Genomic DNA, 56,246 nt, shown 5'->3' with positions numbered 1-56,246 from the left:
CCCGCGCTGGTCGCGTTCGCTGCGGGATGGTGGACACGCCACACCCCACGGCCGGACGACCCGACCCCGCCCTGACAGCCCGCTAGGCGGGGGCCTCGACTCGCCCCGCCCTCTCGGCCAGACACGCAAAACGGCCCGTGCATCCCCCCGGGATGCACGGGCCGTTCCCTTTTTAAGTCTCAGATTTTGATCCAGTGGTCCATGCACCGGTGCGCGGTGTCGTGGCCCTGAAGTAGGTCACACGAATTGGAGCATTTCCCGCATTTTTCCGTACACGTCGGTGTGCATTCCGGTGCGGCCGGTTTCGCTTCGGGCCCTGTGGTGCCCCGATGGATGGTTGCGAGAATGTCTGATCATCCTTCCGTAATGTTGTAGGGCGCGGGGGGCGGACACCGCGCCCGCCCCCCCGAGCCGCTAGGAACAATCGCCTCGGCATTCCAGATGCGATTCCCACCGCCGGTCGAGTGCCTGAAGTTCCCGATGGAATTCCACGGTATCGACGCCGTAGGGGGCGACCATACTTGCGACGAATTCAGTACTGGATGGCCCCCCGTGCACGAGGCGCCCGCCCAGCGCTGCTGCTGCCCTGACTGCCTCAGCCCGGCGTTTCTCGTTAAGGAACACGCTGCGGGAGATCTCCTCGACCGCCTCTGTTTCCGCGCACGGAAGGTCATACACCGCCGTAAGCGAACTGGGGTCCATCCATGCCTTGCATACGTTTGTGATGCGGCCCGTCATTTCGACTCGGTTGAGGGCGCCCAGAGTTGCCGCCTCGCGGAGTAGCCGCGCATGTTCCGGGCGTGCACCGATGATTTTGAATCCGCGTTCCGCCGTGATTGCGTCGCGGAACAGGTGACTGTTCACCTTGTAGGCGAGGTTCAGAACTTCGGCGCCATCCCGCGTCAGGCGGGTGTTGTTACGGATGAAGTCAAGCGCCTTCTGTTCCAGGGAAATCGTGACCGTCTCTCGAAGCTGGGGAAGCTCTTTGCGCACCGCTTCCCAGTCACACACGACCCATTTCGGGTTTTCGAGCCGGTAGAAGAATCTGGTCGGTTCGATGGTGACCATTTTTCCGTCCACCTCCAATCCGTCAATCTGGTTCCACCCCGGGTGGAATGCCACGGGGAGTTCCGCCCGAATGGGCTCAACTACGTGGGGCATGGCCTCTCCTCGCATTGTTGGCTGAACTTGCCGTTGGTTTCGCTTTCCGGGGAGCGCGCTGGCTCCTAGCGGGTCGTGCCTGTTCCGCCTTCCGGCGTATCGCGGGCAGCCTCCTGCCCGCGCACCGTGGCACTGATGGCGATTGCCGCCCCGGACGGGTCGGAGGTGGGGTGCGTCGCCCGGTACCCCCACCAAAAGTGGTCGCCTTTCGCCACGACCAGCACGCCCCTAAGGGGCATTTTCGAGACCGGGCAACGCTGCGCAAATACGCGCAGCGCATCCCGGTCGTCCTCTCCGCGAACCGACGACGGAACCGTCGTCAATTCGCATTCGACGCCGTTCGCGGGCAGGTGTCCGGTAAGTGCCTGCAACTGCGCCAGGTGGTCAGTCGTCACTACTCCTCCAAGTCGAGGCGCGCGAAGATTTCGAGGGCTTGGGCGTATTCGTAGATACGTCGCGCCGCCCCATGCATATCAATCAGAAGATGTGTTTCGTCTGCCCCCCACCGGAATGACTCGGCGTCATCGTCCAAGCGGACGAATACATCGTCCTTCGGGAGTCCGTACTCATTGCGCTCAAAGAACGCGTGAAAGTACCCCCGGTCGGCGAAGCCCTGATTTGGCGATGTCTCCATTCCAAGCTTGTGCAGCTCATCTTTCAGCGCACAGAACATGACCAGGGGGTAATCCATGGGGAATGCCTTCTAGTGCGAGTGGGGTCAGGTTGCGGCCGTGCGGGGGCGTGCAATAGGCCACGGGGCATGGCCTATTGCACGTGGAGGGGTTATGAGGATTCGATCAGGCAGGATTGCTGGTCCGCTACTTGGAACCAGACAACCCACCCGGTTCCGTCGCCTTCTTTCTGGCATCCCCACTTGGACGAAAGCGTGGCGACCAGATTTAGCCCGCGCCCGCCGGATGCGTACTCCTGGAGAGTGGCGGGGATGTGCGGCTTTTTCTGTTCGGTGTTGCCCTGGTCGATGACCTCGACCCGGACCATGTCCGGCGCAGTCCACATGACGATCACGCCGACCAGCGTTCCGGCGTTCGCGTGTACCGCAGCGTTCGTAACGCATTCGGACAAGCACGTCCGGATGTCGTCGAGAGTCTCGCTCGCTACCTCCGGGGCGAGAACTTTTCCGATCCATGCGCGGGCACGGCGGACCTCACCGGGGCGACGAATGAACACCTCAGTGTCTATGACGGTGGCCTTGACCTCAGTGTCTATGGGGGTGGCCTTGATGGCGACCGTGCGGGGAGTGGCGAGGTTCACGACGCGACCCACTGCCCGTGGGCGGCGCCGGCGTGTGCTTCCCGTTCCATCGCTGTCTGTACGGCATCGCCGATCACCCGGGCGGTCCGCCCGGTGTTGTCGAGCGGACCCAGGGGCCAGCGGGGGTCGCGGAGCCAGAACCAGCGCAGTCCCGCCGAGATCAGGACCGTTCCGACGTTCGGAGCGTCGAGGGCGAGGCACAGTTGATTTGCCCTGCGCTCCCACCGCAACGGGACGTTCGGCAGCGTGCGGAGCAGGACGGCCGCTAGGGGGTTGAGAAGGCTGTGGGCGCGGTCGTCGTCGGTCGGTGGGCGGGGGGCACCGATGTGACGGCTTGGCGACGGAGTGTCCGGTAGGTTGCCCACGGGTCGGAACCTCTCTTCCGATCAAGGCCCCGCACGGTGTTCCAGCACCGTTGTGGGGCCGTCCTGTTCCACGGGGCCCCACCTGCGGGGTTGCGTCGTACTCGGGCTACTCACCGTGCCTCGCGCCGCTTAGGATTGGTAGACGAGGCACGGGACACACGCCCCGGACTCGTACTCGCCCCCTACTTGTGCGGAGCTGTACCCCCCGTGACATCTCGGATGAGCAGATCCCCCCGGCGGTTTCTTGGTAAAGAGATAATGCGTGCCCGCCAAGCAAAGGGGATGAGCCGCGAGGAACTGGGCAAAGCGGTCTTTCTATCCGATTCTCTCGTCCGATCATGGGAACGCGGCCAGCGTTTGCCTAAACCTGACGCTCTCTTGCAAGTAGAAAAGGTTCTTGGGCTAGGCGACGGGGAGGAAGCGGGCATTTTGTGTAGAATCCGGGCGGACTTGATCAATGATGCTGTTCCCTTGGAGTGGTTCGGAAGGTGGCGCGAGGCTGAGAGTCTGACGACGTCCTTGTGGACGGTTCAGCCACTCCTTATCCCCGGGCTACTTCAGACACAGGACTACGCAACCGAAGTTCTTCGCGCCGCGCATCGCAACGCAGAACTGCACGAGATGCTTGCTGAGCGACTGGAGCGGCAACGGATCCTTGAGCAGGAAGATCCGCCAAAGCTTGTAGCCCTAATCGCAGAGGCAGCATTGCGCAATACGATCGCCAGTCGAGAGACGATGCGTGTTCAGCTTTTGCATCTGATCAAGATGGCGCAACGCGATAACATAATTGTCCAGGTGATCCCCGCCGATTCACCCGCTTGTGCCGGTTTCCTGAGTGGGTTCATCATCGCGAACGTCGACGGTGACGACATCGCTTATGTGGACAATCAGCTAAGCGGGGAGGTCATTGAAGAACCGGAGGAAGTCGCACGCCTTAGATACATGTTCGATGATTTCCGTGCGGAAAGTCTTCGTGCGCGGGAATCTCTAATATTCATAGAAGCCATCATCGAGGAAATGTGGAAAGAATGAAGAACTTGAAGTGGCGCAAATCTTCCTACACTGGCGCTAATGGTGGTGACTGTGTGGAACTGGCAGATTTTGACCAGTCAATCGCGGTGCGCGACTCAAAGGACCCTGACGGCCCCAAACTGACAATCGCGCGGCGCGACTGGGCGGCCGTGCTAAAGGACGTCAAGCGCGGTCGGCACGACCTATGAAACAGCACTCAGGCAACCCGGGTGCGTGGGCGGCGTTCGCGGACGCCGTCAAGGCCGGTCAGTTCGACCGGCAGTAGTTAGCCCCCTCGACCAGCGCAGAGAGCCACCCGCGTGGGGTGGCTCTCTGTGTTTCGTCTGGCCGTCGAGGGTGACCCGCTCGCCCTGTGCCCTCGCTGTCAACGCCCGTACGGGGCACGCCCCCCGGCTCAATCCCGGGTAACGTCCGGCGCCTCGGAGATCTGCGCGCCGTGTGGGCTCGACGAGGCCCTACGCCCCTTCGACGGTCACCCGGTGGTCGAGGTGGCGCGGTGGCCGGTTGCTGGCCGGTTCACCCTCGACGGCGCGGTGCCGTAGAAGGGCGACCAGGCGCCCCGCTAGGCGGCACGTGCAAGGCCACGGCACCCGATGATGCGGCCGTTCTCGTCCCGAACCGGGTCGTAGGGGAACACGAGGTCGCGTCGACCGGGGACGGCGTCCGCGACGACACGTGACACCACATACACGGTGCCCGCGCGCCGGGCGGGCAAGCCGGTCACGGCACCGAACCCGGCGACGTACAGCGGCACGGTCGCCCCGCTAGGCAGGGTGACGGATCCAGACTCGTGGACGTGCTCATCCCGGCGGACAGCCGGTCCGTCCGGCGGCAACTCCAAGAGGGCCCGCCCGTTAGCGTCCATGATCGTGACAGGGTGCCCACAGAGGTTGACCAGGCGCATACAAGGTTCTGATGGACGGTAAGAGCGCCGCCCGACGTTCGAACCGGTGAGGTCGAGCAGAGGACGCCTAAGTCTCAAACAGGTAACGATGGGGCGCATCTAGCAAGGTCTTGCCGACCCCGAGCTGGTCGGCGAGGTGCTCGCGGTCATGCGCGACCTCGCGGGCCAGGGAATGACCATGGTCGTCGTCACGCACGAGATCGGATTCGCCCAGGAGGTCGCGGACACGGCGGTCTTCATGGACGGCGGAGTGATCGTCGAGAGCGGACCGGCCAGGAGGGTGCTGAGCTCCCCGTCCTCCGCGCGCACCGCGGAGTTCCTCGCCCACGTCCTGTAGATCCCCGAAGGAGCACCCACCATGAGACGCGCACTCACGCCGTTGCTGACCTGCACCGCACTGCTCGCCGCGGGCTGCGGCGGCGGCGATCCCGTCGCCGCCGACAGGCCGCGGCCCCCGGTCAAGGCCCCGGCGGCCGATCCCGCGCTGCGGGCGATGCTGCCCGAGGCCGTCCGCCAGGCCGGGACGCTCGACGTCGGGACCACGCTCCCGAACGTCCCCTACCTGCTGACCGACTCCGCGAACACCATCACCGGCGGCATCACCCCGGACGTCGGCAGGGCCGTGGCGGCCAAGCTCGGCCTCAAGTACTCGATCAGGAACGTGGCCTGGGAGGCGCTGCTGCCCGGCGTCGCGGGAGGCCGGTACATGGTGGCCGACGACGGGATCTCCGACACCGCGGAGCGGCAGAAGGTCGGCATCTTCATCGACTACACGCAGAGCTCCAGCGTGCTCGTCACGGCCAAGGCCAACGGCGGCGCGAAGTCGCAGGACGCGGCGTGCGGCAACGGCATCGCGACCATCCGCGGCACCACGGACGTGGACACCGCGAAGAAGATCTCCGCCGACTGCGCGGCGAAGGGGAGGCCGCCGGTGCGGGTCACGCAGTACCCGACCGCGCAGGACGCCGATCTCGCGCTGCGGTCGGGACGGGAGAAGTTCGAGATCAACGTCGCCGAGACCGCGGAGTACGCGATCCGCAAGGGCTCCCCGATCGCGATCGTCGCGCGCGGCTACATGCCCGCCTATGTCGGGATGTATGTGGGCCTCAAGCAGACCGAGCTGGCGAAGGCGCTGCTCGGCGCCCTGACCGCGCTGAAGAAGGACGGGACGCTCGACACGATCCTCGGCGGCTACGGCTCCAAGCCGATCACACCGGGCATCAACCTCGCGACCGCGAAGGGCGGCGCCGCGTGAGCCGGCGGTCGGGGGCCTCGTGAGCGCGCTCCCCCTGCACCACATCGAGGTGCCCGCGCCCAGCGGGACCGCGCCGCTCGCGATCGGGTCCTTTCCGGAGATCGGCAGCTACACCACGGCGGGCTTCGCGCACCGGCACGACTTCTACGAGGTCCTGCACATCACCGGCGGGTCGGGGACGCATGTCGTCGATTTCGTCCACTACCAGATCAAGCCGCCCGTGATGTATTTCCTTTCGCCGGGGCAGGTGCATTTCTGGGATTGCGAGACGCCCCTTCAGGGGCGGGTCCTGGTTTTCACCGAGGATTTCATGCTCGGCCGCGCGAGCGAGCGCGGTGTGGGCGACGAGCCGCCCTGTTTCGACGTCCTGAGCGAGAACGCGGAACTGCGGCTGGACGCGGCGGGCGACCGCGCGATCAGCGATCTGCTGGTGCCGATCGAGCAGGAGTACCATCGGCGCGAGGCCGGTCACACGTGCGTTTCGCGGGCCTATCTGAACATTCTGCTCGTCACCGCGTACCGCATGCGCGCGTTCGCTCCGGCGACGGCGGAGCACCGGTCGTCGGCGCTGGCGCGGCGGTTCGTGCGGCTCGCCGCCGAGCACGACGCGGACGAGCCGTCGGTGCGCGCCTACGCCGACAAGCTGGGCGTCACCGCGAGTCACCTGACCGAGGTGGTGAAGCAGGCCACCGGGCGGACGCCGGGGCAGGTCATCCGCGGCGCGCTGGCCCTTGAGGCCAAGCGCATGCTAGCCCTGACGGAGCTGAACGCCGCCCAGGTCGCCAGCGCGCTGGGCTTCACCGACCCGTCCTACTTCGGCCGGTTCTTCAAGCGCGAGACCGGGGTCAGCCCGCTGGGCTTCCGGCGGGTGATCCGCGAAAAGTACCAGAACGCCCGAGAAATGTCCCTGTGACCCCGGCCCTCTCCTTGACACCATAGATGTAAGGGAGAAGATCGTCTCACCTTAGCGGAGGAAACACGGAATGGCGACCACCACGGCGGCCCAGCGGAAATCGGGGAAGCACGAGAACCTCATCGTCCGGAACATGGTGCGGGAGGAGCTCCCGAACGAGGGCGTGCTCCGGTACGGCGAGGAGGAGAAGGGCACCAGCGGCGCGTTCGCCATGATGAGCGGATGGCAGGTGGACCTGAGCAAGGTCCACATCGCCTACAGCTGGATCCACGAGGTGCCCAGCCCCAATCCCTATGTGCTGGAGCACGTCCACGACTATGACGAGGTCCTCCTTTTCATGGGCAACAATCCAGAGGATCTGGACGACCTCGGCGCGGTCGCCGAGATCGACCTCGACGGCGAGACCTACGTCATCGACACCTCGGCGGCGATCTACATTCCCCGGGGCATGCGGCACTGCCCGCTCGGCTACCAGCGGGTCGACCGCCCGCTCTCCTTCATCGCGCTGTCGCTGAACCCCACCTACCAGTCCCCCACCGGGTCCGGACGGCAGTGACCCGGAGCACGCCGCACCGCCTGTGACGTGGCCTCCGGGACGGCACGTACGCGCGGTCGGGACGGATCAAGCGGAGCACGCTCCCGGCCCCGTGCGAAGGGCGGGGGCCGCGACCGGTCACAGGCCCTCCGGTCGCGACCCCCTCCCGCATCGGACGCAGAACACGGCTCCCACGTCACCGGCCCCGGCGGGGCGACGGTCGGCCCGGTGCCGGTGACCAGTACGAACATCGGGGCATCCCTCGGGAGAACGTCCATGTCGACGCAGATCCGAACGTCAGACCTTCCCGTCCGCGAGCGATTCGATTTCTGGTCCAGCACGGTGTCGGAGATGTTCGTGCCGCTGCGCACGGACCCCGCCGACGCCGACGGCTTCGACGGATACATGCGCGGTTCCGAACTCGGCTCCCTGAAGGTGGCCGAGGTCTCCGCGACCCCCCACACCGTGCGGCGCACCGAGGCGCTGATCGCGCGGTCCGACCCGGGGCACTACAAGCTCGGAATCCAGCTCACCGGGTGCTGCCTCCTCTCCCAGGACGGGCGCGAGGCCCCGCTCTCCCCCGGCGACCTGACGATCTACGACACGACCCGTCCGTACACGCTCGCCTTCGACGGCTCCTACCGGCAGCTCGTGCTGATGTTCCCCCGCCGCCTGCTCTGCCTTCCCGAGGACGCGGTCGCGGCGGTCACCGCGACCCGCTTCTCCGGTCACCGGGGGCTGGGCGCGCTGCTGTCCGCGCTTCTCGTCCAGTTGGCCCAGCACCTGGACGAGTTCGACGACCCGGCGGGGCAGCGCCTCGGGGACAACATCATCGACCTGCTGGTGACGCTGCTCGCCGAGCGCATGGACATGGCCGCCGGCACCACCGAGGCGCGCCGCAGGGCGCTGCTCGTCCGGGTCCGCGCCTACATCGAGAGCCATCTGGACGACCCGGACCTGACCCCCGACGCGATCGCCGCCGCGCACTACGTCTCGATCCGCCACCTGTACAACCTGTTCCACGCGGAGGGCACGACGGTCGCGATGTGGATCAAGGGGCGGAGGCTGGAGCACTGCCGCCGCGACCTGCGCGATCCGCTCCAGGTGGGACGCTCGGTCACCGCGATCGCGGCGCGCCGGGGCTTCGTCGACGCCGCGCGCTTCAGCAGGCTGTTCAAGGCGGCCTACGGCACCAGCCCGCGCGAGTACCGCGCGGGCGACGTGTGACCGGGGCGGCCCGCGAACGCGACCGGGCCGCGCCCGTCCTGGTGGGGGGCACGGCCTGGTCGGTCCGGATCAGCGTCGTCCGGGGCACTTCTTCCACTCGAAGTGGTACACGGTCTTCACGTTGCCGTCGGTGGAGTCGAACGACATGAAGCTGGTGTCGCCGGGCGCGGAGGTGCCCTTGTCCACGCGCAGTTCGGTGTTGACGTTGAGGATGCGGTCCTCACCGCACGGCTTCCAGACGAGCTCGGCCCACGGCGTCCGGTCGGTGAACTGCCAGGAGTCGGAGTACTTGCCCTTGATGCTGTGGCTGATGGGCGTCGTCTGCTGCATGCCCTGGTAGTAGTAGTTCGCCCGCTCCAGCCCGGACGCGCCGTTGGCCAGGCTCGCGAAACCGCGGTAGTCGGCGCTGGCGATCGCGTAGGTGAAGCCCTGCGGAATGTGGATGCCCAGGGCGAGCTGGCAGTTCTTGCGGAAGTCGGTGGGCTTCGAGTTCCCGCCGGCCTGGGCGAGGTAGTCGCTGTAGGTGACGGTGAAGGCGCTGTCGTCGCTGGCGGGCGTCACGGCGGCGGTTCCGGCGGGGCAGCCGGAGCCGTTCACGGTCAGGACCTCGATGGTGATTCTTCCGGGCGGCGGCTCGTTCGTCGCCGCCGACGCCGCGGGGGCCATCGCCGCGGCCAGCGCCACGGCCGAGAGGGATGCCGCCGCGGCGGTCACTCCTTTACGCATGGGTTCTTCTCCTTCGGGTTACTTGGTCTTCGGGCATGTCTTCCAGCTGAAGTGGTACGTCGTCCTGAGGTCGCCGTCGGTGGAGTCCATGGCGACGAAGCTGACCTTCGAGGCGTCCGAGGTCCCCACGGCCACGCGCAGTTCCGTGTTGATGTTGAAGTACCGCTCCACACCGCACGGCTTATATACGAGCTGGGGGATCTCAACGGCGTCGGTGAACTGCCAATTCCCATAGAGGCCGGTGGGAATGGGGTGTTCGACATAGGTCGTCTTCGGAAGCCCCTGGAAGTAGTAACTGGCCAGCTGGCTGGCGACCGCGCCTGGTTGCAGGGATGCGTAGCCGCGGTGGTCGGTCGAGGCGATGGCATAGGTGAAGCCCTGCGGAACGTGCACGCTCAAGGCGATCTGGCAGTTCTTGCGGCCGTCGGTCGGCTGGGAGTTGCCGCCCGCCTGGGCCGTGTACGCACTGTAGGCGACGGTGAACGCCTCCCTGTCCGGGGACACGACGAAGGCGGTGGTGCCGGTCGGGCAGCCGGATCCGATAACGCTCCCGACAGTGATCGTCACTTTTTCGGGAGGAGGGACGGTCCGCGACGCGTTCGCGTTGGTCGGAGCCGCGGTCACGCCGAGCGCGGCCAGGGCGGTGGCGGAAATTGCTATCCCTTTACGCATGCGATTCCTCTTCGCTGGGGATGGGAGTACTATTTTTCGGCGGCCGAAGAGGGCGGGGGGGCGTGATATCCGGAATGAATCGGCGCCTTCAATGGATCTTGATCCAGGATCTGAATGGAGAGTAACTTTTTCGCAAAGTACTGTCAATCTTGAAATTTTCAATTTTTTCGAACCGCGTTTAATTGACACTAGAGAGCATCTCGTTCAACGGATTCATCGATTGTCGAGCGTCAATAGCGACCTTTTGACAAGGATCGTTCCATTGCATTGTCCAAGCATTGGCGGCACCGCCGGCAGGGCGGTGAACAGGTGTTACGCGGTACCGGTAATGGCCGGAGCCGGACGCGCCGCGCTCGTCTCACGGTTCGCTTTCGTCTCGTCCAGTGGAATTGGACCCATACGCGTCGCCGCCCCCTCGCATGCGAGGGGGCGGCGGTGAACGCGGGTGAACCGAAGCGGACTCAGTGGCGGGCCTCGGCGGTGGCCTTCAGGTTGCGCAGCCACTCTTCGAGGCCCTGGCCGAGCATGGCGGTCGAGCCGGGGACGTCCTCCTCGACCTGGCGGCCGGTCCAGGTCTCCTCGGTGTGGACGAGGACGCCGCCCCTGACCTTGGTGAACGTCCACAGGTGAACGCCCTCGTCGATGCGGGCGCCCTTGCCGACGGCGGGTCCGGCCCACAGGATGCAGGCGTTGTTCCGGAGCTGCCGGACGGTGGAGGTGATGTGCATGGTGGTGTCCGGGACCGTGGGCGGCGCCGGGGTCGTCCAGTGGAACCGCGAGCCCTTCCGCAGACGCCCGTGGTCGAGGCGCTTCGCGGTCAGGACGGGCGGCTGCCAGGCCGGCCAGCGCTCCACGTCGGTCTGGAGCTTGAACACGGTGCTCAGCGGCGCCTTGATCATGATGTCCGTGCGGTAGCGGATACGGGCGCTGGGATCCAGGCCCTCGCCACGGCACTGGTACGCCCGCCCGTGGCCCGGCCTCTCGGCGGCCTGGGCGGCGGGGACCGTGCCCGCGAGGACGCCGGCGGTGGCGAACGAGAGCGTGAGCGCGGTGACGCGAACGCGGTCGCGCCGCGCGCGGGGCCGGGGCTGCCGGCGGGACGAGGTGTCGCTGAACATGGTGTTCCTCTTCTTCTTTGCGTGCTGATCGGGAAGGGTTCGGACGGGTCTACGGGGTCAGGACGACCTTGCCGCTGACGGTTCCGGACTCGGCCAGCCGCATCGCGTCGGCGACGCGGGTGAGGGGCAGCCGGGCGGCGATCCGCGGGGTGATGTCGCCGCGCTGGAGGGCGGCGAAGACCTCGGTGAGGTCGGCGTGCAGCCGGGCCCGGAAGCGGCTCTTGGAGAGGGCCCGCCCGGCCCAGGCGTTGAAGAAGTAGGCGTGCCGGCCGTTGGGCAGGGCGTTCCACGTCCAGACCCGTCCGAGCAGCTTGAAGACGGGCCACTGCTTGGAGCCCCGGTCGTCGCGGGTGGAGGCGGTGCCGTAGGAGACGAGCGTGCCGCGCGGCGCGAGCAGGCGCCAGGAGTCGACGACGCCGCGTCCGCCGACGTGGTCGAAGACGGCGTCCACCCCGCCGGGGGCGAGTTCGCGGACCCGCGCGGCGACGTCCTCGGTGCGGTAGTCGATGGGCGTGACGCCGAAGGCGCGCAGGGAGTCGTGGTGGCGGGCCGACGAGGTCCCGATGACGTTCACGCCGGCCGCGCGGGCGAGTTGGACGAGGACCGAGCCGACGCCGCCGCTGGCGCCGTGCACGAGGACGGTCTGGCCGGCGCGGACGCGCGCCTTGCGGTGCAGCATCTGCCAGGCGGTGAGCCCGTTGAGCACGAGGGTCTCCGCCTCCGCCGCGCCGACCCCGGCGGGGACCGGCACGAGGTCGGCGGCGTCCACGAGCACGTGGCTCGCCCAGCCGCCGACCTTGACCATCGCGGCGACCCGCGTCCCGACCAGGCCGGGCCCGGCGCCCGCGCCGGTGGTCAGCACCGTGCCGACGACGTCGTAGCCGGGCACGAACGGGAACGCCGGCTGGTCGAAGTAGCGGCCCCGGCGCATCTGCTGCTCGGCGTAGGAGACGCCGGTCGCCTCCATGCGGATGAGCGCCTGGCCCGGCCCGGGGTTCGGGACGTCCGCGTGCCGGATCTCCAGCCCCTCCGGCTCGACCTTGCCCGGCAGGACGATCTCGACGTGCTCTCCGGTGTGCATCCCGGCCTCCCTTGCGATGACTCCTTCTTGCGTTCGTTAGAAGTTATAACGCAACATTGCCGGGAGTGTCAATCACGTTCGTGAGAGCCTCTAACTAGGGCCGGTCCGGGCCGCGAGCGCCTCCAGCAGTTCGACCTGGCGCTCGGGCGAGACGTCCAGGAGGGTGGTCACCACGTGCATCTCGTCGGCTCCGGCGTCGGCGGCGCGGTCGAGGTCGGCCAGCACGGCGTCGGTGAACTCGGCGTCCGCCGGGTCGGTGCCCGGCGGCGTGGGGAACGCGCTCAGCATGACGGTGCCGGTGCCGCCGGCCTCGCGGTACCAGCGGATCTGCTGGCGGGCGGCGTCCCAGTCCACGGCGACGAGGACGAAGCCGTCCCCGATGCGGGCCGCCCGCTCGATCGTCGGACGGGTGATCGCCCCGAACAGCAGGGGGATCCGCCCGTGCGGCTTGGGCCCGACCTTGGACGCCGGGATCGTGTAGTGCTCGCCGTGGAACTCGACGGGGTCGGGGGCCCAGCAGGCACGCATCGCGGCGACGTGCTCGGCGAACCCGGCGCCCCGGCGCGCGACCGGGACGCCCGCCGCCGTGAACTCCTCGGGGATGTAGTACGGGGGGAGCCGGGTGCCGCCGCCCTGCCCGATCCCGACGTCCAGCCGCCCGCGCGAGAGCCGGTCGAGGGTGGCGAGCTTGCGGGCCAGCACGACCGGCGGCTGGAAGATCGTGTTCAGGATGCCGGTGCACAGCCGGATCCGCCGGGTGTGCGCGGCGGCCCAGGTCAGCACCTCCAAGGAGTCCCAGCAGGGGTCCACGGGCAGGCCCGCGTCGTTGGTCCAGTGCGGTCCGACGGGGATCAGCAGCCGCTCGCTGACCGACAGGCTGTGGAAGCCGAGCCGCTCGGCCGCGACCGCCAGGGTCGCGATGCCCTCCGGACCGGCGTACCGGCCGAAGTGCTGGAGCGTCACACCGATGCGCGGCAGATCCATACATGTCCTCCAATATGGTGAACGCCCAGGTGGGGGCGCCGTTCGGAGGTAGGTCGGAGCCGCGACCGGATTCTTGCGGTTCGTGCCGTCCGGGATGTCAAGACCGGGAATCCGGCTCCGACCCACCTGTGAGCCGCGCCCACCGGGCGCGCCGGAGAAGGAGGAGACGACGTGCAGTTCCTGCTGCTCATGCATGTGAACCCCGCGGTCTGGGACGCGCTGACCGAGTTCGAGCGCAAGGAGGTGATGAGCGGTCACGCGCCGTTCGTCGAGAAGATCAAGGCGTCCGGGGAGATGATCAGCACGGTCGTGCTGGCCGACCCGTCCGAGAGCGCGGTGGCCCGGACCCGGGGCGGCGTCCCGGTGGTGACCGACGGCCCCTACCTGGAGGCCAAGGAGTTCCTCGGCGGCTACTACCTGGTCGAGTGCGAGAGCAGGGAGCGCGCCCTGGAACTGGCCGGAATGATCCCCGACGCCCGGGTCGAGGGCCTCGGGATCGAGGTGCGCCCGGTGATCTACCAGGACGCGCCGGGAAGCTGAGCCGCGGCGCGATGAAGTTCGTCGTGAACCTCTATCTGAGCCCGGAGGCCGCCCCCGGGCCCGGGAGCGGCCGCGAGGAGTTCCTGGCCGTGGCGCGCGAGGCCGGGGAGCTGATCGGCGGGCATGTGCTCGCCGACCCGTCCGTCAGCGTCGTCGTGCGGGCGCGGGCCGGGGCGGCGGAGGTGTCCGAGGGGCCCTACCTGCGGGCCGCCGAGCCGCTGACGGGCCAGTACCTGCTGGACTGCCCGAGCCTGGACCGCGCCGTCGAGCTGGCCGCCCTGTCGGCGGCCGGCTGGCCCGGGGGCGTCGAGGTGTGGCCGCTGATGGACGCGGGCGGGATGGAGATGTGACCGCGCCCGACCGGTTCGGGGACCTGCTGCGCGAGCTGGCGCCGCAGGTCCTCGGCGTGCTGCTGCGCCGGTACGGCGGGTTCGAGGAGTGCGAGGAGGCCGTCCAGGACGCGCTGCTCGCCGCCGCGACGCGGTGGCCGGCGGACGGGATGCCCGAGAGCCCGCGGTCGTGGCTGGTCACCGTCGCGTCCCGCCGCCTGGTGGACCAGGTGCGCAGCGAGCGGGCGCGCCGCCGCCGGGAGGTCGCGGCGGCGGCGCGGGAGGTTCCGGACGCCGATGTCGCCGCCGCGCCCGGCGAGGAGAACCCGGGCGACCGCGACGACACGCTCACGCTGCTGTTCCTGTGCTGCCATCCCGCGCTGACGCCCGCCTCGCAGGTGGCGCTGACGCTGCGCGCGGTCGGCGGCCTCACCACCGCCGAGATCGCGCAGGCGTTCCTGGTACCCGAGGCCACGATGGCGCCGCGGATCAGCCGCGCCAAGCGGCGGATCAAGGCGTCGGGCGCGCCGTTCGCGCGGCCGGACGCGCGGGAGTGGACCGAGCGGCTCGGCGCCGTCCTGCACGTCCTCTACCTGATCTTCAACGAGGGCTATGCCGCCAGTTCCGGGCCCGACCTGCACCGCCGCGAGCTGACCGCCGAGGCGATCCGGCTGGCCCGCGCGGTGCACCGGGCGCTGCCCGGCGACGGTGAGGTCGCCGGGCTGCTGGCGCTGATGCTGCTCACCGACGCGCGCCGCGCCGCCCGCGTCGGCCCGGACGGCACGTTCGTGCCGCTGGCCGAGCAGGACCGCGGCCGGTGGGACGCCGCCGCCGTCGACGAGGGCACCGCGCTGGTCTCCCAGGCGATGGCGACCTCGCCCCTCGGCCCCTACCAGCTCCAGGCGGCGATCGCCGCGCTGCACGACCGCGCGCCTCGGGTCGAGGACACCGACTGGGAGCAGATCCGCGTGCTGTACGGGATCCTCGGGCGGATCGCGCCGAACCCGATGGTCACCCTCAACCACGCCGTCGCGGTCGCGATGACCCGGGGTCCCCGTGCGGGCCTCGACCTGCTGGAGCCGCTGGACGACGACCCGAGGATGGCCCGGCACCATCGCCTGTACGCCGTCCGAGGGCATCTCCAGGAACTGGCGGGCGACGGCGAGGCCGCGCGGGAGAACTACTCGCGTGCGGCCCGGCTCACCCTCAGCCTCCCCGAGCAGCGCTACCTGCGGGCGCGCGCGGCGCGCCTGGCGCCGCGTCCCGGCTAGCCCGGGCCGGAGGTGTCGATCAGGCGCGGCCTTCCGGCGCCGAATGACAGGGCCGTCTGGACGACGCAGATCGCGATGAGCAGCGAGATCGGCGTGGTCCAGGAGCCGGTGGCGTCGCGCAGGACGCCGACGGTGAACGGGCCGAGGGCGGCGAGGAGGTAGCCGACGCTCTGCGCCATCGCCGAGAGGGCGGCCGTGTCCGTCGCGGTGCGGGTGCGCATGCTGAACAGCGCCAGCGTCAGCGGGAACACCCCGCCGCCGATGCCGATGAGCACCGCCCAGAGCCAGGGGACCGACCCCGGATACAGCAGGAGGCCGGCCAGCCCGACGATCTGCGCGGCGGTCATCCCCGCGCCGAGCGCCCCCTGCCGCCGCAGCCGCGCCGCCAGGATCGGGACGGCGAAGTACACCGGGACGCCGACCAGGAGCGCGACGGCCAGGAGCGTCCCGGCCTCCCCTGGCGCGTATCCCGCGTCGGTGTAGACGGTCGGCAGCCAGGCCATCACGACGAACGCGAGCACGGACTGCGTCGCGAACAGCAGCGTGACCGCCCAGGCGACCGGGCTGCGCGCCATGCCCGCCATGCCCGCCGCACCCGCCCCGGCCCGCGCGGGCGGCGGCGTCCGCCGGACGCGGGGCAGCCAGAGCAGCAGGGTCGCGGCGGCGAGCGCGGCCCAGGCCGCGAGCCCGCCCCGCCAGCCGCCGAGCACGTCGCCGAGCGGCACGGTCGCCGCGGCGCCGATCGCGGCCCCGCCCGACATCGCCGCGCTGTAGGCGCCGGTCACCTCGCCGATCCGGCCCGGGAACTCGATCTTGACGATCACCGGGAGCAGCACGTTGCCCGCGGCGATGCCCGCGCAGGCGACGAACGTCCCGGTGAGGAGCGTGGCCTCGCCGCCCGCGACGCGGACCAGCAGCCCGACCAGCAGCAGGCCGAGGGCCAGCCCGAGCCCGGCCGTCGCGCCCACCCGCCGGATGAGCCGGGGCGTCACCAGCGCGATGCCCCCGAAGCACACGACGGGCAGGGTCGCGGCGGTGGACGCGGCGAGCGTGGACATCCCGAGGTCGCCCCGCGCCTCGTCCAGTACCGCGCCGAGGCTCGTCACCGCGACGCGCAGGTTCACGGCGACGAGCACGACGGCGACCAGCACGAGCGCCGGGCGGCCCGGCGCGCCGCGCGCACGCGCCTCCCCCGCGGCCTCGGCGCCGGACGGGTCCCCGGCGGCCTCCAGCGGAGGACGGTTCGTGGTCACCTCGCCGCTCCGAGGCGACCGCGGGCCGGGGTCCTCACGCGTCCCGCGCCGTCCGCGCGCCCGCAGCGACCAGCGTGCGCACCGCGCCGACGGCGGTCGCGTAGAGCGGCTCGGCGGGCGGGGCCGCGCCGGTGTCGATGGCCTCCCGGCTCCACATCAGCACGACGCCGCCCATCCGGACGTCGAGCACGCTGCCGACGACGAGCGCGGCCGCGGTCTCCATCTCCGAGCAGATCGCCCCGCCCCGGCGCCAGGTCTCGAAGCGCTCGGTGAGCGCGGCCGCCATCGGCATGCGGGCCGGTTCCGTCTCGCCGTAGTAGGAGTCCTTGGTGTGGGCGAGCCCGCACCGGTAGGTCGCCCCGGCGCGGTTCGCGGCGTCCTGGAGGGCGAGCACGACCTCGATCGACGCGATCGCCGGGAACTCGACCGGCATGTACTGGCGGGTGGTGCCCTCGTCGCGGATCGCCCCCGTGAGGACGGCCAGCTCGCCGTTCCGGGTGTCGGGCCGCATCGAGCCGGACACCCCGACCCGGATCATCGTGTCGACCCCGAGCGCGGCCAGTTCCTCGACCGCGAGCGCCGTGGACGGGCCGCCCACGCCGGTGGAGGTCACGACGACGGTCTCGCCGTCCACCGTGCCGCGCCAGGTCTCGAACTCGCGGTTGCGGGCGACGAACTCGGGGGCGTCCATCAGCGCGGCGAGCGGCGCGACCTGGTCGGGGTTGCTGGGCAGCAGCGCGTACCGGCCGACGTCGTCTCCGCGTAGGTGCAGGTGGTGCGCGAGCTGGTCGGTGCTCATCCGTTTCCTTTCGTCGTTCAATTGCGGTCAAACAGTGTCATATACCGACCACGTTCGTCACTATTGACATACACCGACATGGCGCTTACGGTTCCGGGAACGGTCCGGTACCCCGGACCTGCGGCGTCGCCTGACGAGGTGGCGCCGCCCGAGGAGCGAGGTCCGGCGAGCGCAGCCGGACGAGGAGGCAACCGTGCGGCACACGCCGGCGATGGAGTCCGCGATCCTGGCGGTCATGAGCGATCACCAGGGCCCGGTGGGGGCGCGCGCCGCCGCCCGGTACCTGCGGGAACGCGGCTTCGACGTCAGCGAGTCGACCGTGAGCCGGCTGCTCACCGACCTGGACGAGCGGTCCCTCACCCGCTCGCTCGGCAAGAAGGGCCGGATCCTCACCGAGGAGGGCGTCCGCGTCGCGGCCAACCAGCAGCTCGACAGCGAGCGCGCCTCCTACTTCGCCGACGCGCTGAACCTGCGCGACGTCCACGACCTGGTCGACCACCTGGCCGGACGGCGCGGGATCGAGCGGGAGGCGGCGCGCGCCGCCGCGCTGCGGGCGCGGCCGGAGGAACTCGCCGACCTGCGCGCGATGGTCGAGACGGGCGGTGAGGCGCGCTGGCGGGAACGGCTCGCCTTCCACAAGACGATCGGCCACGCCTCGCACAACAAGCAGATCCAGGCGATCACCACCTCGCTGTTCGACGACCGGCTCGAACTGCTCGAACGCCTGCTCATGATGATCGGCGTCAAGCAGGACGCGCTGGCCCGCTGGGACCAGGAGCACCGCGACATCGTCGCGAGCATCTCCGACCGGGATGCCGACGGCGCCGAGCGGCTCATGGTCGTGCACCTCGACGGAATGATCCGCGAGACCGAGCAGTTCGCGAACAGCGGAAACGCTCACGTCATTCACACGCTGCTCGCCGAGATCGATCTCGCGTAGCGCGGAACCTCATATCACGCAACTATCACGACGACTCTTTCGGGAGCGCGGACGACCCTTTTCGGGAGCACGCATGACCCATATCAACACGCCGCCTCGAATGGGCCGGCGCTCCTTCCTCCGGATGACCGGCCAGGGCGCCGCGCTCCTGACGGCCGGCTCCGCCGTCCCGTGGCTGTCGGGGTGCGGCACGGGTTCGGCCGACGGCGGCTCGGGCGGCGGCCGGCTGACGGTGAAGCTCGCCTGGATCCCGAACGCCGAGTACGCGGGCATCTTCGTCGGGGCGCAGGACGGCCTCTACGGCAAGCAGGGCCTGAACGTCGACATCCTGCCCGGCGGGCCGAACTCCGCGGTCGTCCCCATGGTCACGACGAACCGGGTGAACATCGGCGTCGAGGCGATCCCGGAGAACGTCGCCACCGCCGTCGCGCGCGGCGCGAAACTGAAGATCGTCGGCGCCGGGCTGCGCAAGAGCCCGGAATCGTGGATCTCGCTCGCCGACCGTCCGGTGAAGCACCCCAAGGACATCGAGGGCAAGAAGCTCGGCATCACGCTGGCGGGAAAGAACACCGCCCTGGTGTTCATGAAGCGCAACGGCGTCGATGTCGGCAAGGTGAAACTCGTGCCGATCCAGTTCGACCCCGCGCCGCTCGCGGCGCGGGAGGTGGACGCGATCTGGGGATTCGCCTCGAACCAGCCCGTCTCGCTGGAACTGCGCGGCATCAAGACGTATGTGATGCCGCTCGCCGACTTCGGGTTCAACCGGATGCAGAGCGTCTTCTTCGTCTCGGAGAAGACGCTGAGCGACCGGGCCGCCCGGGAGCGCGCCCGCAAGTTCATGGCGGGCAGCAGGCAGGGCTGGGAGGCGGCGCTGCGCGACCAGCGGCACGCCACCGACGTGATCATGGAGAAGTACGGCGCCAAGCTCGGCCTGAAGCCGAACGAGCAGGCCAAGTCGCTCGCCGCCATCGCGCCCTACGTGGGCGCCGGCGGCGGATCGAAGGCGAGCGCCGCCCCTGCAAGCGAGGGGTTGTTCTGGATGTCCGACGCGCTCATCGAAGAGACGATCACGAGCCTGACCAGCATCGGCATCAAGCTCGACCGGTCGCTGTTCACCAACGAACTGCTCGGGGGCTGAGCGCGCCATGACAAAGCAGACACCGGCGAAGCAGACACAGGCGGATCAGACGGGCGCTTCCGAGAAGGCGGCGCCGCGGACCGTGCCAGCCGCCGACGGGATCCACACGAGCGGGCTGCGGAAGGTCTTCGACGCCAAGGGGACGTCGGTCGAGGCGCTGCGCGAGTTCACCTTCGACTCCCGCCGGGGCGAGTTCGTCGGGCTGCTCGGTCCGTCGGGCTGCGGGAAGTCCACCGTCCTGCGGACGCTGGCCGACCTGGAGAGCCCCACCGCCGGGACGGTCACCGTCCACGGCCGCACCCCGCGCGAGCTGCGCGAGGGGCACGGCGTCGGGATCGCGTTCCAGGACGCGGGCCTGCTGCCGTGGCGGAGCGTGGAGGCCAACATCCGGCTGCCGCTGGAGGTGGCGGGACGCAAGGACCCCGCGGCCGTCGCCGAGCTGATCCGGCTCGTCGGGCTGAAGGGGTTCGAGAAGGCCCGCCCGTCGCAGCTGTCGGGCGGCATGCGCCAGCGCGTGTCGCTGGCCCGGTCGCTGGTCACCGACCCCGAACTCCTGCTGCTGGACGAGCCGTTCGGCGCCCTGGACGACCTCACCCGCCAGCGGCTCAACTTCGAGCTGCAGCGGATCTGGGCCGAGCGCGGCACGACCACGGTGCTGGTCACCCACGGCATCGGGGAGGCCGTGCTGCTCTCCGACACGGTCGTGCTGATGTCGCCGCGTCCTGGAACGATCCTGGACGTCGTCAAGGTCGACCTCCCCCGGCCGCGCACGCCCGAGATCCTCCACGACGCGGCGTTCCACGCGATCTGCGACGAGCTGTCGGAGAAGCTGTTCAGCGGCAGCGGGCGGGCGGCCCGGTGACCGCCACCGCCCGGCCCTTCGCCCGGCCGCTCGCCGCGCGTCTGCGCGACCTCGTCCCGCCGCTGCTGACCGTGCTGGTCCTGGCCGTCGCGTGGCAGGTGATGGCGACCGGCGCGTTCGGGTCGCTGGTGCCGAAGCCCGCCGAGGTGCTCGGCCAGATGCGCGACGACGCCGACTACTACGGCCCGAACGTGTCGGTCACGATGGCCTCGGCGCTCCAGGGCTACCTGTGGGGCAACGGCATCGCGATCGCGCTGGCACTGTGCACGCTGCCGTTCCCCCGCGTCCAGGCGCTGTTCGAGCGGGTCGCGGTCGGCGCGATCGCGCTGCCGCTCATCGCCGTCGCGCCGCTGCTGGCGATCGCGTTCCGGGGCAGCATGCCGAGCGTGATCCTCGCCGCGCAGGCGGTCGTGTTCACCACGCTGGTCGCCGCGATCCTCGGCCTCACCGGCGTGGACCGCACCTCGGTCGACGTGGTGCGCGCCTCCGGCGGCTCGGAGTGGACGGTGATCCGCCGGGTGCGGCTGCCCGCCGCGATCCCGAGCCTGGTCGCGGGACTGCAGGTCGCCGCGCCCGGCGCCATCCTCGGCGCGATCATCGGGGAGTACATGGGCGGCTCGGAGGGCCTCGGCGTCGCGATGGTGCAGGCGCAGGGCGCGTTCGACATCCCCCGCGCCTGGGGCCTCGCGATCGTGACCTCGCTGCTGGCCGCCGCGGCGTTCCTGGCGCTGCCGCTGGTCGTGCGGACGGCGCTGCCGTGGACGCGCTCGATGGACACCGTCCTCGGCGCGCGGGCCGCCCGGCTCGGCCGCCGCGACACCCGCCCGCTCGCCCGCGTCCGGCGCGCCGTGCTCTCGGTGGCCGCGACGGTCGGCGGCGTCGTGCTCGGCTGGTGGCTGCTCGTCCTCGTCGTGCCGGGCGGGAGCGCGGTGGCCCGGGGCCCGTGGGAGGTCGGGCGCTACTTCCTGAACGGCGACACCCAGCTCGTGACCGCGTCCGGCGAGGCGGAGGACCCGCTGCCGTACATGCTGTCGTCGCTGCTGCGCACCATCGGGGACGCCGGGGTCGGCTTCCTCGTGGGGCTCGTCCTCGCGGTGGCGATGGCCGTGGTCGCGCACGAGTTCCCGGTGATCGAGCGGGTGCTGATGCCGATCTCGATCGCGCTGCGCTCGATCCCGATCGTGGCCGCGATGCCGCTGCTGGCGCTGATGTTCGGACGCGGGATCGCCGCCGTCACCGTCCTGATCGCGGTGATGACGTTCTTCCCGATCCTCGTCAACGTCCTGCTGGCGATGCGGGCCGTCCCCCGCAGCGCGGGCGACCTGCTCAACGCCGTCGGGGCGAAGCGCAGGCACCACATCACCAAACTGCTCATCCCCTACGCGCTGCCCGCGCTGCTGGCCTCGGTCAAGATCGCGCTGCCGCTGTCCATCGGCGCGGCGATGGTCGCGGAGTGGCTCGCCACCGGCTACGGGCTCGGCGCGTCGATGACGGTCGCCGCGACGCTGTCGGACTACGACTTCGTCTGGGGCGGCGTCGCGATCGTGCTGCTCGCCTCGCTCATGGCCTACCGCCTGGCCGGGGCGCTGGAGGACGCCGCGATCGGCCGCCTCGAATAGGCGATCCAAGGAACACCGCAGGTTCTCCCGGATGGCCGGGAAACACGAGAAGGCAGATCATGTCCAGAATTGTGCTGTCCAACGTCCGCGTGAACGGCGTGGGCGACCCGCAGGCCGTCACGGTCGCGAACGGCAGGATCGCGGCCGTCGGCCCGGCGCCCGCCGACCTCGGCCCGGCCGACCGCGTCGAGGACCTCGGCGGGCAGATCGTCCTGCCCGGCTTCGTCGACGGCCACGCCCACGCCGACAAGAGCCTGTGGGGCGAGCCGTGGATCCGGCGGACGTCCGAGCCGATCACGATGGACCAGATGTTCGACGACATGCTCCAGCAGTGGGCGGAGACCACGACGCCCGTCGCGAAGCGGGCGCGGGCCTTCCTCGACAAGTGCGTCGCCTACGGCTCGACGTCGATCAGGACCTTCGTGGACGTGGCGCCGGAGATCGGGCTCGACGGCATCCAGGGCATGTTCCAGGTGCGCGAGGAGATGACCGGCCTCACCGACCTGCAGATCGTGGCGTTCCCGCAGCTCGGCATCCTGCGCAAGCCGGGCACCGCGGAGCTGTTGGAGGAGGCGCTGCGGCTCGGGGCCGACGCGGTCGGCGGGCTGGACCCGGCGGGCGTGGACGGCGACGCCGCGCGCCAGCTCGACATCGTCTTCGGCCTCGCCGAGCGCTACCAGGTGTCGGTGGACTTCCACGCGCACGAGTCCGGCGAGCTCGGCATCTGGCTCATCGAGCGGATCGCCGAGCGGGTCAAGGCGCTCGGCATGCAGGGCAAGGTCAGCCTGTGCGACGTGTTCAGCCTGGCCGAGCCGACGCCCGCGCAGCTCGCGCACCTCGGCTCGGTGCTCGCGGAGGCCGACATCGCGGTCGCCGTCGGCGTCCACGGCCTCCTCCCGGTGCCGGACGTCAAGGCCCTGCACGCGATGGGCGTGCGGATGTGCCTCGGCTCCGACTCCGCCCGGAGCCGCTGGTCGCCGTGGGGCGAGGGCGACATCCTCGCCCGCGCGATGTTCATGGCCTACAAGCGGTACTGGCGCACCGACGACGACCTGGAGTTCGCGCTGGGCATGGGCACGACGCTGGGCCGCGCCGTCCTCGGCGCGCCCCGCTGCGACCTCAAGGAGGGAGACGTCGCCGACCTCGTCGTCCTCCCCGGCGAGGCACTCGGCGAGATCGTCGTGACACCCCCCGAGCGGACCCTGGTGATGAAGGACGGCCGCGTAGTCGCCCGCTCCGGCGCCCTCGTCCCCTGACCGGACAGCCCGACAACGCCAGACGCTCGGCCGGGGATTCCCCGGCCGAGCGTCTCGGAGTGTCAGGGGGCGTCGCGCTCGCCGCAGCGCGGGCACAGGCCCCGCCAGTGATCACAGAGCGTTACGACTTCATGACCACCAGGACCTGTGCCCGTTCTGCTGTCGATGCCCCCACCGCACCTATCCGCGCCCGCTCCTGAATTCGGAGACCCGCGTTGTTAGCTGCGGCACTGGCGGTAGCCCGTGCGGGGCTGCGGTTCTGCCGGGCTTTCTGGAATATGTCAGTCGCTCCCGTAGTAGTCGAAGGTGGAGTACTGGGCGGGCGCGCAGCTGATACTGAAGGGCTGGTAGTAGCCGGTCGGCACCAAGATGGGGCCGGAGATCCGCCGTCCGTCGACGCAATTAAGGACCACCTGGAGGCGACCGGACCGCACCAAGCAGTTGAACTGGAGCTCCTGGTACGGGGGACGGCCGAAGTACCGGCAGTTGAAGACGGCGGCGATGCCGGCCCCGGAGCGCGCGCTGCTCGCGGTGCCCGAGATGGAGGTGGCGCCCTGGTCCCGGGCACCCGGCGTGACCGTGCCGGTCTGCGCGGCGGATGCCACTGCCGGCGCGGCGAAGAGAGCGGCACTGGCCGCTGCCATGACGACTAACGGCTTGATGGTTGAGGACGCGCTGGGCACGCGCCCAAAGAGCGGACGTCGCATGAAATCTCCTCGGATTGGCGAAGCCATTTCTTTGGCCTTGCGGAAGAGTATGCCAGCGCTCCAGTCGCGGCAGCTATGTAACTTCGCGTGAAATCCGCCCGCTCGACCAAGATCGAGTTATCACTGACGCCCGACCTGTAGGTCAATTGGTCCATTGTTGCCGTGCTGTCCGTTTCAGCCTCGGCGTCGGGTTCTGATTCCCTTCTTGCACTGGGCTGAACGTGCGTGGGCTTCGCCCGCGGCCAGGACTATTGCCGTGCGATGCGCTGGCGGCCGGTCACGCTCCGAGGTCGCCCTGCGGGCGAACCGGGGTCGGTGCGGGAGGCGCGGCGGCTCGTCCGACCGGAGCGATGGACCGCGAACAGACTTCCGGGTGGTGGGTTCAGCCCCGCTTGGCCACTGCGCGGACAGGCGCTCACACGGTTGCACTCTCCGGGGAACCGTGTGAGCCCGCCGTCAGGTGATTCAGACCCCGCTCATGCCGTCAGGCGGGTGCGGTCCTCCGGACGGCGAGGGACGGCCCCACGGGATACGGCGAGTTCGGGGGCCGCCCGCCAGGCCGGTCGTCCGCTAGCCGGGAGGGGTCGGAGCCCACAGTTGATCGGCGTCACCGGCGGCCAGCCGGCCCCGGTAGACGTCGATCTTGTGGTCGATGAGCGCCAGGTTGCTCTGGATCTCGGCGAGGCGCGCGGTCACCTCGGCGCGGTGGGCCTCCAGGAGCGCGAGCCGCTCCTGCTCGTTGCCGCGCCCGGCGGCGACGAGTTCGGCGTAGCGGCGGATGGACCTGATCGGCATGCCGGTCGCGCGGAGCCGCGTGCAGACGAGGATCCAGTCGAGGTCGAGCCGGTGGTAGCGGCGCCAGCCGCCGGCGGTGCGGTCGAGCGTGGTGACGACCAGGCCCGCGCGCTCGTAGTAGCGCAGGGTGTGGACGCTGACGCCGGTGCGGCGGGCGGCCTCCGCGATGGCGAGCCCCTCCTCGGGGATGTCGGGCTTCCGGTTGACTTCGAGCACGCTCTAAATTCTAGCGTCCGGGGTCATGAACCCACCGACCCCCGGCGGCGCGTCCGACCGCCGCCGGCGCCTCCTCGTCCTCGCGATCTGCTGCGCCGGCATGCTCGTCGTGGTGATGGACATCTCCATCGTCAACGTCGCGCTGCCCTCGATCCGCCGCGACCTGCACGCCTCGGTGACCGGCCTCCAGTGGACGGTCGACGCCTACACGCTGGTGCTGGCCGGATTCCTGCTGCTCGCCGGGTCCACGGCCGACCGGATCGGGCGGCGGCGCGTCTTCCAGGCCGGGCTCGCGGTGTTCGGGCTCGGCTCGCTGCTGTGCGGCCTCGCGCCGGGCATCGGCTGGCTGATCGCGGCACGCGCGCTCCAGGCCGTCGGCGGGACGATGCTCAACCCGGTCGCGATGGCGATCGTCGCCGCGACGTTCCCCGAGCCGGCCGAGCGGGCGCGGGCGATCGGCGTGTTCGGCTCGGTGTCGGGGCTGGCGCTGGCGCTCGGGCCGATCGCCGGCGGCGCGCTGGTCGACGGCCTCGGCTGGCGCTCGGTCTTCTGGGTCAACGTGCCGATCGCGGCCGCCGCGATCGTGTGCTCGGCGCTGTTCGTCCCGGAGTCGCGTGCCGCGCGGGCGCGCCGCTTCGATCCCGTCGGCCAGTTCCTGGTGGTCCTCACGTTGGGCGCCCTCGTCTACGCGATCATCGAGTCGCGGCGGCTGGGCTGGGGGTCGCCGGTGATCCTCGCGCTGCTCGCGGTCGCGGTCCTCGGCGTGCTGGGCCTGCTCGGTTTCGAGCCGCGCCGCGCCGATCCGCTGCTGGAGCTGCGCCTGTTCCGCGGCGTGCCGTTCGGCGCGGCGATCGTGATGGCGCTGTTCGCGCTGTGCGGGTTCAACGCGTTCCTGTTCGTCACCACTCAGTACCTCCAGGACGTGCGGGGCATGTCGGCGCTCGCGACCGGGCTGTGCCTGCTCCCGGTCGGGGCGCTGACGATGGTGCTGTCGCCGCGCACCGGACGGCTCGTCGGGACGCGCGGCCCCCGCCTCCCGCTGCTGGTCGCCGGGACCGCGCTCGCGCTCGGCGGCGCCGCCTCGCTGCGGCTCGGCCCGGCCACGCCGATCCCGGCGGTGCTCGGGGTCTCCGTGCTGTTCGGGGTGTTCCTCGGGACGGTCAACCCGCCGATCACCAATACGGCGGTGTCGGGAATGCCGCGCTCGATGGCGGGCGTGGCGGCCTCGCTGTCCTCCACCGGGCGGCAGGTCGGCACGACGCTCGGCGTCGCGATCTCCGGGACGATCGTGGGGTCGTCCGTCGCGGGTGGCGGGGCGTCGTTCACGCATGCGGAGCGCGGGGTGTGGTGGCTGGTGACCGGGCTCGGGGTCGGGCTCGTGGCCCTGTGCCTGCTCAGTACCGGACGCCGCGCCCGGGAGTCCGCACGGCGCGCGGCCGCCTTGTTCGATGAGGTCGAGGGTGGGTCGGCGGCGTCCCCGCGTGTGTTTCATGGTCAGGGCGCCGGGTAGGAGGCGCGCGTCCACGGAGTCGGGTGGGAGGGCGGGGCATGGGCGTTCGCCGCTGGATCGGGTCGTGGCCCGTCTACCGGCAGGCCACCGGGTCCGATCCGCTCGGCCGCGGCGCCGCCGCCAAGAGCGCGGGCAGCGAGCGGCTGACCGCGCGGGTGAGCACCGCCGACCGGGTCGTGAAGTCCGTCTGCCCCTACTGCGCGGTCGGCTGCGGCCAGAACGTGTACGTCCAGGACGGGAAGGTCACCCAGATCGAGGGCGACCCCGACTCCCCGGTGAGCCGGGGGCGGCTGTGCCCGAAGGGCTCGGCGAGCCTCCAGCTGACGACCGGCCCGGCGCGGGAGCGGAAGGTGCTCTACCGGCGCCCGCACGGCACCGAGTGGGAGCCGCTCGACCTCGACGAGGCGATGGACATGATCGCCGACCGGGTGATCGCGGCCCGGCGCGAGGGATGGCAGTGGGAGGACGACGGGGTCCGCGTCCGGCGGACGCTCGGCCTCGCGAGTCTCGGCGGCGCCACCCTCGACAACGAGGAGAACTACCTGATCAAGAAGCTGTTCACCGCGCTCGGCGCGGTGCAGATCGAGAACCAGGCCCGTATTTGACACTCCTCCACCGTTCCCGGTCTGGGAACCTCGTTCGGACGCGGCGGCGCGACCACCTTCCAGCAGGATCTGCGCAACTCCGACTGCATCGTCGTGCAGGGCTCGAACATGGCCGAGTGCCATCCGGTCGGGTTCCAGTGGGTGATGGAGGCGAAGGCGCGCGGCGCGAAGCTGATCCACGTCGACCCCCGGTTCACCCGCACGAGCGCGGTCGCGGACGTCCACGTCCCGCTGCGCGCGGGCAGTGACATCGCGTTCCTCGGCGGGATCATCAACCACGTCCTCAAGAACGAGAAGTACTTCCGCGACTACGTGGTCGCCTACACGAACGCGCCGATGATCCTCTCCGAGGATTTCCGCGACACCGAGGACCTGGACGGCGTGTTCTCCGGCCTGCGCCCGGACTCGCGCAGCTACGACCCGAGCACGTGGCAGTACGCGGGCCTGGAGGTCCAGTCGGCCGCCGGGGAGCGGGACGAGGAGTACGAGGACCGCGTCGAGGCGGTCGCGGAGGCCGGACGCGGCGAGGCGCACGGTTCGGGCGGCGCGGACATCGGCGAGGGCGAGCCGGAGCGCGACCTGACGCTGGAGCATCCGCGCTGCGTTTTCCAGGTGCTGAAGCGGCACTTCGCCCGCTACACGCCGGAGATGGTGGAGCGGATCTGCGGCGTCCCGCCCGCGCTGTTCCAGCAGGTGTGCGACCTCGTCAGCGAGAACTCCGGGCGCGACCGGACGACCGCGTTCGCCTACGCGGTCGGCTGGACGCAGCACACGGTGGGCGTCCAGTACATCCGGGCGGCGTCGATCCTCCAGACGCTGCTCGGCAACATCGGGCGCCCCGGCGGCGGGATCCTGGCGCTGCGCGGGCACGCGTCCATCCAGGGCTCGACCGACATCCCGACGCTGTTCAACCTGCTGCCCGGGTACATCCCGATGCCGCACGCGCACACCAACGAGAACCTGGACGCGTTCATCGAGGCGGAGGCTGCGCACAAAGGCTTCTGGGGCGACATGCGCTCCTACTTCGTGAGCCTGCTCAAGTCGTACTGGGGGGACGCGGCCACGGCCGACAACGACTTCCGGTTCGACTACCTGCCCCGGCTGACCGGCACCCACAGCACCTACGAGACCGCGATGGCGCAGATCGACGGGGTGTGCAAGGGCTACTTCCTGCTGGGCGAGAACCCGGCGGTCGGGTCGGCCAACGCCAAGATCCAGCGGCTCGGCATGGCGAACCTGGACTGGCTGGTCGTCCGCGACTTCTCGCTGATCGAGTCCGCGACGTGGTGGCAGGACGGCCCCGAGGTCGAGACCGGCGAGACGCGGCCCGAGGACATCGGCACCGAGGTGTTCTTCCTGCCCGCCGCCGCGCACACCGAGAAGGACGGCAGCTTCACCAACACCCAGCGGATGCTCCAGTGGCACAGCCAGGCCGTCGAACCGGCCGGGGACATCCGCAGCGACCTGTGGTTCACCTACCACCTCGGCCGGATCATCCGGGAGAAGCTCGCCGGGTCCGAGGACGAGATGGACCGTCCCCTGCTGGACCTGACCTGGGACTACCCCACGCACGGCGACCTCGCCGAGCCGGACGCCGAGGCCGTGCTCGCCGAGATCAACGGCCGGGACGCGGAGGGGAGGCCGATCTCGGCCTACACCCAGCTGAAGCCCGACGGGTCCACCTCGTGCGGGTGCTGGATCTACGCGGGCGTGTACGCGGACGGCGTCAACCAGGCCGCGCGCCGCAAGCCCGGCCGCGACCAGAGCTGGGTGGCGCCCGAGTGGGGCTGGGCGTGGCCCGCGAACCGGCGCGTCCTGTACAACCGCGCGTCCGCCGACCCCGACGGCAGACCGTGGAGCGAACGCAAGGCGCTCATCTGGTGGGACGCCGAGCAGGGCAGGTGGACGGGCCACGACGTGCCCGACTTCGTCGCCGACCGCCCGCCCGGCTACCGGCCGCCGCCGGGCGCGCGGGGGCCCGACGCCCTCGCCGGCGACGACCCGTTCATCATGCAGGCCGACGGCAAGGCGTGGCTGCACGTCCCGGCGGGCCTCGTGGACGGGCCGCTCCCCGCGCACTACGAGCCGCAGGAGTCGCCGTTCACGAACCCGCTGTACGGGCAGCAGCGCAACCCCGTCCGGCACCTGCTGAAACCGCATCCCGACGACCGGTCGGCGCCGAGCGGCGCCGACCCCGGCTCGGAGGTGTTCCCGTACGTGGCGACGACCTACCGGCTGACCGAGCACCACACGGCGGGCGGCATGTCGCGCTGGCAGCCCTACCTGGCCGAGCTGCAACCGGAGTTCTTCTGCGAGGTCTCGCCCGGGCTGGCGGACGAGCGGGGCCTGGAGCACGGCGGCTGGGCCACGATCGTGTCGGCGCGCGGCGTGATCGAGGCGCGGGTCATGGTCACGGCGCGGATGGCGCCGCTCACCGTGGACGGCCGGACGCTGCACCAGGTCGGCCTGCCCTACCACTGGGGGCCGAACGGCCTCAGCACCGGCGACGCCGCCAACGAGCTGCTGCACCTCGTCCTGGACCCGAACACCCATATCCAGGAGGCGAAGGCGCTCGCCTGCGACATCCGGCCGGGGCGCCGCCCGCGCGGGCCGGACGCCCTCGCGCTCCTGCGCGCCTACCGCGAGCGCGCCGGGATCACCGACCGGACCGGCACGCGGATGTGACCCGGGCGCGGGTCGGCGGACCACGATCCAGCGGACCACGAATCAGCGGACCACGAATCAGCGGACCACGATGGCGTGCTCACCGGCGGGCACCAGCTCGCCGATGACGGGCGCGCCGGGGATCTCGCCCGCGACGAGCAGGCCGCCGGAGGTCTGGGCGTCGGCGAGCAGCAGCCGCGTGACCTCGTCGGCCGCGCCGAAGTCGGTGTGCGGGGCGACCCAGTCGAGGTTGCGGCGGGTGCCGCCGCTGACGTAGCCCGCGCGGGCGGACTCGCGCGCCCCGTGCAGGTAGGGGACGGCGGCGGAGTCGAGCACGGCGGTCACCCCGGACGCGCGGGCCAGCTTGTACAGGTGCCCGAGCAGCCCGAACCCGGTGACGTCGGTGGCGCAGACGGCGCCCGCGTCGAGCGCGGCCGCGCAGGCGGCCCGGTTCAGCTCGGCCATCGTCTCCACGGCGTGCTCGAACACCTCGCCGGTCGCCTTGTGGCGGTTATTCAGGACGCCGACGCCGAGCGGCTTGGTCAGCGTCAGCGGCATCCCCGGCCGGCCCCGGTCGTTGCGGAGCAGCAGGTCGGGGTCGGCGACGCCGGTCACCGCCATCCCGTACTTCGGCTCGACGTCGTCCACGCTGTGGCCGCCGCCGACCAGGCAGCCCGCCTCGGTCGCGACGTGCAGGCCGCCGCGCAGCACCTCGCGGGCCAGCTCGAAGGGGAGCGCGTCGCGCGGCCAGGCGAGCAGGTTCACCGCGACGAGCGGGCGGCCGCCGACCGCGTACACGTCGGAGAGCGCGTTGGCGGCGGCGATCCGCCCCCAGTCGTAGGGGTCGTCGACGACGGGGGTGAAGAAGTCGGCGGTGGCGACGGCGGCGAGGCCGTCCGCGGCGCCCGGCAGCCGGACCACGGCCGCGTCGTCGCCGGTGTCGAACCCGATCAGCAGCTCCGCCCGGGGGGCGGGGGAGGCGAGCGCGGCGAGGCGGCCCACGACCTCCTCCAGCTCGCCCGGCGGGATCTTGGAGGCGCAGCCCCCGCCGCTCGCGTAGCCGGTGAGCCGCTGATGGTCGATCGTCGTCATGGTGTCCTTTCGGGGTGAACGCGGCAACGCCGCCGGAGGTCGTCCACCCGTACGGTGTACCCGCGCGCGTCGAGATGCTCCATGAGCGGGACGGCGACGCGACGAGTGGTACCCAGCGTGCGCCGAGCGTCACTGACCGTGAAGGGCCGGCCCAGTCCCGCGAGGATCCCGGCGGCCCGCTCGTCCGCGCCCGGCAGCAGCACGATCCCGTCGGCGATCCGCAGCAGCGCGCCCGCCGCCGCCGCCGCCGCGAGCAGCTTCGGGGTGAGGCCGAGGTCGGCGAGCCGGCCCGCGTCGGGCGCGCGGAACGGGTCGTCCGCGAGGTCGCGCCGGACGGCGTCCACCGCCGCCTGGACGGGCGGCGGCAGCGCGGGCGCGGTGGCGCTGCCGTAGATCCGGCCGCCGCGCGTCCGCAGCGCGGCCCGCGCGGCCAGCGCCTCGACGAGGGCGCGGTCGGGCAGGCCGAGCGCGTGGCGGGCGGCGTCGGCGGGCATCCCGGGGTCGGTCGGGTGGCGGGCCGCGTGCTCCTCGACGACCGCGGCGAGCCGGTCGCCGAGCGCGGCCCAGTGGCCGGGGTCGGCGAGCCAGTCCCCCGCGACCGGCTCCGACGGCGCCGGGACGCCCATCGCGACCAGGTCGGGGCGGCGGACCAGGCCGCGGCGGCGCAGCTCGTCCGCCCCGTCGGGGACACCGGTCATGGCCGCCAGCTCGCGCGCCCGCGCCGCCGCCGCGCCGCGCCGCGCGAACCGGCCCGGCCGGACGTCCAGCACCGTGACGCCCGCCGGGACGCGGTGCCGCCCCGGGTCGCGCAGCAACGCGGCGTCGCCGACGCGCAGGGGCAGCGGCCGGGCGAGCGTCAGCCGCGCCGTGTCGCCGCCGAGCGGGCGGACGCGCACCGGCACGGCCGCCGTCCCCACGTACAGCGTCAGCTCCCTCGGCAGGTCGGGGGACGCGTCGCCGCGCAGCCGGACGTCGATCACGTCGGCGGTGAGCCAGCGCTCCGGCGCCAGGAGCGCGTCGCCGCGCCGCAGCCCGTCGGCGCCGCCGTGCAGGTTGACGGCGACGCGGGCGACGCCGCCGACCTCGGCCCGGTCGCGTTTGAGGCTTTGCAGGCCCCGCACGCGGTAGCGGCCGCCGCCGGTCGCGGACGCGAGGCGGTCGCCGACGCGGATCGTTCCGGCGCCGAGCGTGCCGGTCACGACCGTGCCCCGGCCCTGGACGGTGAACACCCGGTCCACCCAGAGGCGCACGTCCGCGCCCGGGTCGGGCGGGGGCAGCGCGCCGGTCAGCCGGTGGAGGGCGGCACGCAGGCCGTCCATGCCGTGGCCGGTGACGCCGCTGACCGCCGCGTCCTCGACCTCGCCGAGGGATGTGGCGGCGATCCGGGACAGCGCGTCGTCGCGGACGCGGGCGGCGGCGCCCGGTTCGGCGAGGTCCGCGCGCGAGACGACGAGCAGCCCGTGCCGCACGCCGAACGCGTCCAGCACCTCCAGGTGCTCGGCGGACTGCCGCTGCCAGCCCTGGTCGGCGGCGACCACGAACATCACCGCCGGGACGGGCCCCACGCCCGCGAGCATCGTGGTGACGAGCCGCTCGTGCCCCGGCACGTCCACGAACGCGAGCGGGGCCCCGGCGAGTTCGGTCCAGGCGAAGCCCAGCTCGATCGTCAGGCCGCGGCGCCGCTCCTCCTCCAGCCGGTCGGGCTCCATCCCGGTGAGCGCCCTGACCAGCGTCGACTTGCCGTGGTCGACGTGGCCGGCGGTGGCGACGACATGCATTCAGATCCCTTTCCGGGCGCTCACCGCCGCGTGGATGTCGGTGTCCCGCGCTTCGGGGACGGCGCGCAGGTCGAGCAGGCACCGGCCGTCCTCCACCCGTCCCATGACCGCCGGGTCGCCCCGGCGGAGCCGCGCCGCGTAGGGCTCCGGCAGCGACACCGCCGCGCTCGGCAGCACGACGCCCGGCGCGCCGCCGCCGCCGACGGCGGCCTCGCTGGCCACGGCGCGCGCGTCCACGCCCTCGTCGCGGAGCGCGGCGGCGAGCCGCTCCGCCCGGTCGCGCAGCACGGCGGCGTCGGCGTGCAGGGCCTCGGCGGTGGGCGTGCGCGGGCCCCGGAGCGTCGCCTCCAGCGCCGCGAGCGTCATCTTGTCGACGCGCAGCGCCCGCGCCAGCGGATGCCGCGCCATCCGCCGCACGAGGTCGTCGCGGCCGAGGACGATCCCGCACTGCGGGCCGCCGAGCAGCTTGTCGCCCGAGGCCGTGACGAGGTCGGCGCCCGCCGCGAGCCGTCCGGAGGCGTCGGGCTCGTCCGGCAGCAGCGGGTCGGGGGCGAGCAGCCCGGAGCCGATGTCGACGACGACCGGGACGCCGAGGCCGGTCAGCTCCGCCACCTCGGCCTCGCGCGTGAACCCGGTCATCAGGAAGTTGGACGGGTGGACCTTCAGCACGAAGCCCGTCTCGGCGCCGACCGCCGCCGCGTAGTCCTCGGGCGAGGTGCGGTTGGTGGTGCCGACCTCCCGCAGCCGCGCGCCGGTCGCGGCGAGCAGTTCGGGGATGCGGAAGCCGTCGCCGATCTCCACCAGCTCGCCCCGGCTGACGATGATCTCCCGGCCGGGGGCGAGCGCGGTCGCGGCCAGCACGAGCGCCGCCGCGCCGTTGTTGACGATGTGCGCGGCCCCGGCGGGCGGCACCCGCTCCAGCAGCGCGGCCAGCGCCGACCGGCCGCGCCGCGCCCGCGTCCCGGTCGCCAGGTCGAGTTCGACGTCGGTCGCGCCGGAGGCGAGCAGGACGGCCTCCCGCGCCGCCGCCGACAGCGGCGCCCGCCCGAGGTTGGTGTGCAGCAGGACGCCGGTCGCGTTGACCACGGCCCGCAGCCCCGACGCGGTGCCCGGCAGCGCCGCGACCGCCGCGTCCGCCACGGTGTCCACCGGGATCTCGCCCGCCCGCGCCCGCCGCTGCGCGGTGACCACGGCCGCCTTCACGACGCCGCGGCCGAGCCGGCCGGCCGCGGCGGTGAGGCGCGGGTCGGCGAGCAGCACGTCGGTGCGGGGGATGCGCCGCCGTCCGTCTCCGGGAGTGACCGGTGCCTCACGCTCCATGCCGCCAGCATCGCACGCCCGGACGCGCGGGTTGCGTTCCGCCCGGCCCGCTTGTTATGCATGAGTCATGCATGAACGCCTGGCGAACCTGCTCGGGGCCACCGCGCTGGCGGTGACCGACCTCGTGCTCGCCGAGGCCACCGAGGCGGCCGGGGTGAGCGCGAGCGGCGCCGCGGCGCTGATCGTGCTGTCGGCCGCGCCCGGCCTCGGCGTCACCGAACTCGGGCGGCGGGTCGGCCTCACCCAGTCCGCCGCCGCGCGCATGGTGGACGGGCTGGAGGCGGCGGGCCTCGCCGAACGCCGCCGGTCCGGGGGGCGCGCGGTCCACGTCCGCCTCACCCGGCGGGGCGGGGAGGCGGCGGCGCGGATGCTCGGCGCCCGCGCCGCCCCGCTCGCCGGAACGCTCACGGTCCTTGGGGACGACGAGCGCGAGGCGCTGACCGCGCTGCTGTCGAAGCTGCTCACCCGCCTGTACGGGCAGATCGGCGACGCCGATGTCCTGTGCCGCATGTGCGACCGGGCCTGCTGCACCGAGGGCGCCGTCTGCCCCGTCGGCCAGGCCGAACGCGACGCGGCGGAACGGTGACGGGAGCCTGGGCCGCGCTGGGCTCGGCGTTCGCCTACGGCGTCGCCGACGTGGCGGGCGGGCTGCTGTCGCGGCGCGCGGGGTTCGCGGGCGTCGCGCTGCTCGGCCAGCTCGGCGGCCTCGCCTGCGCGCTGGTCGCCGCGCTGCTCGTGCCCGCGCCGGGCGTCACCGCCGCCGACCTCGGCTGGGGCGCGCTCTCCGGCGTCGGGACGGGCTTCGGCATGGTGTTCCTCTACCGGGGGCTCAGCCGGGGGCACATGAGCGTGACGGTGCCGGTCAGCGCGGTCGGCGGGGTGGCGCTGCCGGTCGCCGCCGGGGTGGCCTTCCTCGGCGACCGCCCGACGGCGGCGGCCTGGACGGGGATCGCCGTGGTGCTGCCCGCGCTGTGGCTGGTGTCGCGGTCGGCGCCGGACGGCGAGGGGACCACCCGCCCGGCGGTCGTGAACGGGCTCCTCGCGGGAGCCGGGATCGGCGTGCAGTACCTCGCGCTCGCCCGGACGGGCGCGGACGCCGGGATCTGCCCCGTCGCGATCGGACGGGTCGCGGCGGTCCTCGCGATCGCCCCCGCCGCCTGGCCGGACGTCCGGGGCACGGAGGACGCGCGGCGGTTCCCGGCGGGCCGGGTCGCGGCCGGCTCGGCGCTGACCGGCGGGATCGCGGCGGCGGCGCTCGTCCTCTACCTGCTGGCCACGCGGCAGCAGCTCGTCGTCGTCGCGGTCGTGCTGTCCTCGCTGTACCCGGTGGTGCCGGTACTGCTCGGCGTCACCGCCCTGCGCGAGCGCCTCTCGGCCGCGCAGGCGGCCGGCCTCGTCGGCGCGGGTTCCGCCGTCGTCCTGCTGACGCTGCCGGGCCCTTAGCGGCGCACCGGTTCGGCGGCCGCGAACCGGCGCACCCGAGCGCCATGGAAATTGGTTATGCAGGGGATCATTCACCCCTTACGGTCAGCGGCATGAGCGAGCAGGTCCGGCCCGTCCGGGGGGCTCCGGTCACCCGCCCCCCACTCGTCAGCAGGCCGCTGGCCCTCTTGTTCGTCTCCACCTTCTGCGCGACGACGAGCTTCCACCTGCTGTTCTCGGTCGTCCCGATGTACGCGGCGTCCGGCGGGGCGGGGGACGGCGGGAACGGCGTCGCGGCCGGGCTGGCGACCGGCGCGCTGATGCTGTCGACCGTGGCGGCCGAGCTGGTCACGCCCGGACTCGTCCTCCGGTACGGCCCCCGGCGGGTCCTGGCGGTCGGCCTGGTGCTGCTCGGTCCGCCCGCGCTCGCGCTGCCGGCCTCGGCGGGCCTGCCGACGGTGCTCACGGTCAGCCTGGTGCGCGGGCTGGGCTTCGCGGTCATGGTCGTGGTGACGGGCGCGCTGGTGGCGTCGCTGGTCCCGGCGGAGCGGCGCGCCGAGGGCCTCGGCGTGTCCGGGATCGTCGTCGGCGTCCCGGCGGTGTGCGCGCTGCCGCTCGGCGTCTGGCTCGCCGGGCACGTCGGCTACACCTGCGTGTTCGCGGCGGGCGCGGTCGCGGCGCTGGCCGCGCTGCCGCCGCTGCTCGCGCTGCCCGGCCGCCCCTCCGGCGGGGAGGCGCGGGAGGAGGTGTTCGGGATGCTGGCCGGGCTGCGGTCCCCGGTGCTGCGGCGCATGGGGATCGTGTTCGCCGCGGCCGCGATGGGCGCGGGGATCGTTGTCACGTTCCTGCCGACGGCCGTCGGGGGCGTCGCGGCGGCGGCGCTGCTCGTCCAGGCGGCGGCCGCGACGCTGTCGCGCTGGTGGGCCGGACGGGTCGGGGACCGGCACGGCTCCCGGCGGCTCCTCGTCCCCGGGCTGCTGGCCGCGGGCACGGGCATGGCCGGGCTCGCCGCCACCGACAGCCCCGCCCTGGTCGTGGCCGCGATGGCGCTGTTCGGCGCGGGCTTCGGCGTCATGCAGAACGCGAGCCTCGCCGTCATGTACGACCAGGTGCCGCTCTCCGGGTACGGGACCGTCAGCGCCGTGTGGAACCTCGCCTTCGACGGCGGGATGGGCGTCGGCGGCACCGGGTTCGGGCTGGTCGCCGCGCAGACCGGCTACCCGCCCGCGTTCCTGCTGACCGGCGTGCTCATGCTGCTCACGCTCCCGCTGATGGTCCGCCGCTCCTGACCCGGGCCTCGACGCGCCGCTCGATGCCGTGCTCGATGCGCCGCTCGATGCGCTGGACGTCGCCGCGCTCGGCCGGGGGCAGCGGCGCCCCGGCGGCGGCGCGGGCGGCGGACGCGGCGTCCAGCGCCTCGGCGGCGTCCTCGACCCGCCCGGCGAGCGCGTGCGCCCCGGCCGTGCCCTCTAGGGCGAGCGCGACCGCGCGCGGGTGGCCGGTGGCGCGGGCCGCCGCGAGCCCCTCGGCGTGCAGCGCGAGGGCCGCGTCCGCGTCGCCGCGCAGCTCGGCGATGAACCCGAGTTCGGCGAGCAGGAACGCCAGGCCGGGCGCGCCGTCGATGGCGCGGCACCAGTCGAGCCAGCCGCGCAGCCGGGTCTCGGCCTCCTCCAGCCGTCCGCGCCGCCGTTCCGCGAGCGCCAGCCCGATGTCGGCGAAGTGCTCCGCCCGCCGGTGCGACTCGCGCACGGCCAGCCTCCGGCCGCGCTCGTGCAGGTCGTCGGCGCGTTCATGGTCGCCGGTGAGCAGCGCGATCCGGCCGAGGCGGGAGAGCCGCACGGACGCCTCGGTCCACAGGCCGAGCCCCTCGGCGTCGCGCAGCGCGTCCTCGTGCAGCGCGGCGGCGCGGGCGTAGTCGCCGGTCGCCTCCGCGATCAGGCCGAGCGTGTCGGAGACCTGGAGGCGCCCCCAGCGGTCGCCTTCCGCGCCGAACAGCTCCAGGGCGCGCGCGCCGTCGCGGGCCGCCGCGCCGGGATCGCCCCCGGCGACCGCCTGCGCGGCGCGGGTCGCGAGCGCCGCCGCCTCGCCCCAGCCGTCGCCGAGCGACCGGAACCCCTCCAGCGCGACGCCGGTCAGATCGTCGATCACCGCGAGGTCGCCGAACCCGGTCCGGGCGAAGCCGAGGAACCAGTGCGCCCAGGCCCTCCCCCACGGATCGTCCACGCCGCCGTCGGCGGCGTCGTAGGCGGCGAGCGCGGCCCGGCAGCGCGCGTCGCGGTCGGAGCCGTCGCCGTCGAGCATGGTGAAGCCGGCGTGCCAGGTCCGCGCCCTGGCCAGCGCGGCGGGCGCCCCTCCCGGGACGGCCAGGGCCTGCGCCAGCGCGCGGCACGCCTCGCTCGGACGGCCCCACAGGAACCAGCACCATCCCATGGCGTTCACGAGCCGCAGCGCGGAATCGGCGTCGCCCTCGTGGACGGCCGTGTCCAGCGCGGTCCTGAGGTTGCCCGTCTCCATGCGCATCCGGGTCAGGGCCTGCCGCTGGTCCGCGCCGCGCAGGCGGGTCTCGGCCTCTTCGGCGAGCGCCGTGTAGTAGCGGACGTGGCGGCGCCGCGTCTCCTCGTACTCCCCCGCCTCCCGCAGCCGCTCGACGCAGTACGCGGCGACCGACTCCAGCATGCGGTAGCGCGGGCCCTCCCCGACCACGACCAGCGACCGGTCCACGAGCCGCGCCAGGACCTCGACACCGCTCTGGGCGCTCACGCGCAGGGCCGCGTCGAGCGACGCGCCGCCCGTGTGGACGGCGAGGCGGCGCAGCATCGCCCGCTCGGCCTCGGCGAGCGGCTCGTAGCTCCAGTCGATGACCGCGCGCAGCGTCCGCTGCCGGGCGGGGGCGTCCCGGGCGCCCGAGGACAGCAGCCGGAACCGGTCGTCCAGCCGCCGCGCCAGCTCCTCCACGCCGAGCGCCCGCACGCGGGTGGCCGCCAGCTCCAGCGCCAGCGGGACCCCGTCGAGCCGCGCGCAGATCACCGCGACCGCCGCCGATCTCTCGGCGAGCCCGGCGCGCGCCGTGAACAGCTCCGCCGCCGCCTCGGCGGGCAGCGGCGCGACCGCGCGCAGCCGCTCGCCGCCGATCCCGAGCGGCTCCCGGCTCGTCGCGAGTATCCGCAGGTCGGGGACGTCGCGCAGCAGCGCCGCCGCCAGCCCCGCCACCGCCTCGACCACATGCTCGCAGTTGTCCAGGACGAGCAGCGCCCGCCTGCCGCGCAGCGCCCCGGCGAGCCGCCCCGCCGGGCCGCCCGGGATGCCCGCGTCCTCGCGCAGCCCCAGCACGCCCGCGACCAGCGTGGCGATCTCCTCGGCCGACGCGCCGGACGCGGCCCCCTCGTCCAGCGCGACCAGCCAGGCCGCGCCGGGGTGCCGCCGCGCCGCCGCGACCGCCAGCCGCGTCTTGCCGACGCCGCCGGGGCCGTGCAGCGTCACCAGCCGCGCGGCGCCCAGCAGGCCGGCGACGTCCCGCACGTCCGCGTCGCGGCCGATGAGCGGGCTCACCTCGGCGGGCAGGTTGGACGCCGCCGCCCCCGGCGCCTCGTCGTCCTGCCGCAGGATCGCGCGGTGCAGGGCGGTGAGCCCGGGGCCGGGGTCGGCGCCGAGGTCGTCGCGCAGCCTGCGGCGGTGCTCCTCGAAGGCCGCGAGCGCCTCGGCGGGACGGCCCGTCCGGTACAGGGCGCGCATGTGGGCGGCGCGGAGCCGCTCGCGCAGCGGATGCTCCGCCACCAGCGGGCGCAGCTCGGCGGCCAGGGCCTCGTGCCCGCCGAGGTCCAGCCGCGCCTCGGCCCGGCCTTCCACGGCCGAGAGGCGCAGCTCGTCCAGCCGCGCGACCTCGGGGGCGGCGAACGCCGCGTCCTCGAACCCGGCGTAGGCGGGCCCGCGCCACAGCCCGAGCGCCTCGTCCAGCAGCGCGGCGCGGACGGACGGCTCCGCCGCCTCCCGGCTCCGCGCCACCAGCTCCTCGAACCGCGCCGCGTCGCCGGCGCGGGCGTCCAGCCGGTAGCCGGGCGGCCGCGACTCCACCAGCGCGCGGGCGCCGGGCTCGGCGTCCTCCAGGGCGCGGCGGAGCTGGGAGACGCGCGCCTGGAGCGTCGCCGCCGGATTGGCGGGCAGCGCGTCCCCCCACAGGTCGTCGATCAGCCGCGCGGACGGGACGACCCGTCCCGCGTGCGCGAGCAGATCCGCCAGCAGCGCGCGCACCTTGAGGTCGGCGACCCGGACCGGCACGCCCTCCCCGGTCCGCACCTCCAGCGGACCGAGCACCCCGAAGCGCATACCGCCACCGTAATGCCGCCCGAAGGGTTCCCGAAGCGCGCCGTCCCAGGCTGGGGGCGACAACGAAAGGGAGACCCGATATGCAAACTCGAACGACGTCGGTGACGGTTCTCGGGCTGGGCCTGATGGGAGCGGCGCTGGCCGAGGCCCTGCTGAGGGACGGCCACACGGTCACGGTCTGGAACCGCTCCGCCGCCAAGGCGGCGCCGCTGGTCGAGAAGGGCGCCGTCCAGGCCCCGGACGCCGGTGCGGCGATCGCGGCGAGCCCGCTGGTGGTCGTGTGCCTGTCCGTCTACGCGAACGCGGAGGAGATCCTCGCGAGCGACGCCCTCGCGGGGCGCACGGTCGTCCAGCTCACCAGCGGCGCGCCCGACCAGGCCCGCGCGATGGCGGGCCTGGTCACCGGGCGCGGCGCCCGCTACCTCGACGGCGGGATCATGGCCGTCCCGCAGATGATCGGGGGCCCCGGCGCGCTGATCCTGTACTCCGGCGACGAGGACGCCTTCACCCGCCACAAGGACGTCCTCGCCGCGTTCGGCGAGGCGCGCCACGTGGGCGCCGACCCCGGCCTCGCGCCGCTGCTCGACTTCGCGCTGCTGGACGCGATGTACGGGATGTACGCGGGCGTCTACCACGCGATCGCGCTCGCCCGCTCCGGGGACGTCACGGCGTCGGAGTTCACGCCGATGATCACCGACTGGCTCGCGGCGATGATGCACGCGTTCCCCGAGCAGGCGCGGGCGCTGGACGCGGGCGAGTTCGGCACCGACGTCTCCAGCGTCGCGACCAGCCAGATCGCCTTCCCCACCCTCATCGAGACGAGCGTCCGGCAGGGCGTGGACCCCGCGCCGCTGCTGCCGATGCGCGACCTGCTCGACCGCGCCGTCGCCGACGGCCACGGCGCCGACGGCCTCCACCGCCTGATCCCGCTCCTTGAAACCGGGAGGGGCTAGGCGGGGGCGTTCGGGAGCAGGCCGGAGCTCTCCAGGTACTGGCGGCCCCGGGGTGTGATGTCCCACGCGTTGTGGCGCCATTCCTTGCGGCGCCACACGACGCCGGCCGACAGCAGCCTGCGGCCCACCCGGCTGATCTCGGTCTCGTCGGTGCCGAGTTCGGCGGCGAGCTGCTGGTTCGACAGGCCCTGCCGGCGCGCGACCGCGACGAGGAAGCGGGCCGCGTGACCGCCCGGCTGGAGCGCGAGCTGGAGACCGGACGGCAGCCGCCGCAGCGCCCAGTGCACGACGTCGATCAGGCCGAGGATGCGCCCGCGCTGCTCGCGCTGCGGGCCGTCCAGCGCCTCCACGTCGAGGTAGTGGCGGTGCAGCCACTGGAGCCCGTCCTGGCATTCGACCAGGGCGGGCTCGTCGGCGCTGAGCGAGGCGTCGGTGATCAGCATGCCGAGCGCGCTGAAGTGGCCGTCACTGATGATCTTGTTGTGCTCCATCGCGTCGATGAGACGCCGGACCTCGGCCCGGCGGTCGTCCCCAGTGCTCACGGCGGCTCCTCGGTCGCTGAACAGAAACCGGACCCCTTCAGGGTGCGCTCGATGCCAAGTGACTGTCAAGTGATGCTGGGCACGCTCCCCCACCGGCCACATGACTCTGTAGCGAATGCCACTGAAAGGCGGCGGTCACCGGAGTTACGATCGGGCCACCGTTCGTGACACACGCACGCCGTCCCCGGGGGCCGCCTATGACCGACCATGTGCCGGAATCCGCTCGCACCATCGGACCGGCCGACCTGTTCGTCCTGCTGTACGACGCCATCGGCGACGGCGTCTTCCAGGACTGGACGGCCACCCGCTGGTACGAGGACCCGCAGGTCCGGCAGGAGGCGGAGCGCATCGCCTCGACCGTCCTCGACACCGGCTCACTGCCCCCCGGGCAGGTCGAGGAGACCATCACCGAGCGCGGCGACCTCGGCCGGTTCGTGCTGCTGCTCGGGCTCGACATCGCGCTCGCGCACGCCAGCCCCTACGGGCCCTACTACGACGCCCCCCGGCTGACCGGGCTCCTGGTCACCTACCTGACCGAGGGCAGGCTGAACGGGCCGGAGACCTCCGGCGCGCTGCTGCCCCGCTGCGCCTTCCCCGGCCGCCCGCTCGGGCGCCGCTCCAAGGCCGAGTTCTTCGGCGTCCACCGCGTCCCGCAGGCCGAGTGGGAGCGGATCGACCACCGGGTGCTGCCCGCCGTCCACGACCCGCACTTCTCCCGGGACGCGCCGGTCCCGGTCGGCTGCGCGCCGGTGCTGGAGACCTTCGACGACATCGAGATCGAGTTCGAGGAACGGCTCGGCATGACCGTCTACCGGCTCCGCCCGATGGACTCGGCCGGGATCCGCTCCCGCATCAAGGCGATCGTCCGGCGGCTGGACGAGTCGGGCGCGCAGCTCGCGGTGATGCCCGAGTCCTCGCTGTCGGAGGCGCTGCTGGAGCACTGGAAGGAGGTCGCCTTCGACACCGCCGGGCGCGACCGCGACCGGCATCCGCTGCGGTTCCTGCTGGTCGGCACCGGCCCGGTCGGCGGCGGCGACCCGCCCCCGAACCGCGCCGTGCTCATCGACCGCTGGACGGGCCGGGAGCTGCTCGTCCAGGACAAGCTGTCGGGCTTCACGCTGGACGCGGCGCAGATGCGGCTGTGGCGGCTGCCGGACGCGCCGCGGGAGGGCACCGCCGAGGAGTACACCGCGACCGGCACCCGGGTCGCCGTGCTCGACTCCTCCCTCGGCCGGCTGGCCACGCTGATCTGCGAGGACCTCAGCCGCTCGATCGGCTGGGAGCGCGAGGTGCAGGCGTGCGGGGTGTCGCACCTGCTCGTCCCGATCTTCTCCAAGCCGATCATCGAGTACCGCTGGGAGCAGCAGGGCGCCGAGCGGCAGGTGTCGGGCCTCGGCAGCTGGGTCGTGGTGTCCAACAGCCTGGCCGTCGGCGCGGCGATCCCGGACGAGGACCTCCAGGGCACCCGCCACACCTGCCTGGTCGCCGGCCCCGCCGACCTGGAGCGCGCCGCCTACGGGACCGAGCTCCAGTTCGGCAGCGCCAGCACGGGCGCCGAGCTGGGCAGGCTCGCGACCGCCGAGCTGCCCCGCGTCCTGCCCGGCGCCGCCTACGACGTCTGGCACGCGCACCTGCCCGGCACGAAGTAGCGGCTCAGCAGCGCATCAGCCCACCGTGAAGGTGCCGGGGGCGGTGGCCGGGCCGCCGGGGGTATGGACGACGACGCGGCCGGTCGTGGCGCCCTCCGGCACCCTCGCCCGCAGCAGCGTGTCGGTGACGTCGGTGGCGGCCGCGTCCGCGTCGCCGAACCGGACGCCGGTCGCCGCCCCGAGGCCCGTGCCGTGGACCGTGACGACGGTCCCGACCGGGCCCGACCCCGGCTCGATCCGGGTGATCCGGGGCGGCAGCGCCTGGTCGCGGCCGGGCTGGGCGGGGGCGAACAGCGTCGCGAAGACCGCCCGCAGCTTCTCCGCCGTCTCCCGGGAGAACAACCCGACCAGCGCGGCGATCGCCGCGACGCCGTAGGGGTTGATCTCGGCCGACCCGCCCACCGGGCTCGTCAGCCCGCCGCGCAGCACGAGGTACACCACCAGCCCGAGCAGCGCGCCGACCAGCGGCAGGAACAGGTACATCATCAGCCAGCTCCGGCGCAGCGCGCGGTTCCCGACATACCAGTACAGCGAGCGCAGCGCGTGCACGACCGAGCCGAGCGCCCCGGCGGCCATCACCACGACGAACAGGCTCGCCTCCCGCGTCAGGTGCGGCGTCCAGCCCGGCAGGTGGACGGCGACCGTCTCCGGCTGGGGGCGCACCCGCCCGTCCGGCCCGATGCCGGGCGCGGACGGCCACGCCTGCACCAGCACGACCACCAGCACCACCACGTAGACCAGCAGGACGGCGGACGCGGCGACGATGTCCCGGGGACGGGCGTACTCGGATCCGACCGGCGACTCGGTCACGGCCCTCCTTCTGGGCGCGCCCTCGCAGCGCCCTCGCGACGCGTCCCCGGCCGGTAATCGACGCTGGACACTCCCTCGTTTCGCAGGCTGCTACCACAGCCCGCTTCCAGTTACCGGAAAGAGGACGTGCGGGTCTCGCGAACGACGGTGACCGAGCGTATGATCTGGGTCACATTTCCGACGACCAGATCGGTGTGCACATGTACGAGGCCGTCCCCCAGCAGCCCGTCTACCGCCCCGCCGCCTCTGACCACCTCGCGCTCGGCGTCGGCGCGGACGGCACCTACACGCTCGGCGGCCAGGTCGCCGCGTTCCTGCTCGGCGTGCTCACGATGCTCCTCTTCTTCCCCCTGATCGTGGTCGCCGCGCTGCTCTACACCCGCGCCGAGGAGCGGTTCGCGTCGGGCGAGGTGGAGCGCGGGCGCCGGCTGGTGATGTGGTCGTGGGTGTGCATCACGCCGCTGCCCGCCCTCGCCCTCGTCGGCGGGGCGCTGGCCGCGGTCGCCATGCTCGTCGGGTAGGCCGGAGGGGACCGGGTGGTTCGGAACGGGAAGAGGACGGCCGCCGGGCGGGTTGTCACCCGTTATGAGCGTCCCCTTCTCCGTTCTCGACCTGGCCCCCGTCGTCAGCGGCTCCACGTCCGGCCAGGCCCTGCGCAACACCCTCGACCTGGCCCGGTACGCCGAGCGGCTCGGCTTCCACCGCTACTGGCTCGCCGAGCACCACGCGATGCCGGGGATCGCCAGCTCCGCGACCGCCGTGCTGATCGGGCAGGTCGCGGCGGCCACGTCGGCGCTCCGGGTCGGATCGGGCGGGATCATGCTGCCGAACCACGCGCCGATGGTGGTCGCCGAGCAGTTCGGGACGCTTGAGGCCCTGTTCCCGGGACGCATCGACCTCGGCCTCGGCCGCGCCCCCGGCACCGACCAGGCGACCGCGCGGGCCCTGCGCCGCTCCCCCGACGCGCTCTCGGTGGACGACTTCCCCGAGCAGGTCGTCGAGCTGCGCGCCTACTTCGACGCCGCGAGCAAGGTGACCCCCGCCGCGGGCAACGAGCCGCCGGTCTGGCTGCTCGGGTCCAGCGGCTACAGCGCGCGGCTGGCCGGGCTGCTCGGGCTGCCGTTCGCGTTCGCGCACCACTTCAGCGCCGAGAACACGGTGCCCGCGCTGGCGCTGTACCGCGAGTCGTTCCGGCCGGGCGCGCTGGAGGAGCCGTACTCGATGATCGGCGTCTCGGTCACCGCCGCCGAGACCGACGAGGCGGCCCGCGAGATGGCCGCCCCGCAGGCGCTCGCGTTCCTGCGGCTGCGGCAGGGGAACCCGGGGCTGATGCCGACGCCCGAGGAGACCGCCGCGCACCCCTACACGCCGCTGGAGCGCCAGATGATCGACGCGCGGCTCGCCGACCAGGTGATCGGCGGCCCGGAGACCGTCCGCCGGCAGATGGACGCGCTCATCGAGCGGACGGCGGTCGACGAGGTCATGGTCACCACGATGGTGTACGACCACGCCGACCGCCTGCGCTCCTACGACATCCTCGCGGAGCTGTACCAGGACGCCCTGGCGCCGAGCCCCGCCTAGCCCCGCCTAGCCCCGCCTAGCCCGGGGCTAACGCGGACGGATCTGGAACTCGAACGGCACCGTGCCCGGGTCGGGGAGCGCGGTGCCGCCGTCGACGCTCAGCACGGCGCCGTTGACGTAGGACGCCTCGGGCCCGAGCAGCCACAGCACCGCCGCCGCGGCCTCCTCGGGCGTGCCCGCCCTGCGCTGCGGGACGAGCCGGGTGACCTCCTCGTAGGCTTCCTCGCGCCCGATGCCGTGCGGCGCGCCGAACTCCTCCATCTCCCGGTCGGACATCTCGGTGCGGATCCAGCCGGGGCACACCACGTTCGCGCGGACGCCGCGCGGCCCGTAGTCCGCCGCGATCGTCTGGGTGAGCATGGTCAGCCCCGCCTTGGACGTCGCATACGCGGCGACGCCCGTCGGGACCCGCAGCGCCGCCACCGAGGAGACCGCGACCAGCGACCCGCGCGCCTCGATCAGGTGCGGCAGCGCGGCCTTGGCCAGCAGGAACACCGACGTCAGGTTGGTGTCGATGGTGAGCTGCCAGTCCTGCGGCGAGAGGTCGAGCACGGCGCCGTTGCGCAGCGCGCCCGCGTTGGCGACGACGCCGTCCAGCCGTCCGTGCGCGGCGACGACGTCCTCGACCAGCTCGGCGACCGCGCCCGGGGAGGCGACGTCGCAGACCCGCGGCTCGGCGCCGCTGTCGGCCGCGACCCGCTCCAGCGCCTCCTTGCGGCGCCCGCAGATCACCACGTGGTCGTCCGCGGCGGCGCCGCGCGCGACGGCCGCCCCGATCCCGCTGCCGCCGCCGGTGACGATCAGCACCCGTCCCATCTCACGCTCCCTCTTCATCGACTCGGCCAGGTTCGCCCAGGTAGGCGGCGTGCAGGAGCTCCGGCGACTTGCGCAGCGGGGCCGCCGGGCCGCTGTGGGTGACCCGGCCGCCCGCCAGCACGTGCGCGGTGTCGGCGATCTCCAGCGCGAGCGTCGCGAACTGCTCGACGAGCAGCACCGCGACGCCCTCGTCGGCGAGCTGCCGGACGGCGGGCAGCAGCCGCTTCACGATCACCGGGGCGAGGCCGAGCGACATCTCGTCGATCAGCAGCACCGACGGCGACATCGCGAGCGCGCGGGCGAGCACGACCATCTGCTGCTCGCCGCCCGACAGCAGCCCGGCCGGGACGTCCATCCGCTTGTCCAGCTCGGGGAACAGCTCGGCGGTCCGGTCCGGGCCGCCGCCGCGCCGCACGACCCGCAGGTTCTCGGCGACGGTGAGCTGGGTGAACACCGTCCGGCCCTGCTCGACGAGCGCGATGCCGCGCCGGGCCCGCGCGACCCGGTCGAGCCCGGCGAGGTCGTCGCCGTCGCCGGTCAGCCGGCCCGAGGCGATCGGCAGCACGCCCGCCACCGCCTCCAGCAGCGTCGTCTTCCCGGCGCCGTTCGGGCCGAGCAGGACGGTCACCTCCCCGGCGGGCACGGTGAGCGTCACGTCGCGGACGATCGGTGCGGCGCCGCGCGCGACCGCGACGTCCTCCAGCTTCAGTTCCTTCACGTGAGTGCCACCTCGTCTCCCAGGTAGGCGCGGGCGACCTCGGGCCTGGCGAGCACCTCGGCGGGCGGTCCCGAGGCGATGACCGAGCCGAAGTCGAGGACGACGACGCTCGCGCAGGCCCGCCGGACCATGTCGAGGTCATGCTCGATCAGCAGCACGGACGCGCCGAACCGGGCGGGCACCTCCACGAGCCGGTCGGCGAGCGCGAGCGACTCGGCGTGCGCGAGGCCGGCGGCGGGCTCGTCCAGGATGATCAGCTTCGGCCGGGCCAGCAGCGCGGCGGCCACCTCCAGCAGGCGGCGGCTGCCGACGTCCAGGTCGAAGACGTGCGCGTTCAGGGCCGGGCAGCCGAGGAACGTGCGGACCTCCTCCAGTTCCTCCCGGGTGACCGAGCGGTGCGCGGCGAAGCGCAGGTAGGCGCCGACGGTGAGGCCGGTCGGGACGCGGTCCTGCTGGAAGGTGCGGCGCAGCCCGGCGGCGGCGCGGCGGTGCACGGGCATCCCGTCCAGCTTGCGGCCGTCGAGCGTGACCGACCCCGTCGCGGACGTGAGGAACCCCGACAGCGCGTCGGTGAGCGTGGACTTGCCCGCGCCGTTCGGCCCGATCAGCCCCATGACGGTGCCCTCGGGGACGACGAGGTCCACGTTCTCCAGCGCGACGACCTGCCCGAACCGGACGCCGAGGCCCTCGACCTCCAGCAGCGGCCTGGTCCCCAGCGGCGGCGCGCCGACGTCCTGCGACGGCCGGGGTTCGGGGACGCGCGCGGGTCTGCGCGCCCGCAGCCTGCGGGCCAGCCCCTCGCTGACGCTGCTGCCCTGCGAGAGCGCCTGGACGGCGCCGACGCCGAACAGCACGTTCGCCCAGTCCTGGTTGATCCCGGCGCGGCGGAAGATCTCCGGCACGAACGCGATCAGGACGCCGCCGAACAGCGCGCCGCCCACGTACTCGCTGCCCGCCATGACGGCGACGACGAACAGCGCCAGCGAGCTGATCGTGGTGAAGTTCTGCGCCGTGATCATGCCGACCTGCCCGGCGAGCAGCCCGCCCGCCAGGCCCGCGCCGAACGCGCTCAGCGCGAACGCCGACAGCTTGGCGCGGGCGACGCTCGTCCCGGACGCGGCGGTCGCGCGCTCGGAGAACCGGACGGCGCGCCACGCGGCGCCCATCCGGGTGCGGCCGAGCCACTCGACGCCGATCGCGGCGACGACGAACAGCACGCCCGCGTAGACGAAGTACTGCCGGTCGGTGGCGATGAACATCGGCCGCTCGACCTGCTCGAACGTCTCCACGCCGGGGAAGTTGACCGCCGCGATCACCACGTCGGCGGCCGCCGCGAACCCGAGCGTGACGACCGCGAGGTGGACGCCCCGCAGCCGCAGCGCCGGAAGCCCGATCAGCACGCCGAACGGCATCGCGGCGACACCGCCCGCGATCGTCCAGACGATCAGCCCGCCCGGCGCCTGCCAGACGTTGAGCTGGGCGACCGTCCACGCGCCGACCGCCGCGAACGCGAGTTGGCACAGCGAGTTCATCCCGGCGCGTCCGACGATGCCGAGGCCGAGCAGCGCGACCGCCGACACCAGCACCGACGTCGCGAGGAACAGCCAGTACTGCGGGACGACCGCCGCCGCGACCGCGATGACCAGCAGCGCGACGGCCGGCTGGGCGAGCGGGCCGAGCACCGACGCGGCCGGGTTGGCCTGCTTGTCAGCGAGCCGCATCCCACACCTCCCGCCTCTGGGACCAGATCAAGATGGCGAGGATCGCCAGGAACGGCACCGTGTCGCGGTACTGCTGCAACTCGGTGACGTGGGCCAGCGCGCCCTGGAGCGCGCCGAGCCCGAGGCCGCCCGCGACCGTCCGGCCGAGGCTGGTGAAGCCGCCGACCAGCGCCGCGGCGCCCGCCGGGATCACCATCAGCGCCAGCGACGTCTGGTCACTGGTCTGCTGCGGCGCGACGACCAGCAGCACGGCCGCCGCGAGCAGCCCGGTGACCGCCCACATCCCGACGCCGAGGCGGCGGGAGGGGATCGCGTGCAGCTCGGCGGTCGTCGGCCGCTCCGACAGCGCCCGCAGCCGCAGCCCGAGGACCGTCCGGGTGAGGACGAGCCACGCCGCGCCCGCGACCACCACCGAGCCGACCGCGCAGACGGCCGCCGCCTGCGTGACCGTGATGCCGTCCACGGTGAACAGCGAGCCGCCGAACTTGCCGGGCATCCGGCGCGGGTCGGTGCCGAACACCAGGTAGGAGACGGCGAGCAGGCCGACGAGGAACGCGATGGAGATCGCCGAGCGCTGGTCGGCGCCCGCCTCCCCGAACCACTTGCCCATCACCCAGCCGAGCACGGCGGCGACCAGCGTCGCGGCGAGCAGCCCCGCGAGCGCGGCGGCCCCGTAGGGCCAGCCGTGCTCGGAGGCGATCGCCATCGTGTAGACCCCGATCACGCCGATCGCGACCTGGGCGAAGTTGACGACCCTGACCAGGCGGAACATGAGCGTGAGGCAGAGCCCGAGTGCGGCGTAGGCGCCGCCGCCGGCGAGTCCGGCGATCGCTCCCTCAAGCATTGGGCAGCTTGACCCACTCGGGCGTCAGGACGCTCCAACCGCCCTTCGCGTCCGGCTTCACGAACTTGGCGGCGAGGTTGGAGGCGTGCGCGTCGCCGGTGCCGAACGCGAACGGCATGCCCGTCATGCCCGAGGGCAGCGGCTTGAGGTCCTCCATCGCCTTGGTGACCTTCTCGCGGGTGATGTCGCCCTTGATCGAGCGCAGCACCGTGACCAGGTGCTGGGCCGCGAGGTAGCCGCCCTGCGCGAACGCGGTGAGGGGCACCTTGTGCTTGGTCATCGTCGCCCGCCAGTCCTTGTTCGCGGCGGACTGCTCGTCGGTGTAGGGCTCGAACTCCGACAGCGCCACGACGTTCTTGCCGGCCGGGCCGAGGGCCTTGGACGCCTCGACCGTGTAGGTGGAGGCGAGGAACAGCCACTTGATGTTGTTGATCTTCTGCGCCTGCGCGGCCTTGACCCAGCCGATCGACATCGGCTCGACGCCGTTGAACAGCACGGCCTCGCAGCCGGCGCTGCGGGCGCGCAGCACGTAGGGGGTGAAGTCGGTGGTGGAGGCCGACAGGCTCAGGTCGTTGACCAGCAGCTTCTTACCGGTGATCTTGGACCAGCGGTCGACGCCCTCGCGGTAGGCGTTCGCGGTGCTGCCGATGATGGAGAAGAACGCGCAGATCTTGTTCAGCTTCAGCTTCTCGGACGCGTAGTACAGCGTCACGGTCGAGCCGAAGAACGGGCCGGTGTTGACCGGCGAGATGTTCGGCGAGGTGAAGCAGCCGGGGTCCACCCCGATGCCGCGCACGTCGGTGATCTTGTTGCGCTTGTAGAGCGGGCCGTTGACCTGGCAGTCGACGAGGCTCGCGCCGCCCGCGAGCGCGACGGCCTTCTTGTTCTGGATGACGTCGCGGGCGGCGAGCGCGGCGCTGGCCGGGTCGCCCTTGTCGTCGGCGGCGGTGTAGGCGATCTTGCGGCCGTTGATGCCGCCGTTCGCGTTGACGTCGTCGAACACGGCGCGGGCGGCCTGGGACGCCTCGGGAAAGGTGACCGGGCCGCTCAGCGTCGAGACCGAGCCGATGTTGATGGGCCCGGAGGCGGAGCCGGAGCTGTCGTCCGCGCATGCCGCCAGGGGCGCGACCAGGACGGCCGCGGCGAGGAGAGGTGCGATTCGCATGTCAGAGACCTTCGGTGCTGTGGACGATCCCGCCGTCGAAGACGGTCAGGGCGACGGGGACGTCCGGGAGGTCGTGGGGGTCGAGGGCGGTGAGCGTCCCGTCCAGGACGGTGACGTCGGCGGCCTTGCCGGGTTCGAGGGTGCCCTTCCAGTCCTCGGCGAAGTCCTGCCAGGCGGCGTTCACGGTGTAGGCGCGGACGGCCTCCGGCAGCCCGACGCGCTGCTCGGGGCCGAACGTCCGGCCGCTGGCCTTGGACTCGCGCAGCAGCATCGCCGCCACGCCCTGCCGCCAGTTGGGCGAGGCGACGGGCGCGTCCGAGCTGGCGGTGACCGGGATACCGGCCTCGATCGCCGATCGGACGGGATACTGGTAGGCCGCCCGCTCATGGCCGAGCTGCTCCTCCAGCATGTCAACGATCATCCATTTGATCGCCGGGTTCATGTTCGCGCCGAAGCCGTGCCGGGCGAGCTTGCGCATGCTCTGCGGCCCGAGCAGGTCGGCGTGGATCACGTAGTGGCGCGGGTCGTCGCGGGGGTGCTCGGCCTGCGCGGCCTCGAAGGCGTCCACGACGGCGTCGATGGCGCGGTCCCCGGTGACGTGCACGCCGAGCTGGTGGCCGGCGACGTGCGCGAGCCGGATCATCTCGTTCAGCTCGCGGGTGCGCAGCGCGTCGGCGGCGCCGTGCACGCACAGGCAGCCGAAGTCGCCGCCGGGGTACTGGTCGCGCATCCACGCGGTCTCGTTGGGCGGGATGCCGTCGGCGAACAGCTTCACGCCGATGACGTTGAGGATGCGCGGGTCGACGTCCTGCGGGGTCTTCGCGTTCGCGAGCCCCTCGGCGATCTCGGCGGCCGAGCCGCTCATCCCGGTCAGCAGCAGCAGGACGCTGACGCGCGCGCCGAGGTCGCCGGCGCGGGCGAGGTCGCCGTAGACGTCCAGGGTGAGCTGGCTCGCGGCGCCCGCGAACAGGCTCTTGCCGCCCGGGCCGAGGCCCGGCTCGGTGTAGCTGGTGATCCCCTCCCGCTGGAGGGCGCCCACCGCCTCGCGGATCGCCTGCTCGATCTGGGCGCGGGTGTAGGCCGGCAGGTGCCGCTGGAGGAGGTCCTGCGCGCCCTCGGCGAGCAGGCCGGTCGGGTTGCCGGCGCCGTCCACGTGGATGCGGCCGCCCTCCGGCGACTCGCTGTCGGCGGTGATCCCGGCGAGTTCCAGCGCCCGCGTGTTGGCCCAGGTGAGGTGGCCGCTGAAGTCCTGGAGGTACACGGGGTGGGACGGGGCGACCGCGTCGAGGTCGGTGCGGTTCGGCATCCGCCCGCCGTCGAGGCACTCGGTCAGGTAGCCGGGGTCCCAGCCGTTCCCGCGGATCCACTCGCCCTCGGGGGTGCGGGACGCCGCCTCCTTCACGGTGGCGACGATGTCGGCGATCGAGAGGACCGCCGGGTGCGCCACGTCCAGGGCGAGCGGCGGGCGGTTGACGCCGAACGCGCAGCCGTGCAGGTGCGAGTCGTTGATGCCGGGCAGGGCCGTGCGCCCGCGCAGGTCGACGACCTGGGTGCGGGGGCCGGCCAGCGCGCGTACGTCCTCGGTCGAACCGACCGCTGTGATCTTCCCGCCGGTGATGGCCACAGCCTGCGCCACCGAGAACCGCGCGTCGGCCGTGAGGACCTCGCCGTCCAGTAGCACCAGGTCCGGGGAGTGGTTCATGTGCGCCCCTGCTCCTTAATTTGGGCCCAAACGTATGGCGAACGTATGGGGCCAAACGATGAACGGTCAATCACGAACCTATAACAGAGTGACGCACTTCACTTCCCACTGGGCAGCATAAGGCCACCGGTCCCCCTACCGGGGGCCGGTGGCCGGCGTTTGCGCAGGTCAGCCCGCGAACGCCTCCTCAAGGACGTCGAGGCCCTCCAGCAGCAGGTGCTCCGGGATGACGAGCGGCGGCAGGAACCTCAGGACGTTCCCGTACGTCCCGGCCGTGAGCACGAGCAGCCCCTTCGCGTGGCAGCGGCGGGCGATCTCGGCGGTGAGCGCCGGGTCGGGCTCCTTGGTGCCCCCCCGGACGAGTTCGATCGCCACCATCGCGCCGCGCCCGCGCACGTCGCCGATCGCGCCGTACCGTCCCGCCAGCGCGCGGAGCCGGGGCAGCATGACCTCGCCGATCCGGCGGGCCCGCTCGGTGAGCTTGCCCTCCTCGATCTCCTCCAGGACGGCCAGCGCCGCCTCGCAGGCCAGCGGGTTGCCGCCGTAGGTGCCGCCGAGGCCGCCGCCGTGCACGCTGTCCATGATCTCGGCGCGGCCGGTGACGCCCGCCAGCGGCAGCCCACCCGCGATGCCCTTCGCCGTCACGACGAGGTCGGGGACGATCCCCTCGTGCTCGCAGGCGAACAGGTCGCCCGTCCGCGCGAACCCGGTCTGCACCTCGTCGGCGACGAACACGATGCCGTTGGCCCGGCAGAACTCCGCGATCGCGGGCAGGAACCCGGGCGCGGGCTCGATGAACCCGCCCTCGCCCTGGATCGGCTCCACCACGACCGCCGCCACGCTCCGCGCGCCGATCTGCTTGGAGATCTGGTCGATCGCCTGCGCCGCCGCCTCCGGGCCGCAGTTCTCCGGCCCGGACGGCCACCGGAACGGGTACGCCAGCGGCATCCTGTACACCTCGGGCGCGTACGGGCCGAACCCGTGCTTGTAGGGCATGCTCTTGGCGGTCAGCGTCATCGTCAGCAGCGTCCGGCCGTGGTAGCCGTGGTCGAACACCACCACGGCCTGCCGCCCGGTCGCGTACCGCGCGATCTTGACGGCGTTCTCCACCGCCTCCGCGCCGCTGTTGACCAGGAACGACCGCTTCTCGTGGTCGCCGGGCGTGATCCGGTTGAGGTTCTCGCAGACCCGCACGTAGGACTCGTAGGGCGCGACCATGAAGCACGTGTGCGTGAACCGGTCCGCCTGCGCCTTGACCCGCTCGGCGACGCGCGGGTTGGCGTTGCCGACGCCGGTCACCGCGATGCCCGAGCCGAAGTCGATCAGGCTGTTGCCGTCCGCGTCGACGACCACGCCGCCGCCCGCGTCCGTCACGTAGACCGGCAGGACGCTGCCGACCCCCGGCGGCACCGCCGCGGCGCGGCGCTCCTGCAACTCCCGGGAGCGCGGCCCCGGGATCTCGGTCACGACGCGGCGCTCCTGCGGCAGGCGGCTCGAACCGCCGGAATCCTGGCTGGTCATGGCGCGAACATAAGCCGGACCGCGCCTACGATGAACCGTACGGGACGGCGAAATCCGCCCGCCCGGATGGACACCCTGCACAGAACCGCCGGACTAAGGAACCGCGATGCCGCCCACCCTCGCCGCCGTGGCCGCGCTGCCGCAGCTCGGCCTGCGGGTGCTCACCGGCCCGCGCGTCCCCGACACTCCGGTCGTCTGGGTCGCGGTCAGCGAGCTGGAGGACCCGACGCCCTTCCTGGAGGGCGGCGAGCTGGTGCTCACCACCGGCATGCGGCTGACCCCGGCGGGCGCCGCCCGCTACGTCGACCGGCTGGTCGGGCGCGGTGTCGCCGGGCTCGGCTTCGCGGTCGGGGTGATCCACGCCGAGGTCCCGCCCGAGCTGCTCGCCGCCGCCCGCGACCGCGGCCTCGTGCTGCTGGAGGTGCCGCGCCCGACCCCGTTCATCGCGGTCGGCAAGGCCGTGTCCCGCATGCTGGCGGCCGAGTGGTACGAGGACGTCACCCGCGCCTTCGGGGCCCAGCGCGAGCTGACCCGCGCCGCGCTCGCCGGGCCCGGCCCCCTCGTCGCCCGCCTCGCGCGGCTGCTCGACGGCTGGGCGCTGCTGCTCGACCCGTCCGGCGCCGTCCGGCACGCCGAGCCCGCCGCCGCCCGCGACCGCGCCGGGGCCCTGGCCGCCGACCTGGCGCGGCTGCGCGGCCCGAACGCCCGCCCCGCCGACGGCGCGCTGGCGAGCGTCGCGCTGTCGGTGCCGGGTGAGAACATCGTCCTGCAACGGGTCGGGCTGAGCGGCAGGCCGCGCGGCTTCCTCGCGGTGGGCACCGAGGCGCCCCTCCCCCATGTCGCGCACACGATCGTGGGCGCGGCCGTCGCGCTGCTGACCCTCCAGTCCGAGGCGCCGCGCACGGGCCGCGAGACCCGGGCGGCGCTCGGCGCGCTGCTGCTCGGGCTGCCCCCGGCGGGCCCGGCCGTGCCGCGCGGGCCCGTCCGCGTGCTGGCGTGCGCGGGCCCCGTCCTGGACGCGCTGGACTCCGACCCGTCCGGCGAGCGCTGCCTGGCCGTCCCGCTGCCGGGCCCCGGCCGCCGGACCGCCGTCATCGTCCCCGACGACCTGACCGACACCGTCACCTCGCTCTTGGCCCCGCCCCCACCGGCGTCAGCCCCGCCGGTGTCGGCGCCACCGGCCTCGACCGCGCCGACCTCAAGCCCCCCGGCCGTCACCGGCCCGGTCGGGGTGAGCGACCCGGTCACCATGGCGACCGCGCGGGGCGGCGAGCTGGAGACCGCCCTCCAGCAGGCGGAGGAGGCGCGGAGCGCGGCCCGGCGCCACGGAAGGCCCGTGCTCCGCTACGCCGACCTCCCCGGCCAGGGGCTGCTCGGCCTGCTCGACCCCGGCGCGGCCCGCGGCTTCGCAACCGGCCTGCTCGCGCCGCTGCGCGCGGAGGGCCTGGTGGAGACGCTGCGGGCCTACGTCGCGGCGAACGGGCAGGGCGAGGCGGCGGCGCGGGCGCTCGGCGTCCACCGGCACACGCTGCGGGCGCGGATGCGCAAGGCCGCCGAGCTCCTCGACCGCGACCCCGACGACCCGGCCGTCCGCGCTGAGCTGTGGATCGCGCTGGCCGTGGCGTCCAGCGAGGACGACCGGATTGGACATCCTGGAGCCTCGCGTTCCGGCCCGCCGGAGATAGCGTGAGCGCATGAACGTGACCCCATTCTGGCTGGCCGGCCGGGCCGAGACCGGTGCCGGCGAGCTGACCGTGACGCACCCCTACGACGGCCGGGTGGTCGGGACCGTCGCCGTGCCGACGCCGGAGCAGGTGGAGGAGGCGCTGGCGGCGGCCGACGCGGTCCGCGCCGAGGCGGCGGCGCTGCCCCTGCACGTCCGCGCCGAGGCCCTCGCGCACGTGTCGGCGCGGCTCGCCGAGCGCGCCGACGAGGTCGCCCGGCTGATCACCGCCGAGAACGGCAAGCCGCTGCTGTGGGCGCGCGGCGAGGTGGCCCGCGCGGTCTCCACGTTCCGGTTCGCGGCCGAGGAGACCCGCCGGTTCAGCGCCACCACCCAGCGGCTCGACACCGACCCCGCGGCCGAGGGGCGGATGGCCTACATCACCCGCGTCCCCAAGGGCCCGGTGCTCGGCATCTCCCCGTTCAACTTCCCGCTCAACCTGGCCGCGCACAAGATCGCCCCGGCGATCGCGGTGGGCACGCCGATCGTGCTGAAGCCCGCCCCCGCGACGCCGCTGTCGGCGCTCCTGCTCGGCGAGCTGCTCGCCGAGACCGACCTGCCCGCCGGGATGTTCTCCGTCCTGACCGTCCCGAACGACCGCGCCGCCGCGCTCGTGGACGACCCGCGCCTGCCGATCGTGTCGTTCACCGGCTCGGTGCCCGTCGGCTGGGCGATCAACGACCAGGTGCCCCGCAAGCACGTCACGCTCGAACTCGGCGGCAACGGCGCGGCGGTCGTCCTGCCCGACGCCGACCTCGACTGGGCCGCCAAGCGGATCGGCCTGTTCTCCAACTACCAGGCCGGGCAGAGCTGCATC

53 protein-coding genes and 1 pseudogene (2 of these 54 cut by a window edge) are annotated in these 56,246 nt (G+C 72.8%); 27 read left to right on the top strand and 27 right to left on the bottom strand.

Translation table 11 applies throughout. The features are described from left to right. A protein-coding gene (locus KLI87_RS35670; protein WP_214620547.1) for a hypothetical protein crosses the window boundary here: on the top strand, positions 1-75 show its 3' portion. Its footprint begins 141 nt before the window's first position; 75 of the gene's 216 nt are visible here — the last part of the coding sequence; the start codon falls outside the window, past its left edge; its stop codon occupies positions 73-75. Between the two features lie 339 nt (positions 76-414). On the opposite strand, the gene KLI87_RS35665 is transcribed toward KLI87_RS35670, so the two are convergent. From KLI87_RS35665 to KLI87_RS41760, 4 genes are all read right to left on the bottom strand, one after another. Continuing rightward, positions 415-1,161 carry a hypothetical protein gene (locus KLI87_RS35665; RefSeq protein ID WP_214620546.1) on the bottom strand — a complete coding sequence of 249 codons (747 nt, stop codon included), beginning with the start codon at positions 1,159-1,161 and terminating at the stop codon, positions 415-417. Positions 1,162-1,226: 65 nt separating this feature from the next. Further along, positions 1,227-1,556, bottom strand: coding sequence for a hypothetical protein (locus KLI87_RS35660; protein ID WP_214620545.1), 330 nt, complete (start codon positions 1,554-1,556; stop codon positions 1,227-1,229). After that, positions 1,556-1,852, bottom strand: a complete 297-nt coding sequence (locus tag KLI87_RS35655) for a hypothetical protein (RefSeq protein WP_214620544.1) — start codon at positions 1,850-1,852, stop codon at positions 1,556-1,558. Before KLI87_RS35655 ends, KLI87_RS35660 begins: the two co-directional genes overlap by 1 nt. A gap of 92 nt (positions 1,853-1,944) precedes the next feature. Next, positions 1,945-2,433 carry an ATP-binding protein gene (locus KLI87_RS41760; RefSeq protein ID WP_214620543.1) on the bottom strand — a complete coding sequence of 163 codons (489 nt, stop codon included), beginning with the start codon at positions 2,431-2,433 and terminating at the stop codon, positions 1,945-1,947. A 584-nt stretch (positions 2,434-3,017) separates the two neighbouring features. Here KLI87_RS41760 and KLI87_RS35645 point away from each other — a divergent pair. Then, positions 3,018-3,830 (top strand): Scr1 family TA system antitoxin-like transcriptional regulator, encoded by an 813-nt coding sequence (locus tag KLI87_RS35645; RefSeq protein ID WP_284734280.1) that lies wholly within the window; start codon positions 3,018-3,020, stop codon positions 3,828-3,830. Beyond that, the gene (locus KLI87_RS35640) at positions 3,827-4,018 is read left to right on the top strand and encodes a DUF397 domain-containing protein (protein WP_214620541.1); all 192 of its coding nucleotides are present in this window, start codon (positions 3,827-3,829) and stop codon (positions 4,016-4,018) included. The genes KLI87_RS35645 and KLI87_RS35640 overlap by 4 nt, the downstream gene beginning before the upstream one ends. 374 nt (positions 4,019-4,392) lie before the next feature. Here KLI87_RS35640 and KLI87_RS35635 read toward each other — a convergent pair whose 3' ends face one another. Beyond that, positions 4,393-4,734, bottom strand: coding sequence for a hypothetical protein (locus KLI87_RS35635; protein ID WP_214620540.1), 342 nt, complete (start codon positions 4,732-4,734; stop codon positions 4,393-4,395). A gap of 115 nt (positions 4,735-4,849) precedes the next feature. Between KLI87_RS35635 and KLI87_RS35630 the strand changes: the two are divergent. The 5 genes and pseudogenes from KLI87_RS35630 to KLI87_RS35610 all read left to right on the top strand — a co-directional run. Then, positions 4,850-5,071, top strand: a pseudogene (locus KLI87_RS35630) (hypothetical protein); the annotation flags it as partial. A gap of 21 nt (positions 5,072-5,092) precedes the next feature. Next, positions 5,093-5,989 carry a transporter substrate-binding domain-containing protein gene (locus KLI87_RS35625; RefSeq protein WP_156217989.1) on the top strand — a complete coding sequence of 299 codons (897 nt, stop codon included), beginning with the start codon at positions 5,093-5,095 and terminating at the stop codon, positions 5,987-5,989. 19 nt (positions 5,990-6,008) lie between these two features. Beyond that, the gene (locus KLI87_RS35620; protein ID WP_214620539.1) at positions 6,009-6,902 is read left to right on the top strand and encodes an AraC family transcriptional regulator; all 894 of its coding nucleotides are present in this window, start codon (positions 6,009-6,011) and stop codon (positions 6,900-6,902) included. 70 nt (positions 6,903-6,972) lie between these two features. Next, positions 6,973-7,458, top strand: coding sequence for a hypothetical protein (locus KLI87_RS35615; protein WP_156217988.1), 486 nt, complete (start codon positions 6,973-6,975; stop codon positions 7,456-7,458). 255 nt (positions 7,459-7,713) lie between these two features. Then, entirely contained in the window at positions 7,714-8,664 is a 951-nt protein-coding gene (locus KLI87_RS35610) for a helix-turn-helix domain-containing protein (protein ID WP_214620538.1), read from the top strand. A gap of 69 nt (positions 8,665-8,733) precedes the next feature. Here KLI87_RS35610 and KLI87_RS35605 read toward each other — a convergent pair whose 3' ends face one another. From KLI87_RS35605 to KLI87_RS35585, 5 genes are all read right to left on the bottom strand, one after another. Then, a complete protein-coding gene (locus KLI87_RS35605) occupies positions 8,734-9,390 on the bottom strand; it encodes a DUF4360 domain-containing protein (protein ID WP_214620537.1) in 657 nt (218 codons plus the stop codon). Positions 9,391-9,408: 18 nt separating this feature from the next. Further along, a complete protein-coding gene (locus tag KLI87_RS35600) occupies positions 9,409-10,062 on the bottom strand; it encodes a DUF4360 domain-containing protein (RefSeq protein WP_214620536.1) in 654 nt (217 codons plus the stop codon). Between the two features lie 461 nt (positions 10,063-10,523). Next, positions 10,524-11,180 (bottom strand): SRPBCC family protein, encoded by a 657-nt coding sequence (locus KLI87_RS35595; protein ID WP_214620535.1) that lies wholly within the window; start codon positions 11,178-11,180, stop codon positions 10,524-10,526. Positions 11,181-11,229: 49 nt separating this feature from the next. Further along, the gene (locus tag KLI87_RS35590) at positions 11,230-12,261 is read right to left on the bottom strand and encodes a medium chain dehydrogenase/reductase family protein (protein ID WP_214620534.1); all 1,032 of its coding nucleotides are present in this window, start codon (positions 12,259-12,261) and stop codon (positions 11,230-11,232) included. 90 nt (positions 12,262-12,351) lie between these two features. Continuing rightward, complete coding sequence (locus KLI87_RS35585; protein ID WP_214620533.1) at positions 12,352-13,245, bottom strand: TIGR03619 family F420-dependent LLM class oxidoreductase; 894 nt, start codon at positions 13,243-13,245, stop codon at positions 12,352-12,354. A gap of 171 nt (positions 13,246-13,416) precedes the next feature. Here KLI87_RS35585 and KLI87_RS35580 point away from each other — a divergent pair, with 171 nt between their 5' ends. From KLI87_RS35580 to KLI87_RS35570, 3 genes are read left to right on the top strand one after another with little or no spacing between them, the layout of a single operon-like run. Further along, the gene (locus KLI87_RS35580) at positions 13,417-13,785 is read left to right on the top strand and encodes a YciI family protein (RefSeq protein ID WP_214620532.1); all 369 of its coding nucleotides are present in this window, start codon (positions 13,417-13,419) and stop codon (positions 13,783-13,785) included. Positions 13,786-13,796: 11 nt separating this feature from the next. After that, entirely contained in the window at positions 13,797-14,135 is a 339-nt protein-coding gene (locus tag KLI87_RS35575) for a YciI family protein (RefSeq protein WP_156217981.1), read from the top strand. After that, a complete protein-coding gene (locus KLI87_RS35570; RefSeq protein WP_214620531.1) occupies positions 14,132-15,385 on the top strand; it encodes an RNA polymerase sigma factor in 1,254 nt (417 codons plus the stop codon). The genes KLI87_RS35575 and KLI87_RS35570 overlap by 4 nt, the downstream gene beginning before the upstream one ends. On the opposite strand, the gene KLI87_RS35565 is transcribed toward KLI87_RS35570, so the two are convergent. Then, positions 15,382-16,638 (bottom strand): MFS transporter, encoded by a 1,257-nt coding sequence (locus KLI87_RS35565; RefSeq protein ID WP_214620530.1) that lies wholly within the window; start codon positions 16,636-16,638, stop codon positions 15,382-15,384. The genes KLI87_RS35570 and KLI87_RS35565 overlap by 4 nt on opposite strands. A 34-nt stretch (positions 16,639-16,672) precedes the next feature. Continuing rightward, on the bottom strand, positions 16,673-17,437 hold the full coding sequence (locus tag KLI87_RS35560; protein ID WP_156217978.1) for a nucleoside phosphorylase: 765 nt from the start codon (positions 17,435-17,437) through the stop codon (positions 16,673-16,675). Between the two features lie 193 nt (positions 17,438-17,630). On the opposite strand from KLI87_RS35560, the gene KLI87_RS35555 reads away from it, so the two are divergent. The 5 genes from KLI87_RS35555 to KLI87_RS35535 all read left to right on the top strand — a co-directional run bounded on the left by KLI87_RS35555 (position 17,631) and on the right by KLI87_RS35535 (position 23,252). Continuing rightward, positions 17,631-18,377: an FCD domain-containing protein gene (locus KLI87_RS35555; RefSeq protein WP_214620529.1), complete on the top strand. Its 747-nt coding sequence runs from the start codon at positions 17,631-17,633 to the stop codon at positions 18,375-18,377. 73 nt (positions 18,378-18,450) lie between these two features. Next, positions 18,451-19,515, top strand: a complete 1,065-nt coding sequence (locus KLI87_RS35550) for an ABC transporter substrate-binding protein (protein ID WP_214620528.1) — start codon at positions 18,451-18,453, stop codon at positions 19,513-19,515. 82 nt (positions 19,516-19,597) lie between these two features. Then, positions 19,598-20,377: an ABC transporter ATP-binding protein gene (locus tag KLI87_RS35545; protein WP_308166456.1), complete on the top strand. Its 780-nt coding sequence runs from the start codon at positions 19,598-19,600 to the stop codon at positions 20,375-20,377. After that, the gene (locus KLI87_RS35540) at positions 20,374-21,996 is read left to right on the top strand and encodes an ABC transporter permease (protein ID WP_156217974.1); all 1,623 of its coding nucleotides are present in this window, start codon (positions 20,374-20,376) and stop codon (positions 21,994-21,996) included. Before KLI87_RS35545 ends, KLI87_RS35540 begins: the two co-directional genes overlap by 4 nt. Before the next feature lie 59 nt (positions 21,997-22,055). Continuing rightward, the gene (locus KLI87_RS35535; protein WP_214620526.1) at positions 22,056-23,252 is read left to right on the top strand and encodes an amidohydrolase; all 1,197 of its coding nucleotides are present in this window, start codon (positions 22,056-22,058) and stop codon (positions 23,250-23,252) included. A 281-nt stretch (positions 23,253-23,533) separates the two neighbouring features. Here KLI87_RS35535 and KLI87_RS35530 read toward each other — a convergent pair whose 3' ends face one another. Further along, positions 23,534-23,857, bottom strand: coding sequence for a hypothetical protein (locus KLI87_RS35530; protein ID WP_173390830.1), 324 nt, complete (start codon positions 23,855-23,857; stop codon positions 23,534-23,536). 672 nt (positions 23,858-24,529) lie between these two features. Beyond that, positions 24,530-24,970, bottom strand: a complete 441-nt coding sequence (locus KLI87_RS35525; protein WP_214620525.1) for a MerR family transcriptional regulator — start codon at positions 24,968-24,970, stop codon at positions 24,530-24,532. Positions 24,971-24,995: 25 nt separating this feature from the next. On the opposite strand from KLI87_RS35525, the gene KLI87_RS35520 reads away from it, so the two are divergent. Both KLI87_RS35520 and fdh read left to right on the top strand, forming a co-directional pair. Further along, complete coding sequence (locus tag KLI87_RS35520; protein ID WP_214620524.1) at positions 24,996-26,480, top strand: MFS transporter; 1,485 nt, start codon at positions 24,996-24,998, stop codon at positions 26,478-26,480. Positions 26,481-26,518: 38 nt separating this feature from the next. After that, positions 26,519-29,770 carry a formate dehydrogenase gene (gene fdh, locus KLI87_RS35515; RefSeq protein WP_214620523.1) on the top strand — a complete coding sequence of 1,084 codons (3,252 nt, stop codon included), beginning with the start codon at positions 26,519-26,521 and terminating at the stop codon, positions 29,768-29,770. 57 nt (positions 29,771-29,827) lie between these two features. On the opposite strand, the gene selD is transcribed toward fdh, so the two are convergent. The 3 genes from selD to selA are packed head-to-tail and all read right to left on the bottom strand — an operon-like array spanning position 29,828 to position 33,939. Continuing rightward, a complete protein-coding gene (gene selD, locus KLI87_RS35510) occupies positions 29,828-30,841 on the bottom strand; it encodes a selenide, water dikinase SelD (RefSeq protein WP_214620522.1) in 1,014 nt (337 codons plus the stop codon). After that, on the bottom strand, positions 30,838-32,619 hold the full coding sequence (locus KLI87_RS35505; protein ID WP_214620521.1) for a selenocysteine-specific translation elongation factor: 1,782 nt from the start codon (positions 32,617-32,619) through the stop codon (positions 30,838-30,840). Before KLI87_RS35505 ends, selD begins: the two co-directional genes overlap by 4 nt. Beyond that, positions 32,620-33,939, bottom strand: a complete 1,320-nt coding sequence (gene selA, locus KLI87_RS35500) for an L-seryl-tRNA(Sec) selenium transferase (protein WP_214620520.1) — start codon at positions 33,937-33,939, stop codon at positions 32,620-32,622. A 67-nt stretch (positions 33,940-34,006) separates the two neighbouring features. On the opposite strand from selA, the gene KLI87_RS35495 reads away from it, so the two are divergent. The 3 genes from KLI87_RS35495 (at position 34,007) to KLI87_RS35485 (ending at position 36,650) form a co-directional block, all read left to right on the top strand. Further along, positions 34,007-34,525: a MarR family winged helix-turn-helix transcriptional regulator gene (locus KLI87_RS35495; protein WP_214620519.1), complete on the top strand. Its 519-nt coding sequence runs from the start codon at positions 34,007-34,009 to the stop codon at positions 34,523-34,525. Beyond that, entirely contained in the window at positions 34,522-35,382 is an 861-nt protein-coding gene (locus tag KLI87_RS35490) for an EamA family transporter (RefSeq protein WP_214620518.1), read from the top strand. The genes KLI87_RS35495 and KLI87_RS35490 overlap by 4 nt, the downstream gene beginning before the upstream one ends. Before the next feature lie 92 nt (positions 35,383-35,474). Continuing rightward, positions 35,475-36,650: an MFS transporter gene (locus KLI87_RS35485; RefSeq protein WP_214620517.1), complete on the top strand. Its 1,176-nt coding sequence runs from the start codon at positions 35,475-35,477 to the stop codon at positions 36,648-36,650. On the opposite strand, the gene KLI87_RS35480 is transcribed toward KLI87_RS35485, so the two are convergent. Further along, positions 36,619-39,684 (bottom strand): BTAD domain-containing putative transcriptional regulator, encoded by a 3,066-nt coding sequence (locus KLI87_RS35480; protein ID WP_214620516.1) that lies wholly within the window; start codon positions 39,682-39,684, stop codon positions 36,619-36,621. The two genes, KLI87_RS35485 and KLI87_RS35480, sit on opposite strands and share 32 nt — an antisense overlap. Before the next feature lie 80 nt (positions 39,685-39,764). Here KLI87_RS35480 and KLI87_RS35475 point away from each other — a divergent pair, with 80 nt between their 5' ends. Continuing rightward, positions 39,765-40,637 carry an NAD(P)-dependent oxidoreductase gene (locus KLI87_RS35475; RefSeq protein ID WP_214620515.1) on the top strand — a complete coding sequence of 291 codons (873 nt, stop codon included), beginning with the start codon at positions 39,765-39,767 and terminating at the stop codon, positions 40,635-40,637. Here the strand turns inward: KLI87_RS35475 and KLI87_RS35470 are convergent. Continuing rightward, a complete protein-coding gene (locus KLI87_RS35470) occupies positions 40,634-41,179 on the bottom strand; it encodes a hypothetical protein (protein ID WP_156217961.1) in 546 nt (181 codons plus the stop codon). The two genes, KLI87_RS35475 and KLI87_RS35470, sit on opposite strands and share 4 nt — an antisense overlap. A 209-nt stretch (positions 41,180-41,388) precedes the next feature. Here KLI87_RS35470 and KLI87_RS35465 point away from each other — a divergent pair, with 209 nt between their 5' ends. Further along, positions 41,389-42,828, top strand: coding sequence for a hypothetical protein (locus tag KLI87_RS35465; RefSeq protein ID WP_214620514.1), 1,440 nt, complete (start codon positions 41,389-41,391; stop codon positions 42,826-42,828). Between the two features lie 15 nt (positions 42,829-42,843). On the opposite strand, the gene KLI87_RS41755 is transcribed toward KLI87_RS35465, so the two are convergent. Next, on the bottom strand, positions 42,844-43,638 hold the full coding sequence (locus KLI87_RS41755; RefSeq protein ID WP_156217959.1) for an IPT/TIG domain-containing protein: 795 nt from the start codon (positions 43,636-43,638) through the stop codon (positions 42,844-42,846). 200 nt (positions 43,639-43,838) lie between these two features. Here KLI87_RS41755 and KLI87_RS35455 point away from each other — a divergent pair, with 200 nt between their 5' ends. Continuing rightward, a complete protein-coding gene (locus KLI87_RS35455) occupies positions 43,839-44,159 on the top strand; it encodes a hypothetical protein (protein WP_156217958.1) in 321 nt (106 codons plus the stop codon). Between the two features lie 64 nt (positions 44,160-44,223). Next, a complete protein-coding gene (locus KLI87_RS35450) occupies positions 44,224-45,219 on the top strand; it encodes an LLM class flavin-dependent oxidoreductase (RefSeq protein ID WP_214620513.1) in 996 nt (331 codons plus the stop codon). A gap of 27 nt (positions 45,220-45,246) precedes the next feature. Here the strand turns inward: KLI87_RS35450 and KLI87_RS35445 are convergent, their stop codons facing one another. The 7 genes from KLI87_RS35445 to gabT all read right to left on the bottom strand — a co-directional run bounded on the left by KLI87_RS35445 (position 45,247) and on the right by gabT (position 53,706). Next, the gene (locus KLI87_RS35445; protein WP_156217956.1) at positions 45,247-46,035 is read right to left on the bottom strand and encodes an SDR family NAD(P)-dependent oxidoreductase; all 789 of its coding nucleotides are present in this window, start codon (positions 46,033-46,035) and stop codon (positions 45,247-45,249) included. A gap of 1 nt (position 46,036) precedes the next feature. Next, on the bottom strand, positions 46,037-46,753 hold the full coding sequence (locus tag KLI87_RS35440; RefSeq protein ID WP_308166454.1) for an ABC transporter ATP-binding protein: 717 nt from the start codon (positions 46,751-46,753) through the stop codon (positions 46,037-46,039). Beyond that, the gene (locus KLI87_RS35435) at positions 46,750-48,474 is read right to left on the bottom strand and encodes an ATP-binding cassette domain-containing protein (protein ID WP_156217955.1); all 1,725 of its coding nucleotides are present in this window, start codon (positions 48,472-48,474) and stop codon (positions 46,750-46,752) included. Before KLI87_RS35435 ends, KLI87_RS35440 begins: the two co-directional genes overlap by 4 nt. Continuing rightward, entirely contained in the window at positions 48,461-49,318 is an 858-nt protein-coding gene (locus KLI87_RS35430) for a branched-chain amino acid ABC transporter permease (protein ID WP_156217954.1), read from the bottom strand. The genes KLI87_RS35435 and KLI87_RS35430 overlap by 14 nt, the downstream gene beginning before the upstream one ends. Further along, a complete protein-coding gene (locus KLI87_RS35425) occupies positions 49,311-50,483 on the bottom strand; it encodes an ABC transporter substrate-binding protein (protein WP_156217953.1) in 1,173 nt (390 codons plus the stop codon). Before KLI87_RS35425 ends, KLI87_RS35430 begins: the two co-directional genes overlap by 8 nt. A gap of 1 nt (position 50,484) precedes the next feature. Further along, complete coding sequence (locus KLI87_RS35420; protein WP_156217952.1) at positions 50,485-52,185, bottom strand: amidohydrolase; 1,701 nt, start codon at positions 52,183-52,185, stop codon at positions 50,485-50,487. Positions 52,186-52,353: 168 nt separating this feature from the next. Next, positions 52,354-53,706 carry a 4-aminobutyrate--2-oxoglutarate transaminase gene (gene gabT / locus KLI87_RS35415; RefSeq protein WP_214620512.1) on the bottom strand — a complete coding sequence of 451 codons (1,353 nt, stop codon included), beginning with the start codon at positions 53,704-53,706 and terminating at the stop codon, positions 52,354-52,356. 106 nt (positions 53,707-53,812) lie between these two features. On the opposite strand from gabT, the gene KLI87_RS35410 reads away from it, so the two are divergent. Beyond that, on the top strand, positions 53,813-55,396 hold the full coding sequence (locus tag KLI87_RS35410) for a PucR family transcriptional regulator (protein WP_214620511.1): 1,584 nt from the start codon (positions 53,813-53,815) through the stop codon (positions 55,394-55,396). A gap of 4 nt (positions 55,397-55,400) precedes the next feature. Beyond that, positions 55,401-56,246, top strand: partial view of an aldehyde dehydrogenase family protein gene (locus tag KLI87_RS35405; protein ID WP_156217949.1) — the 5' portion only. It continues 582 nt past the right edge of the window; only the first 846 of its 1,428 coding nucleotides appear in the window; its start codon is at positions 55,401-55,403; its stop codon lies beyond the right edge, outside the window.

It is taken from the genome of Actinomadura sp. NEAU-AAG7 (genome assembly GCF_018603865.1).
GTDB classification, from domain to species: domain Bacteria; phylum Actinomycetota; class Actinomycetes; order Streptosporangiales; family Streptosporangiaceae; genus Spirillospora; species Spirillospora litoris.
The sequence above is the reverse complement of the archived record's forward strand: the minus strand, read 5'-3'. Positions and strand labels throughout refer to the sequence as shown.

Coding starts and splice junctions, on each gene's coding strand:
- KLI87_RS35605 (WP_214620537.1), bottom strand. CDS start 9,390: ATGCGTAAAGGAGTGACCGCCGCGGCGGCATCCCTCTCGGCCGTGGCG.
- KLI87_RS35645 (WP_284734280.1), top strand. CDS start 3,018: ATGAGCAGATCCCCCCGGCGGTTTCTTGGTAAAGAGATAATGCGTGCC.
- KLI87_RS35575 (WP_156217981.1), top strand. CDS start 13,797: ATGAAGTTCGTCGTGAACCTCTATCTGAGCCCGGAGGCCGCCCCCGGG.
- KLI87_RS35520 (WP_214620524.1), top strand. CDS start 24,996: ATGAACCCACCGACCCCCGGCGGCGCGTCCGACCGCCGCCGGCGCCTC.
- KLI87_RS35445 (WP_156217956.1), bottom strand. CDS start 46,035: ATGGGACGGGTGCTGATCGTCACCGGCGGCGGCAGCGGGATCGGGGCG.
- KLI87_RS35535 (WP_214620526.1), top strand. CDS start 22,056: ATGTCCAGAATTGTGCTGTCCAACGTCCGCGTGAACGGCGTGGGCGAC.
- KLI87_RS35640 (WP_214620541.1), top strand. CDS start 3,827: ATGAAGAACTTGAAGTGGCGCAAATCTTCCTACACTGGCGCTAATGGT.
- KLI87_RS35625 (WP_156217989.1), top strand. CDS start 5,093: ATGAGACGCGCACTCACGCCGTTGCTGACCTGCACCGCACTGCTCGCC.
- KLI87_RS35455 (WP_156217958.1), top strand. CDS start 43,839: ATGTACGAGGCCGTCCCCCAGCAGCCCGTCTACCGCCCCGCCGCCTCT.
- KLI87_RS35655 (WP_214620544.1), bottom strand. CDS start 1,852: ATGGATTACCCCCTGGTCATGTTCTGTGCGCTGAAAGATGAGCTGCAC.
- KLI87_RS35595 (WP_214620535.1), bottom strand. CDS start 11,180: ATGTTCAGCGACACCTCGTCCCGCCGGCAGCCCCGGCCCCGCGCGCGG.
- gabT (WP_214620512.1), bottom strand. CDS start 53,706: ATGACCAGCCAGGATTCCGGCGGTTCGAGCCGCCTGCCGCAGGAGCGC.
- KLI87_RS35430 (WP_156217954.1), bottom strand. CDS start 49,318: ATGCTTGAGGGAGCGATCGCCGGACTCGCCGGCGGCGGCGCCTACGCC.
- KLI87_RS35485 (WP_214620517.1), top strand. CDS start 35,475: ATGAGCGAGCAGGTCCGGCCCGTCCGGGGGGCTCCGGTCACCCGCCCC.
- KLI87_RS35600 (WP_214620536.1), bottom strand. CDS start 10,062: ATGCGTAAAGGGATAGCAATTTCCGCCACCGCCCTGGCCGCGCTCGGC.
- selA (WP_214620520.1), bottom strand. CDS start 33,939: ATGGAGCGTGAGGCACCGGTCACTCCCGGAGACGGACGGCGGCGCATC.
- KLI87_RS35505 (WP_214620521.1), bottom strand. CDS start 32,619: ATGCATGTCGTCGCCACCGCCGGCCACGTCGACCACGGCAAGTCGACG.
- KLI87_RS35560 (WP_156217978.1), bottom strand. CDS start 17,437: ATGAGCACCGACCAGCTCGCGCACCACCTGCACCTACGCGGAGACGAC.
- KLI87_RS35585 (WP_214620533.1), bottom strand. CDS start 13,245: ATGGATCTGCCGCGCATCGGTGTGACGCTCCAGCACTTCGGCCGGTAC.
- KLI87_RS35550 (WP_214620528.1), top strand. CDS start 18,451: ATGACCCATATCAACACGCCGCCTCGAATGGGCCGGCGCTCCTTCCTC.
- KLI87_RS35425 (WP_156217953.1), bottom strand. CDS start 50,483: ATGCGAATCGCACCTCTCCTCGCCGCGGCCGTCCTGGTCGCGCCCCTG.
- selD (WP_214620522.1), bottom strand. CDS start 30,841: ATGACGACGATCGACCATCAGCGGCTCACCGGCTACGCGAGCGGCGGG.
- KLI87_RS35615 (WP_156217988.1), top strand. CDS start 6,973: ATGGCGACCACCACGGCGGCCCAGCGGAAATCGGGGAAGCACGAGAAC.
- KLI87_RS35450 (WP_214620513.1), top strand. CDS start 44,224: ATGAGCGTCCCCTTCTCCGTTCTCGACCTGGCCCCCGTCGTCAGCGGC.
- KLI87_RS35590 (WP_214620534.1), bottom strand. CDS start 12,261: ATGCACACCGGAGAGCACGTCGAGATCGTCCTGCCGGGCAAGGTCGAG.
- KLI87_RS35665 (WP_214620546.1), bottom strand. CDS start 1,161: ATGCCCCACGTAGTTGAGCCCATTCGGGCGGAACTCCCCGTGGCATTC.
- KLI87_RS35435 (WP_156217955.1), bottom strand. CDS start 48,474: ATGCGGCTCGCTGACAAGCAGGCCAACCCGGCCGCGTCGGTGCTCGGC.
- KLI87_RS35635 (WP_214620540.1), bottom strand. CDS start 4,734: ATGCGCCTGGTCAACCTCTGTGGGCACCCTGTCACGATCATGGACGCT.
- KLI87_RS35475 (WP_214620515.1), top strand. CDS start 39,765: ATGCAAACTCGAACGACGTCGGTGACGGTTCTCGGGCTGGGCCTGATG.
- KLI87_RS35610 (WP_214620538.1), top strand. CDS start 7,714: ATGTCGACGCAGATCCGAACGTCAGACCTTCCCGTCCGCGAGCGATTC.
- KLI87_RS35480 (WP_214620516.1), bottom strand. CDS start 39,684: ATGCGCTTCGGGGTGCTCGGTCCGCTGGAGGTGCGGACCGGGGAGGGC.
- KLI87_RS35410 (WP_214620511.1), top strand. CDS start 53,813: ATGCCGCCCACCCTCGCCGCCGTGGCCGCGCTGCCGCAGCTCGGCCTG.
- KLI87_RS35420 (WP_156217952.1), bottom strand. CDS start 52,185: ATGAACCACTCCCCGGACCTGGTGCTACTGGACGGCGAGGTCCTCACG.
- KLI87_RS35495 (WP_214620519.1), top strand. CDS start 34,007: ATGCATGAACGCCTGGCGAACCTGCTCGGGGCCACCGCGCTGGCGGTG.